Here is a 56,626-nt window from a genome sequence, read left to right on the forward strand (position 1 = left end):
TCGTAGTGGACGGAGATCTGGCAGTTGTTGGTGCATCGGACGTTTTTCAGGTTGACGATGTCTCCTAAGGGGAGCACCGTTACAAATTCTTCATCCTGATAGAAGTCCGCGTACATTTTATGGAGGGCTTCCGCGCTGGACGGTTTCGTCATGTCCACGTAGATGGTGGATACGATGCCCCGGTTCACCGGAAGCAGGTGGGGAACAAAAGTGAGGGTCACTTTTTCTCCCGCCAGGGCGGACAAATTTTGTTCGATTTCTGGGGTGTGCCGATGGGAAGCGATTTTATAGGGAGAAAACGCTTCGTTGCATTCAGGGTAATGGGTGGTGAGGGAGAGCCCTCTGCCCGCGCCCGTCACGCCGGATTTGGCGTCGATGATCACGTGTTTTAAGTCGGCAAGGCCCGATTTCACGAGGGGGGCCAATCCCAAACTTGAACAAGTGACATAGCAGCCGGGGTTGGCGATGATTTTTGCTCCTTTTGCCTTCTGACGGTCCAGCTCCGGAATGCAGTAGACCGCCAGGTCGTGAAGTTCTTTTTCCTTGTAGGACAGGCCGTACCACTCGTTGTAGTCAGCTTCATCGTATAGCCGGAAATCGGCCCCCAGGTCGATAAAAGTCCGGCCTTTTTCCACGCATTTTTTGGCGATGGGCTCGCAGAGACCGTGGGGCAGGGAGGCAAAAACCACGTCGCTTTTCTCGATGACGGCGTCCGCGTCTTCCAAGATGAGGTCGGTGACGCCGATGAAGTTGGGGTAAATTTCCGCCAAGGTTTTCCCTTCATAGGAAACCGAGCTGACGGCGGCTAAAGTCACGTGAGGGTGGGACATCAAAAGCCGCGCCAGCTCCGCTCCCGCGTAGCCGGTGGCGCCGATAATGCCCGCTTTGATAGTACTCATATGTTTAAAACATCCTTTCCGGAGCGATTTAAAAAGCAGTAAGTGCCGCGTTGACGGCGGCAATTTGTTCGGAAACCCGCTCTTTGGCCGGGCCGCCGATGCAGTTTCTCGTAAACGCGCAGGTTTTCAGGTTGATGGCGTCGTAGACGTCCTCTGCAAAGACGTCGCTTAATTTTTGGTATTCTTTGAGCGGCAGAGTCTCCATGGTGCAGTTTAACTCGATGCACCGGGCAACCAGAGTGCCGGTGATTTTATAAGCGTCTCGGAAAGGAACTCCTTTTTTGGTCAGGTAATCGGCGCAGTCGGTGGCGTTTATAAAACCCTTCGCCGCGGCGGCCCGCATGTTGTCGGGAAGCACTTTGGCGGTCGCCAGCATGGGGTCAAAGGTCACAAGGCAGAGTTTCACCGTGTCGACGGCGTCAAAGATCGCCTCTTTGTCTTCCTGCATATCCTTGTTGTAAGCGAGGGGGAGGGATTTCATCATCGACAGCAGAGTGACGAGGTCGCCGTAGACCCTTCCTGTCTTTCCACGGACCAGTTCCGCCACGTCGGGGTTTTTCTTTTGAGGCATGATGCTGGAACCGGTGGCAAAGGCGTCGTCCAGTTCCATAAACTTGAACTCCCAAGAACACCAGAGGATGATTTCCTCCGATAAGCGGGACAGGTGCATCATGATGGTGGCGATGGCCGAGCAGAGTTCAATGCAGAAATCCCGGTCGGAAACCCCGTCCAGGGAGTTGAGCATCGGGCCGTCAAACCCTAGGAGGGAGGCGGTCATTTCCCGGTCGATGGGGTAGGTGGTTCCGGCCAGAGCGCCGCTGCCCAAGGGGCAGTAGTTCATCCGCTTGTTGGTGTCGGAGAGCCTTCCCAAATCCCGCAAAAACATGTTGGCGTAGGCCATCAGGTGATGGGCAAAGGTAATGGGCTGTGCCCGCTGTAAATGAGTGTAGCCGGGCATAATGGTTTCGAGGTTATCTTCCGCCATTTTGCAGACGGTTTCAATAAACTTTTTGAGCAGTCCCTGAATCTCCGCGATTTCGTCCCGCAAGTAAAGCCGGATGTCCAAGGCCACCTGATCGTTTCTCGAACGGGCGGTGTGGAGGCGCTTGCCAGCGTCGCCGATGCGTGTAGTGAGCTCCGCTTCAACGAACATGTGGATGTCTTCTGCTTCCATGTCGAACTGCAGAGCGCCTGAAGTGAGATCCGCCAAAATACCGTTTAACCCTTCGATGATTTTGTCGGCGTCCTCCTTTGGGATGATGCCCTGCTTGCCCAGCATGGTGGCGTGGGCGATGGAGCCGAAAATATCCTGTTTGTACATCCGTCCGTCAAATGAAATGGAGGAATTGAAATCGTTGACCTTACTGTCCGCCTCTTTTTGAAAGCGGCCCGCCCACATTTTTCCCATGAATCTGTATCCTTCCTTTTCTTCATGATAAGCAAAGGGCAGAGTCAGCCTCTGCCCGCTTCAGTTTTTATTTATTTTCGTTTCTCTTTTCGTCCAGCATGGCTTTGACCTTGATGGGCAGGCCAAACAGGTTGATGAAGCCCTGTGCGTCATACTGATTGTAGACTTCATCCTCGCCGAAGGTGGCGATTTCCTCACTGTAGAGGGAATAGGGGGAGCAGACGCCGGCGTTGATGATGTTTCCTTTGTAAAGCTTCAGCTTCACGTCGCCGGTGACGGTTTCCTGGGTTTTGTCAACGAAAGCGGAGAGGGCCTCCCGTAGGGGGGTGTACCACTGGCCGTCGTAGACGATGTCAGCGAATTTCAGGGCGATCTGCTGTTTGTAGTGCTGGGTCGCCTTGTCAAGACAAATGGTTTCCAGCACGTCGTGGGCGTGGTAGAGGATGGTTCCGCCAGGGGTCTCGTAAACGCCTCTGGACTTCATGCCGACCAACCGGTTTTCTACCAGGTCGGCCAGGCCGATGCCGTTTTCGCCGCCAATTTTATTGAGGGTTTTGATGAGGGTGACGCCGTCCATCTTTTTGCCGTCCAATGCGACGGGGATACCCTGCTCAAAGGAGAGGGTGATATAGGTGGGCTTATCAGGAGCCATCTCGGGGGAAACGCCCATTTCGAGGAAGCCCTCTTTGTTGTACAGGGGCTCGTTCATGGGGTCTTCCAGGTCCAGACCCTCGTGGGACAGGTGCCACAGGTTCATGTCCTTGGAGTAGTTGGTTTCCCGGGTCAGTTTGATCGGGATGTTGTGGGCCTCGGCGTATTCGATTTCCTCGTCCCGGGATTTGATGTCCCAAATCCGCCAGGGAGCGATGATGGGCATATTGGGAGCGAAAGCCTTGATGGCCAGCTCAAACCGGACCTGGTCGTTTCCTTTGCCGGTACAACCGTGGCAGATGGCGTCAGCGCCTTCTTTTTTGGCGATCTCGACGATTCTCTTGGCAATGGGAGGCCGTGCGAAAGAGGTTCCCAACAGGTATTTATTTTCGTAAACCGCGCCCGCTTTTATGGTGGGGAACACGTAATCGTAGACAAATTCTTCCTGAATGTCCTCTATGTAGAGCTTGGAAGCGCCGGTTTTCAGCGCCCGCTCTTCGAGACCGGTGAGCTCAGCGTCCTGTCCCACGTTGCCGGCCACGCAGATGACCTCACAGCCGTAGTTTTCCTTGAGCCACGGGATAATGATGGAGGTGTCGAGCCCTCCGGAATATGCTAAAACCACTTTATTGTACTTTGCCATTTTCATTCTTCCTTTCCGTCAATCGGCAATCATATGTGCCGCAAAATTCTTTGTTATGTTTGTTATTATACGGGCCTCCTTTTAAAATTGCAAGGGGTTTCCCGCCTGAAATTCAGAAAAAAGGGAATATTTGTATGAGTATACAAATAATACGCAATAATCGCCTAGCTGTTATGCAAAATTATTGTATATTATACATAAAATATGTATAATATACAACTGTGAATATACGCTTTCGTTGACAGCAAGTGTCAAATCTCCTATACTGGTAAAAACGACACAAGGAGATTCGCATGATGGACCCCATTTACTATTTACTCATCTGGATTGCCGCAGCGGCAGTGGCCGCATACATCGTCGACGTTGTTCGACGGCGTCCGGAGCAGGCCAATCCCAACGGAAAGCTTCCCTATGAGAAGCAGAAAAACTTCCTGAGTCCGGCGGAACATTCCTTTTATCTGGCGATGCAAAACCATCTGGAAAGCCAGTTTACCATCTGTCCCAAAGTGGGGATTAAAGAACTCATCTGCGTGCAGAAAGGCGTGGGACGGGATTGGCGAAAGTACTTTAATTGGATTTCCCGTAAACACGTGGATTTTGTTTTGTGCCGGCCGGATACCATGGAGGTAATCTGCGCTGTCGAGCTGGACGACAAAAGCCATCTGAGGCAGGACCGGCGCAGACGGGATGAATTTGTAGACAAGTTGTTCGAGCAGGTGGGAATCCCTCTTTTTCACATACCGGTCAAGCCGGGGTATACCCATGAGGATTTCGCTCCTGTCCTGCTGCTGAGAGAAGAATTTACTTTGAAATAGGAAGGAAAAAAGAATGCCCGAAAACGAAAAAGAGAAGTGTCCCTGCAAACGGGTCAAATGTCCCCGCTATGGGGACTGTAAAGCCTGTCTCGCCCACCATAAAGGAAAAAAATACGAAGCCAGCTGTATTCGGTTAAAACGCAAAGGAGAAAAAACGAGAAATTTTGCCAAAATGTCTTGACAACTATATCGGCCTTCGTTATAATCATTATATCGGATGACGATATAATGATAGACGATATAAGAAGGTGGAATTGTGAGCACAGAAAACGTCGCCCTGACAGAAGCGGTCACCTATATCCTGTTGTCCCTTTATGAGCCGCTTCATGGATACGGAATTATGCAAAAGGTCCAAAATCTTAGCGGCGGCCGGGTGAATTTGGCGGCGGGGACGCTGTACGGCGCGCTTAATACCCTGCTGGAGCGCAGATGGATCGAGGCGCTGCCCGGCGAAAAAAATTCCCGAAAAAAAGAGTATCTCATCACCCAGAGCGGCAAAGAGGCCGTCCGGGCGGAGCTCTGCCGCCTGGAGGAACTGCTCACAAACGGCAGAATGATTTCGGGAGGGGACTGCCATGATTAAAACGGTACACAAATTTTTTTCGCTCGGTTCCTTTGAAAAGGAAGAACAGTGGCTCAACGCCATGTCCCAAAAAGGGTATCAACTGGTTCACGTGGGCTGGTGCTCTTATACGTTTTTGGAAGGAGAGCCGGGGAAATACCTTTACCGTCTGGAGCTATTGGAAGAGGTGCCGGAGCACCCCGAAAGCGCCGCCTACATCCGCTTTATGGAGGAGACCGGTGCGGAGATGGTGGCTTCCTACATGCGCTGGGTCTATTTTCGAAAAAAAGCGAAAGACGGGGCCTTTGACCTCTATTCCGACATTCGGTCCAAAATCGGCCATTACCGTCGGATCGCCGGTTTGTGGTGGGTACTGCTGTTTGTGGAACTGATTGCCTTGGCCATTAACGTGGCCGGGACTGTCAATTATGTTATCACAAACGGCAGGCTTTTAAACCCTAACTTTTTTCTTTCTCTTTTTTGTCTCCTCTTGCTGGGCTTTGTGTTTTGCATCGGCCTTCCGGTGCTTAAAAAACTTCGCCAGATGAAAAAAGAACAGCGGGTGCGGGAGTAAAACTTTCCATACTGGGAGAAATACAAACGATAGCAGAGGGTGGGCCGTCTGGTAAAAGTACCGGACGGCCCACCCTCTTTTATATTAGACTTTTGACGGAGGAATTTTTTTCTGCGCTTTAAAAAATCTGGAAAAATATTTCGGGTCCTCAAACCCGACCTTTTCCGAGACTTCCCTGACGGAGTAATAGCCGGAGTGAAGCAGCTCCTCGGCGTATTTCAGGCGGAGACGGTTTACGTATTTCAGCGGAGTTGTGCTGCATTTCTGCTGAAAAACCCGCCGGAAGTAGGTTTCGCTGGTTCCATATATTTCGGAGAGCTTGGATACCGATATGTCGTGTTCGCAGTAATGTTTATGGATGTATTCGATCACTTTTTCCATTTTGTCCTCATGGGCCTGAAAGGGGCGGCCGGACAATTCCTTTTGTAGCTCTTCCAGTATGGCATAGAATATAGAGGAAGCGGCATACCGGTAGCCGGTTCTTTTTCGGTTCCACACGTCAAACAGGGAACGGAATAGATAATGGTATAACTGGGTGTCATCCGGAGATACCGAAAAAAAATCATTGAGGCCAGGGTCTCCCTCTATTTCGAAATGGACGACAAACAGGTGCTCGGACTTATGATCCAGCGAGTATTCAAAATCCTTTGGCACATAGGCGATGGAGTCGGCAGATACGTGAGAGGAAGTCCCGTCATGTACAAAAGTCGCATCCCCCCTCAAGCGAAAAGATAAGGCGTGGAAAGGACGTGGGTTGGCATGCCGAAGAGCGCTGTCCCACTTTAGTTCCAATACGGACAGAATGCGGAATAAATTTTTGCCGTCATCCAGAAACATGATTTTATCCCTTTCCAAGAAAATACACCGGTTTTGAATCCTTTTTCCATAGTGTCAAACTACCATATACAGCCTTCTTTGTCAAGTTATGAAATATCCACTTTTTGAGTTGAAAAATGAGTGTACTTTAACGACCACTGCTCCTATAATACAAGTAGTTGGCACACAATAAGGGAGGATTACATATGTCGATAAAGCACACCGCCGTCAGCTACTACGGACTCAACTACGTGGAGCACGCAAAGAAGGACTTTGAGGAAATGAAGCAGCACGGCTGCGACACCGTTATTCTCGCAATTACCGAGTTTGACATGGATTTTTGGTTCCCAAACATCAATAACATCGTCAAGGCAGCTCATGAGACAGGCCTTCGCGTCATTGCCGACCCATGGGGCATCGGAAAATACTTTGGAGGCGAGCAGGTCAGCTTATTTTTACAGAACAACATCCACCACAGGCAGGTTTCCGCCTACACCGGCGAAGTGCTGAACGCCGCCTGCTTTAATACCAATTCCTTCCGGGATTATTTTAAAAATATCTGCCTGAAGCTTGCCAAAAACACCGACGTGGACGGCTTTTTCTGGGACGAACCCCACTACGCTTACCCCAAGTCCTACGCCTCTATCACCGGCGGCGCCGGAGACGACTGGGCGTGTCGGTGCCCGGAGTGCATGAAAAAGTTTCAAGAGTATTACGGCTATGATATGCCGAAATTTATGAACGATGACGTCAAGCAGTTTCGCTGGAGAGAGGCTCTGTTCACTTTGTCCGATACCTCTAAGGCACTTAAGCAAGTCAATCCGGATCTAGAGATCACCTGCTGCGTCCACGCCACCATGAATACCTACTATGTCACTGAGCTTCGCGGCTATGACAACTGGGATATGGTTGCCGCCTGCCCCTATTTTGATGTCTTCTCCACCACCATCATCAACTGGGATCTGCCGGAGCAGTTCTTTGTCGACATTACTGAGCGAACGGTGGCCATGGCGAAAAAATATGGCAAGCAGTCGGAACGCTGGCTGATGGGATACAACAAGCGACCCAAAGATTTTAGCCAGATCGACCATGTCGTCGACCTGTACGAAAGCATGGGCGTGGATCGGCTGGCTACCTGGACCTACCGGGGCGGTTACGGAACCAGCGTCGCCGCGAAGGATCCTTTGGAGTTATGGGATCGCATTGGTGAAAATTACAACCGGGTTTTAAAAAAGTAAGAGAACAAAAAGAAAGCATTCGTTAACATATCGGCATTAAAAAGAACGAAAGGGGAATACACAGTGAATGATTTTGGTTATTTCGAGAGTTTGATGAACAATTTTAAGCAGGTCAACGAAACCCAGTCGGAAAACATCCAAAACGCGGCGAAGCTTATGGCGGATGCCATTGCTGATGACCGGCTGATCAGCGTTTATGGCGGCGGGGGTCATACGACTCTCTGCATGGGGGAGATGTTTTTCCGGGCGGGCGGCCTTGCGAATATCAATCCCATTATGGAAACCGGACTTTCGGTTTTCAATCAGGCGCTGAAATATTTGGAGTTTGAGCGGGCTGTCAACTACGGCGACGCCATCGTCCGGTATTACGACCTGAAAAAGGACGACGTGCTGATTATCTTTCACAACATCGGCATCAATCCCGCCACCATCGACGCGGCCATGCAGGCGAAGAAAAACGGCGTGAAGATCATCGCCGTGTCCAGCACCCAGTGGCAGAAGGAAATGCCTGCGGATCATTTTATCCGCCATCCCAACCACAGCAATCTCTTTGATTACGCCGACGTCTGCATCGACGACTATAATCCTGTGGGAGACGCTGTAGTAAATGTTCCAGGGCTGGATACTCCCATTGCCCCTATGTCCAATATTATCGACTTTTACATCGCCCATCTTCTGGAGATTGAAACGGTGAAGCAGTGTATCGACCGGGGGATCACTCCTCCTGTGTGGATGAGCGCCAATGCGCCCGGCGGCGATGAAAAAAATGCGGCCTATATCGAGAAATATAAACCTCGTATCAAAATGCTGTGAGGAATGCTATGAATATGTTACAGGAAAAACTCAATTTTTTACTTAATAAATACGACATTTCGTCCGATGTCCAAATCATCGACTGTCAAAATGCCGTCATTGACGGCAAAGCAGTCCAGCTGCTCCCATGGAGAAGCGAAAGAAGGTTTGCGGAGCTGAAAAAATTGGTGGAAAGCGGTACGTTGAACGGCCTGAGTACCATGCGGATCACACATATCGCCCATAAAGGGGCGGATTTGTTTGAGCTGTTTTTCCGGGAGGCGGACATCTGCGAAACCATTATGGGCAGTGCGCTCACTGAAATATTTGCGGTTTCAAACGGAGATACTGCTTTGAATGTCTTGGCCAAAAATCAGGATGGCTGCGTCTGTACCTTTGAGCTGGCCGCCACACTGAGCGACGGGGCAGAGCCCATCGACAAGCACGAAATCATCGCCTGTTCCGGAATTGCTTGCGACCGGGTGGTGGACACCCAGGTTCCCCAGAGCTCGGTCTATGTTTTGGGGGAAAAGAATACAGAGCAGTATACCGATGTTGACATGGAACTGTTTGGCTTGGATATCGGACAATGTGCCGCGGTCCGCAATTGCTTTGAGATGGCGAAAACAGGGGAAGACACCGAAAAAATTGTTTTCCACTTAAATCAAGTGGTCGAGGCGGCGAAAAAGTCTATTTCCGAAATTGAAAATGTTATTTTATCTAAGGCAATTTGAAAGTAAACTTTCAAACTTGGAATTTTGTGCCTAAGCCGTCAAAATAACAGCGGCAATATACTGCACAAAACCGGCCAAAATGCCCGGAAAGGAATATTGATTGGAATGAAACCGTTAAAAATAGCAATGATGTCGATGACCCACGGCCATACCAGAAAATATTATCAGACTTTGATGGAAAATCCAAAGCTCGATTGGATCGCCGTGTCGGTCGCCAACGATGAAGTGAAAAAAGTGTTTCTCGACAGTGTAAGCGGAATTCCCTGCTATGACAGCGACATGGAAATGCTGGATGCCCATCCCGAAATCGAAGCAGTTGTTTTAGCCAGCGAAAACTCTGAGCATCTTCGTCAGATGAAGCTCTGTGCTGAGCGGGGAATCCATATACTCTCGATGAAAATTCCATCCTTCGATATGAAGGAATACGACGAAATGATAAAAGTTTGCGAAGATGCGGGTGTTGTGTGCCAGATTGAGTTAGAACTTCATTACAATCCTGTGGTCAACCGGCTCAAAGAGCTGAATGCTCAGCAGGTAAACGGAGCGCTCAAATCCTTTGAAGCGACGAATATTACACTGTCTCCCGTCTGGGCTTTTCCGTGGCAGGGCGTACCGGAAAAAAGTTATGGTAAGCGTGTGCCCTTAAAGGACGGCGACCATCGGTTCCGCGGGGGAGCACTTTGCGACCACCCTCATATATTTGATCTGATCCGGGAAATGACAAACAGTGAGTTCGATTTTATTTTTGCCCAGGTTGCACCGAATATCAGGCGTGATATCGAAGAAGAGGATATGGTGTCGGTAGCCGGGCGGATGAAAAATGGAGTGGTATTCCTTTTAGACCCATCTTGGTCGAGAACCGAAGCAAAGCTCAAGGTCCCTGGACCGGGATGGGAAGTGTTCCCCAAACGGATGGAGGTCAATGTTATTCTCAACAGCGAAAAGGGAACAATATTGACCGATTGCTTTGGGCCGAACGTTTACCATAATGCTACGCCGCAGAATAAGTATTGCGTTCAATATACCTATTTTGACGAATGGATCGGTCTGGTGGACGAATTTGTTGACTGTGTGCGGAACCATAAAACACCTAAGATTAATCTCCGCTGGCACCAGAATACCATTAAAGCGATGAATGCTTGCTACGAAAGCATTGAGACGGGAAAAGCCGTCAAACTTTAATTCCTTTAACATCTCTCATAATCTCCATAATACGGAAAAAGTGCGCTTCCAGCATTTGGAAGCGCACTTTTTCTCACGATGAAGGCAGTAAATCAGGCTTTTCCACTCAAAGGATGAACTCTTTCCCGGCGGTGCGTTTACGAGACATGTTATTTCATCGCAACAAGATAAAAGCCATCCAAAAAGAAGCATTTCTTTCTGGATGGCTGCAAAATATAAACGAAGAGTGTCATTCCGCTTATACTTTGACTTCATTATTGCACCAGCTGGCAGCAGAGGGTTGCCGGTAGGAGAAGCCGGGTGCAAAAACCGCCTTACGCACCAAGATTGCGCTTCATGATGCTGGCGATGAAATCAGCTTTTTCTTTCATCAGAGGCAGGTCCTGCCCCTCAATCATAATGCGGATCATGGGTTCGGTCCCGGAGGGGCGCACCAGCACCCGGCCGTTGTCCTCAAAAATCCGTTCCACCTGGTGGATGGCCTCCATGATTTCCACGTCGTCGATGTACTCGTATTTGCGTTCATTGTCGATGGTAACATTGACAGTCACCTGGGGCATTACCGTCATGATGGAAGCCAGTTCCGACAGTTTTTTACCGGTGTGCTTCATGACTGAAAGGAGCTGAAGTACGGTGATGAGTCCGTCGCCGGTGGTGTTGTGCTCCAAAAAAATCACATGGCCAGACTGCTCTCCGCCCAGAACATAGCCGTCCTTGAGCATTTTTTCCAGTACATATCGGTCTCCCACTTTGGTCTTTTTCACAGTGATTCCATTGGCGTCCCCCATTTTAAACAGCCCCAGGTTGCTCATGACGGTGGCAACAATGGTGTCTTTTTTGAGTTTTCCCTGGCTTTTCAGGTAGTTTCCGCAGATGGACAGCACCCGGTCGCCGTCGATGAGATTTCCCAGTTCGTCCACCGCCATCAGGCGGTCGGCATCGCCGTCGAATGCAAATCCGATGTCAGCACCTGTTTCTTTGACCAGGCGGGTGACTTCCTCAATATGGGTGGAACCACAGTTTGCGTTGATATTGAGTCCATCAGGGTCATCGTGAATAATGGTGCAGTCCACCCCCAGTTTCCGGAGAGCAGGGGGGGCAGTAAAGGATGCGGCGCCGTTGCCGCAGTCTACCGCAGCCTTGATGCCGTCCAAGCGGGTGTCAACTGTAGTGAGAATATAGCTGATATAGTCGTCCAGCGCTGTATCGATATGGTCGATAGTGCCGATGTTGGCGCCGTCGGGCAAATCCAGTGTGTGCAGGGCGCCGCGGACAATAGCTTCGATTTTATCTTCCAGATCATCGTCCAGCTTATAGCCGTTTGAATTAAAAAACTTAATCCCATTGTATTCCATAGGGTTGTGAGAAGCAGAAATCATGGCGCTGGCATCTGCCTTGTATTCCCGAGTCAGGTAGGCTAACGCAGGAGTGGGCAGGACCCCTAAGGGGATGGCCACCGCACCAATGGAAGTAAAGCCTGCAATGAGGGCCGCCTCAATCATGTCGCCGGAGATGCGGGTGTCCCGTCCAATGAGGATACGGGGTTTCTGCTTTCCTTGGGTGGTGAGCACGGTAGCTGCCGCACGCCCGATGTCAAAGCACATCTGCGCCGTCAATTCTGTCCCCGCGACGCCTCTGACGCCGTCCGTTCCAAAAAGTCTCGCCATAAAATCTCCATTCTGCCGCCGCGTGCAGCCAATTCGGAAGCCATCCTGCCAGCGCGGAAAAGTGAGCAGGAGGGATATTTTTCCGTTTCTTTTCGGCCGTTTACCGAATGTCTATAAGCTTTTGGTCATTTAGTTTCATTTTTTCCAATATTTGTAGTCTAGCACACTTCTTATAAAAAATCAAATAATATTTAACGAAATAAATAACAAAATTAAAGTTTTGCGCAGCTTAGATGATGACGATTCTTCCAAAAAGTGGGTTCTTTTATCAAAATTTATGAGGGATGGGGACAAAAAATGCGGCGGGGAATCCAACAAACAAAAAAGCGGCCCCTCCCGGCAATACTGGGAGAGGCCGCTTGAAAATCTAAGTATTACACCATAATGATGTAGAATAAAATCGCAAAATAATGAAGTACCGCCCCCGCAAGGACGAATAAATGCCAGATGGAATGCATGAATTTAACTGATTTCAGCTTGTAGAAGATGATACCTCCGGTGTAGCACAGCCCACCGATGAGCATGAGCCAAAGCCCAGCCGACGCCATAGACTTTATCATGGGGACGATGGCCAAAACGATGGCCCATCCGGCGATGATGTAAAAGACCATGGAAATTTTTTTAAACCGCTCAACGCTGATGGAGTTGAGAACGATTCCTAGAATACACACGCCCCACACGATGCCGAACAGCACCCATCCGAAGGCCCCGTGGAGCAGGACAAGGGTAATTGGTGTGTAGCTACCCGCGATGAGCAGGTATATAGTGGTGTGGTCGAAGATGCGGAAAACATATTTTGCCCGGTTGGGGGCCAAGGCGTGGTAGATGGTTGACATGGTAAAAAGAATGATGAGGCTGAACCCATAAATAGAGGCGCTGACGATCCGCCAGGGATCCCCTGTGAGGGCGGCAAAGACGATCATGATAACCGTCCCGGCGGCGGCCAGCAGGGTGCCGAGGCCGTGGGTGACGGCATTGGCGATTTCCTCACCCAAGGTGTAGCCATAGCTGTTTTTTTTCGGTATGCCGGACATAATTGTTCTCCTTTGCAGTGCCGCATATGCGGATTTATTCTTTTTTATTCAAATATATGGGCGCAGCGTTATATCAAAGACAAAGCATAAGTTTGGTGCCCAAAAATAGAAAATGGTCATAGCCGACTGTTCGAAGTCATTGTAAAAACGAATCTCCTCAATTAATTGCCAAGCCGAATCCGTTAGACCCTATTATAGTCCTTTGGACGGAAAAAATAAAGCATCTTTTGTAACATTAATCGCTGAAAAAATGTACGAAAGCATGTTCCATTGTAAAATCAAATGAATAGCTCGCTTTGCATTTGTTGTGTTTTGCTGTGCTTTTCTCCACTAAAAGGCGATTTTTGAGAAATTATACGGATAAAAAGCTTGACTTTGCAGGGAAACACTGGTATAATCAATCTGTTATCGGCGCGATTGCCGGTATCTATTTTATTTCCTTGCTCCGGACACAGGTTTCGGGGCCGTGAAGTCCAGAAGGAGGTGCTTTTAAATGGCAAAAGTAAATGAGAATTACGAGGCAGTCATCATCTTCAGCATGAAGCAGGACGAAGAGGCGATCAAAGCTTTGATCGAAAAATTCGGCAAGCTCATCGAGAAAAATGGGACTCTGGAGAGCGTTGACGAGTGGGGCAAAAGAACCCTTGCTTATGAAATCAACGACGAAACCGAAGGTTACTACGTACTCTACAACTTTAATTCTGTGCCGTCTTTCCCCACGGAAATGGAGAGAAGACTGAACATCACAGATGGTATTCTCCGTTCTTTGATCGTGACCAGAGTGTAATGGAGGCGGCAGTATGTTAAACCGTATTATTTTAATGGGAAGACTAGTTGCCGACCCCGAACTCAGACAAACCCAGAGCGGCGTTTCTGTCGCTTCGTTTCGAATCGCGGTCGACAGAAATTACCAGTCTAAGGACACCGGCGAGCGTCAGGCTGATTTTATCAGTTGCGTAGCATGGCGTCAGACTGGGGAATTTATCAGCAGATATTTTCAAAAGGGCCGTATGATTGCCCTGGAGGGAAGCCTGCAGACCCGCAATTACGAAGACAAGACCGGAGCCAAAAGAACCGCATATGAAGTCATCGTCGATCAGGCTTATTTCGCGGACAGCAAGCCCGCGGGAGGACAAACTTCCGCTGGTGCTACGCCGTTTCCCACCCAGCCGCCTCAGTTTGAAGAGCCCCAGCGGGGCAACAGCCTTTCGGTAGGCGACTTCGGTAGTTTTGAGGAAATTGACACCGATGACGGCGATCTGCCGTTCTGATTTTGGCGCGATTCAAATTGAAAACCTGCTGAAAGGAGAACCAGAGTTATGGATAGAAATAACCGCGGCAGAAAGCCCCGCAGAAAAGTCTGCGCTTTCTGCGTTGATAAAGTGGAAAACATCGATTACAAAACAATCGGCAAATACAGCCGTAAGGTGCTGTCCGAGAGAGCAAAAATTGTTCCGAGGCGTGTAACTGGCACCTGTGCAAAGCATCAGCGTCAGCTGACCGTTGCTGTGAAGCGCGCTCGTCATATCGCTTTGCTTCCCTATGTAAACGACTAAGTTTATGTGTTAAAATTCCCTTTTCCTGTTGGAAAAGGGAATTTTTTTCTATCCGCAATGTTATTTTTTTCTTTGAAGACAGTTTTTCGGGAAAAGCGTGCTATACTGAGAGGAAAAGGACGGGAGGGAGTGCTGGATGTTCCGAGAGGATTGGCTGATGAGGCAGATTGAAGGGATGGCGAATGTGATCGCACAGGTGGTTTTCCACAAGAAAAACACGACGTTTGACCTTGACGACGAAATTCAGGAGTCGAGAGCGGCAATTTTCCATGACAAGTTAAAAGACTTGCTGTCAGAAGGGAAGGTAAATCAGGCGGAAAATTTGCTGTTTGAATCGCTGGATCCCGGCGATCGCTGTTACCTTGCTTTGGCGCTGGATTTTTACGTCACCCTCGATGGATGGGACGAAAACCGGCTCAGTAGATGTGATTTTTCACGGGATGAAGTGGCTATGGGGCTTTCCGATGTGCTCCGGATATACGGTTTGTCTCAGCTGGAAATCAAATAAAACTCCCCCGATGAAGCGGAGGAGTTTTTATTTTGTGAAAAGTCTCGCAAAAGGGTTAAACGTCTTTTGGGACAAAAGAAAGTACTTGGTAACCTTTTAGTACCAGCCTTCCGTCCTCCTGCTGCTCAAATGTAAAAGAATGAAGAGGGTTTTGGGCTTTTAAGGATTCAATATTTTCCGCCGTGCAGGCGACGCCGCCAACGGCAATGGGGCAACCCGCTCCCTGGGTTTTCCCCATGAGAGCGGAAACACGGATAAACTTGCCGCTTTCGCTCCAAGACAGAATCACTGGGCAAGGGCTTTCGTCGGTTGGCTGTTCCATAGGCTTTGCAAAGATTTCTTCGTCAGAGAAGTAGGTAAAAGGGTGGGATGAGAGGAATTCCTGAGAAGCAGGGAGAAAATCATCCCCAAAGAGTTCAGCCACTTTTTCTATGGCATTATCCCGATAATAGAACTCACAGGGAGAACTTTGCTGCAAAAACAACCGGAAAAGCTCATGGTCGGGATAAGCGGGGCAGGTATAACTGCCGGTTTCTGCACTGTATTCAATGGGGAGAAGTACGGCTCCCGTATGGTAAAGGGCGGTTTGCAGCGCTGAGGAATAGTCCAGTGGAACACCGTCGCTAAATTCCGGCAGCAAAACGCCGTCTGGGCCACAGTATAGGGTAATCTGATAGGCGAGAATGCGAGCGGTATCATCATTGTGTATAGGTTGTTCCGGAAGAAGGGGAATGCACTCCGAGGCAGAAGCTTGTGGAATGACCGGCAGGCGCTCATTGGTTGCAGGAGTGGCTGCCTGTATCTGGGCAACGACACTGGGAGGGGTGATGGGAAGGCCTGCCCCAACTGTGGGAGAAGAGGAATCGCAGCCTGTGCAAAGTATCGCAGCAACGAGAATAGCTGCGGCAAAAGTTCTTTTGCATCGTGAGCTTGTCATAGAGCAAGCCTCCTTTCATTTGATTATTTTGATTATATAGTGTAAGAAAAAGCAGTATTTGTTTCATCCAACCAAAAAATATTTCAAAAATTTGGCAGTTATTTTATAGTAAAGTATTTCCCAGTAAAAATGACAAACGGCCCGTTTCATGAAACGGGCCGTTTGTCATTTCGATTGTGTCTCTTCGTCCGAATCTGGGAGCCTATAATGGTTATGAGTGGTGTTACCACAATTGTTGCCGATTCCCCCTTTAGCGGGAGCAATGAGAAATCCGAGAATAATACCTGTCAGCAGGCAGATGATTGACAGAAGAGCGGCGCTGGATTTTTTCATGGGAAAGCCTCCTTACTTACTGGAATGGTTTCTATCTCCAGTATGACACAAGTCATTGGATTTGTCTATCATCTGCAAAAAAATAAAACCCGGCAGGTCGCAATGACCTGCTGGGTTTATGATTAAGTTTAATAATTTTCTGCACGGACCTGAAAATAGGCTTGAGGATGGGAACAGACGGGGCAAATTTCGGGGGCCTTTTTGCCGATGACGATGTGGCCGCAGTTAGAGCACTGCCAAATGGTATCCCCATCTTTTGAAAAGACCAAGCCGTTCTCCACATTGGCGAGAAGCTTTAAGTATCTCTCTTCGTGCTCTTTTTCAATTTTTGCCACTTCTTCGAACAGGAAGGCAATGTGATCGAATCCTTCTTCCTTGGCCTCTTTGGCAAATGTGGCATACATGTCGGTCCACTCATAGTTTTCGCCGGCAGCAGCATCCTTTAAATTGGTTGCGGTGTCAGGAATTCCGTCATGCAGCAGTTTAAACCAGATTTTTGCATGCTCTTTTTCGTTGTTTGCAGTCTCCTCAAAGAGGGCGGCAATCTGGACATAACCGTCTTTTTTCGCTTTTGATGCATAGTAAGTGTATTTGTTTCTCGCCTGAGATTCCCCTGCAAATGCGGCCTGCAGGTTGGCTTCTGTTCTAGAACCTTTTAAATTCATGTCAATATCCTCCTTAAATGTCAATATTTTTCATCCCAAACGGGGTGAAATGGTCAGTGTTTGATACAGCCAATGATATTCACGTCCACTCGTTTCAGTTCGACGCCTTTGATAGGATGTTTTTCAAAATATCCGTTAATTAAATCCATAAGCTCCCTATCATCGTAATCCTGCACTTCGCGGGTTTCGCAGTCGCAGACATGTATGTGGTCGTGGGTGTTGACATCATAGATCACCGGTTCCCCTGCGGTGTTGATCTTCATGATCACATTTTTCTTTTCGAAAGTGTTCAAGATGTTATAGGCGGTTGCAACAGTTAGGTTGATGTTTCGATCTTTGAGAGCCGCCAGCACATCGTCTACTGTGACATGGGTATTCAGTTCTTTTAAAACCCGCAGGACATCGAGGCGCTGCTGCGTCACCTGAATCCCATTCTGTTTGAGAATTGCTTTCAAATTTTCCATAAAACCACCTAATTTAGAATTACTATAATTTTATTATAAAGGAAGGTTATTGCTTTGTCAAGAAGGAAATCAAAAAATGCATCAAATTGCTTTGATTAAATGGTAATAACAAACTTTTACAGATAAGTCTGGTAAATATTCCATTTCCATTCTTGTAATAAAAAATAACTTGTATGAAAGAATAATAGGTGTATTTGACTGGAATTTGAGGCGGATTCCTTCAAATCCTACAAGTTTTACAAATTTTCAGCGGCTTTGCCGTTAGAAAGGTGCGACTATTCATGAAAGTAACCAAACAGGAATACAGTGAGATGACAAAACAGGCATCCCACAATACCAAAAGTTATTTTACCATCCCCATGGCATTTTTGATTGGCGGCCTGATCTGCGTTTTAGGGCAGGCTCTTATCTTTCTTTATCAATACTGGGGCATGAGTACCGAAAAAGCCTCTTCGTTGGCGTCTATCACCCTGGTGCTTCTCAGTGCGTTGGCCACTGGTTTCGGAATTTATGATAAGCTGGCTAAACACGCTGGAGCAGGTACGCTGGTTCCTATTACCGGATTTGCCAACGCGGTGGTTTCACCAGCTTTGGAGTTTAAAAGCGAGGGACTGATTTTGGGGTTGGGTGCAAAACTCTTTATCATTGCAGGGCCGGTTATTGTTTACGGCGTTGCAGCGTCGATCCTTTACGGCGTGATTTACTGGGTTTTCTCCATAATATAGTGCCTCTCTTTCTGTGAAAATAGAGATTTCCTTTTTTATAAAATAAAAATGGCGCAGTGATGAAACTACGCCATTAAAAGTTATTTTACTGTAAAGCAGGCAAAGCCATAGGGGGCAATATCAGTGGATAATTTTACCTTACTGCCGTCTAAGCTGCCCTCACAGCAGTAGCAGTCCAGTGAGGTATATTCCCGATCGAGATTGATTTCAGGGGTGAAAATTTCGTCCGAAAAAAAGTTCCAAATACCTACTGTCATCTGGCTGCCGTTTCTGCGGCAAAGCATATAAGTGTTAGGATGGCCGAAACAAGTGGCAGGGAGAGGTTCTCCTTGAAGCCATTCAATACCCTTTGCAAGCTGTTTTGGACGAAAATAATTGCGGAATACAGTGGTGGGACACATCATATTTGTGGAGCCAAAGGAAGCAGCAGAGAAAGAATAAACCATAAATTTTTGGTGCCTTGAATTTTCATAGAGATAGCAGGCCGGATAACTGTTTTCCTCTAACACGCCGTTGGGGGGCAACAGACCTAACCCTTCAGAACAGTGATAAAATTTGCTAAGAATTTTGGCTCCTTTTTTTAATTGAAAATGATAGAATACTTTATCATCGTCTGCACTCGCTAAAATCAGCTCATCTTCTTCGATAAATTTCTCTGCAAGAGGAGTTTTGGCTCTTTCAAAGGATTCGATACCCACATCGCCCCCTTTTTTCATGAGTTTTTTGGCGCCGGAGGCATCTAAGATCACGCCGCGGTTTAACATTCCGTCGTCTAGATATTTTGCGTTCTCACCAAAGGCCAGAATAGCTCCTTCTTTGTTTTCGTATGTGGTAGGCAGACCATTGTCGGTCATGAACCACTGAGAAACAACTGGAAGCAAACCGATGGAGCTGTAATGCTCAACGCGGCAGTCCGCATCAAATTCAATGGATGCAAACTGTTCAGGCACTTCAAGAACATTGAGCCCAACTGTATCGCCAGTAAAGCGCCGCTCAATTTCGTCATAGAGGGGTTTGTTTCTGACATGGCGTTCTATGTAGCCGGTTTCATAGGTTGCAGAGGAATTGTAATCCACCATGTATTTTAAAATGCCGTCAGTTTTTCCATCTGCCCTTAAAACAGTGTCGAAACCTTCCAGCAAAGCGGCGGGGACGTTGTGCCTGGGCCGTGGGAAGGTGTCACCCTCGGTCAAAAGCTCAATATCCTTATGACGGCACCATTGAGATTCCAAGCGGGCGGTCTCAATGGAGGTGGCAAAGTTTGGAATACAGGCCCAATAGGGAGCGCCTGTCAAGCGGATCAGAGCTTTATTGCCGCCCGCTATAGTTTTGGCAAGCTTGTCTAAAGTGATCCCTTCGATATTGAAAGAGGACCAGTTGGAGCTTAATCCCACACGAATTTCAGGGTTAACTGAGTGGATGGCATTGCCGATTTTGTCGGCAAGGCTGTTTAAGGTTTCACCCTGGAGCGCCCTGAAAGTATCTCGATATTTATTTTGCCCTTGGCGGTAGACCTTGTCGTTTAATTCCTCAACGGTGATATTTTCGCCCAGCCGTTCTCTCAAAATAGCCATATGCTTTTCACAGCAGCAACCCATTCTATCGAAGAGGGCCTTTCCGCCGGTCAGGGTAAAATCATCTTCCAACAAAATTAATTTTACACCGGTGCCTGCAACCCGTTTAAAGATGCTGCAGAGCTCGTTTGTAAAATCGTCGTACAAAGGGCAGTAGGCTCCTGGGATAGTATCCCCATTGCCTTTTAATGTGTGGATCTTTGTATAGGGAGCGTCATGATCAAAATAATAGGGGGCGCCGTAACCGATGGTGGGAGTCACCCAGGCTCCGACGGTGAAGCCGTTTTCCTCCAAAAAAGATTTATTTTCGATAAAATGCTCGTATTCCAGATCCTTCGCTTGCTGATTGCGCAGGATACGCCCATAAATTAACATGACAGCCTGAGGATCGGCCTTCTTTAGTTCACTGACAAGTTTTGCTTTTTGTGCGTCAGTCAGTTTTTTGTTCATCACGGGTATAATTGTTTTATACATGGGCTCACTCCTTATTGATAAAGTACCGGTTTGTTTCATTATACAGAATAAGTTTGTTGAAATAAATACGATTAGATGGATTCATCAATTTTGATGATGGATTGCTCACTTTTGATAAACAAATAATAATACGGTAGGAAATGCCCATACTAATCAAAAAAAGATTCCGGAAAGGAATGAAAATATGTCGAAAAAATTAGGTAGAAGTACCATTGAGATGGAGAACGCACCGGTGATCCGGGCCTCGGCCACAGTTGTGGGAAAAAAGGAGGGGGAAGGGCCGTTAAAAGAGGAATTTGATCTCATTAACAACGACACTTCCTTCAGCCAGGAAACTTGGGAAAAAGCAGAAAGTGAAATGCTCAGGGAAGCGGTGCAGACCGCTTTGCAGAAAGCTTCACTGAATTCCAGCGATGTGGAGTTCATTTTTGCAGGGGATTTGCTTAACCAGTGTATCGGCGCCACTTACGGCTTGCGGGAATTTCAGATTCCCTTTATCGGCATGTACGGAGCATGCTCCACAATGGCGGAGAGCCTTGCTATGGCTTCGATTTTTGTGGATAACGGCCTTGCCAGCAACGCTGTTGCTGTTACCTCCTCCCATTTCTGCTCGGCAGAGCGGCAATTCCGGTTCCCGCTGGAGTACGGCGGACAGCGGCCGCCCACAGCTCAATGGACGGCTACGGCATCCGGCGCCGCCATCGTGGGCACCGAGGAGGTGAGCGGCATGAACGTCTATGTCCGGTCGGTCTGCATGGGAACGATTCAGGATCTGGGCATCACCGATGCCAACAACATGGGTGCTGCCATGGCCCCGGCTGCCGCGTGGACCATCAAGACGTTTTTGGAAGACACCAAAACCAAACCCTCCGATTATGATTTGATCCTGACCGGTGACTTGGGCCAGGTGGGACGGGATTTGCTGCTGGAACTGCTGTTGAAAGACAACATCAGCATATCGGAGCAGCACGACGACTGCGGCCTCATCCTCTATGATCGAGAGAGCCAGGACGTCCACGCAGGCGGTTCCGGGTGCGGATGTTCCGCTTCGGTATTATGTTCGCAAATTCTCAGGCGGATGCGTGCGGGAGAACTGAACGAAGTCCTCTTTATGGCCACTGGAGCACTGATGTCGCCCACTTCGGTCCAGCAGGGAGAGAGCATTCCGGGAATCGCCCACCTCATCCACCTTTCCACCAGAAAAGGAGGAAATTAGTGATGTTTATGGAATTTTTAAAAGCATTTCTCATCGGCGGCGTCATCTGCGCCGTCGGACAGGTGCTTATCGACTATACAAAGCTCACGCCGGCGCGGATTCTTGTCTCCTTTGTGGTGGCGGGCGTCGTGCTGGGGGCACTTGGGTGGTATCAACCCCTTGTGGACTTTGCGGGAGCAGGCGCTTCAGTGCCCCTGACCGGCTTCGGCAACCTGCTGGCCAAAGGCGTGCGGGAAGCGGTGGGTAAAGACGGCCTGTTGGGCGTGCTTACCGGCGGATTGACGGCTACGGCAGGCGGTATTGCGGCTGCCATGATTTTTGGTTTGATCGTTGCCCTTATTTTCCGTCCCAAAGACAAGGGAGATTGACGAAAAATGAGTCCCGCTTCGGCGGGGCTTTTTTTCTGGTGTAAACAAATATCAGGAATACGATGGGCAATGTGCCTTCAAAACAAAAAACTTCCGCTTGGACGCAATCTGAAGAGCCATAAAATTGTGCGAAAAAAATAAACCCCAGTCTTTTACTGTATGACTGTGATAATTTCCCCCTTTGTTGGGAAAATAAATGAAAAGCGCATTCTTTTAATTTGTGACTTTTCCCATTCAAAAAATTTCAGTGGAAAGCGGGGAAAATGATGTTCAAATATATTGTAAAACGGCTTTTATACGTCGTTTTTGTTTTTTTCATCGTTTCTATCATCATGTTCGGAGTCTATAAAATGATTCCCGGGGATCCGGCGCGAATGATGCTCGACTCCTCCATCTCCTCGGTGGACCCGGAGCGGTACGAGGCTATGTATCAGGCCGCTCGGGAGAGGCTTGGCCTCGACAAGCCTCTGCCCATCCAGTATCTGAGCTGGATCACTAACATGCTGCGAGGCAACTTCGGGTATTCCTCCCAGTACCGGGTACCGGTGTCCCAGCTCATCAAGGAGCCGATGATTAACACCATCAAGCTCAATATTGTCAGCTTGATTTTGGTATTTGCCATCACGATTCCATTGGGAATTGCCACAGCAGTCAAAAAATATTCGGCCTTTGATAACACGGTGCAGGTGGGAACAGTAGTAGGATACAGCTTACCGAGCTTCGTTATCTCGCTTTTGATGATTTTCCTCTTCGCTGTGCGGCTGCCCATTTTTCCCATCAGCGGCGTGAACAGCCCCGGTTTTACCGGAACCGGGCTGGAACGTTTTCTGGACACCGCCTATCATATGTGTCTGCCGGTACTGGTCATGACTCTCAGTTCGCTTGGGGGGATTACCCGGTATGTCCGCAGCGCCATGATTGACGTGCTCCAGATGGATTACATCCGCACCGCCCGGGCCAAGGGCCTGCCTCAAAAGGTGGTCATTTACTCCCATGCCTTTCGGAATGCCCTCATCCCTGTCGTCACTATCCTAACCAGCTGGTTTGTGGGAATTTTCGGTGGTTCAGTGGTCATCGAGTCCATCTTCCAGTGGAACGGCATGGGCAAGGTCATGATCGACGGGCTGCGGCAGCTGGATTTTATGGTGGTTCTCGCCATGCAGATGTTTTATGTAGTCATCACCCTGATCGGGAACCTGATTATGGATTTGGGATATTCACTCGTTGACCCGCGTGTGAAACTGAGCTGATGAAAAAAATTCGGGAAAGGAAAGGCGGCTTTGCGATGAAAAAAATAGATATCGCGGAAAGCAGGCTAAGGTGACGGCATGAAGGAAGAAAATCGAAAATCCAGGGCAAGCGGTCTCGGCAATACCTTCCGGCAGCTATTTATGGGCGCCAACAACGTCCACACCTCGGTCATGGACGAAGAACAGATGCAAAGCCCTTTCCGCACCATTGTCCGCAATTTTTTGGATAACAAAATTGCTATGACGGGGCTTATCGTCTTTCTATTTATCCTGTTGAGCTCTTTTGTTCTGGCGGCGATTTTCAATCTGGACACCTCCTTTCAGGACGTGACCCAGCAGAATATCAGTCCAGGATTTAACATGTTGAGCGTACCGAACAGCCTCAAAAAAAACGCCAGGCAGATCGATGTTGGCGCCACCTACAGCATCGGGGTAGATGACGAAGGCAAGGTGTACCTCTGGGGGAAGATGGACCAAAAACTCAAGCAGATTCCCGCGGACATGGGAAAAATCGCGCAGGTTTCCGCCGGGCAGAACCACGTGCTTGCCCTATCCGAGGACAACAAAGTCTACACTTGGGGAAACAACCGGTTTACTTTGGACAAAGTCCCCTCTGAGGTGAACCGGCTGGGCAAAATCAAACAGGTGGAGGCGGGGTATCAGGTTTCCGTCGTCCTGTCGGAGGACGGAAAGATGGTCTCCTGGGGCAACGAAAACCTGCTGGATATTTCCCTCAAAGAGTACCAGGGCACCATCGACAAGCTTGTTTCCAACGGGACGACGGTACTGGGCCTCACGAAAAGCGGAGAAGTGGTGGCCATGTCGACAAAACCCAGCCCCTTTACCCGGGTCCCCGAGGAAATCCAGGGCCGCGTCGTAGACTTGGAATCCGCCGATACGGCGGCTATCGCCCTGACGGATGATGGGGCGATCCATGTCTGGGGCAACGCCCAGTACGGTCTCAATGTCCTGCCGGAAGAACTGAAAGGGAAGAAAATCAAGGACATCGCCGCCGGGCGGTATCACTTCGTCGCTGTTACCGACGAAGGAAAGGTTTATTCTTGGGGCAGAAACAACTATCATCAGGCGGATGTGCCTAATTCCCTCGACAAAACCAAAACGGCTGTCGTTTATGCCGGCACCTATCAAAACTACGCGGTGGACGAAAACGGAAAAGTAACCACCTGGGGGCTGAGCGGATACCTGATGGGCACCGATGGCCTCGGCCGAGACGTTTTCTCCCGGCTTGTCACTGGAGGACGGATGACGCTGACCATCGGCGCCATTGCCGTCATCATTTCCACCCTCATCGGCATCATCGTCGGCGGATTTTCCGGCTATTACGGCGGGAAAATCGATAACTTGCTCATGCGGTTTGCGGAAATCGTCGGTTCCATCCCGTTTTTGCCTCTGGCGATGATTTTGTCGGCCCTGTTGGGCAACAAGGTGTCGGAACTGGGACGGATTTCGATGATTATGGTCATCCTGGGCGTGCTGAGCTGGCCGGGGCTTGCCCGGCTCGTGCGGGGGCAGATTCTCGCCGAGCGGGAAAAGGAATTTGTCACCGCCGCCAAAGCCATGGGCATCCGGGAGCTGACCATCATCTTCCGGCACATCATTCCAAACGTCCTCACCGTCGTCATCGTCAACGCGACGCTGAACTTCGCCTCGGCGCTCCTAACTGAGTCGGCCCTGTCTTTCCTGGGATTCGGCGTAGTGGAGCCGAACCCCACCTGGGGCAACATGCTCACCGGTTCTCAGTCGTCCACCGTCATATCGGACTACTGGTGGCGTTGGGTATTCCCGTCCATCGCACTGAGCTTTGCCACCATCAGCATCAACCTGATCGGCGACGGCCTGCGGGACGCCATCGACCCCAAATCCGCCGAACGCTAAACCCATGGGAAAGGAGAAACACAAATGGCACTGTTAAAGCTCATCGACCTGCACACCTTTTTTGACACGAAAAAAGGAACTGTCAAGGCGGTCAACGGGGTCTCCTACTCGGTGGACGCGGGCAAGACTTTGGGGGTCGTGGGAGAGAGCGGCAGCGGGAAAAGCGTCTCCGCTATGAGCATCCTGCGGCTTTTAGATGGCAACGGCCGGATAGACAGCGGAGAAATCCTCTTCGACGGACAGAATTTGGTGGAAGCGCCTATGGAAGAAATGCTTAAAATCCGCGGCAACGACATTTCGGTCATCTTCCAGGAGCCGATGACGAGCCTCAACCCGGTGTTCACCATCGAGCGGCAGATCAGCGAAGCGTTTCTCATCCATCAGGACATCAGCAAAAAAGAAGCCGCCAAGCAGTCTGTCGAAATGCTCCGGGCAGTGAAAATCCCCAACCCGGAAAACGTGGCGAAACAATATCCTCATCAGCTTTCCGGCGGCATGCGGCAGCGGGTGATGATCGCCATGGCGCTGGCCTGCCGGCCAAAGCTCCTCATCGCCGACGAGCCCACAACTGCTCTCGATGTGACTATTCAGGCGCAGATTTTAAAGCTGATGAACGAGCTGAAAAAAGAGCAGGGGACCAGTATCCTCTTTATTACCCACGATTTGGGTGTCATCAACGAGATGGCCGACGACGTGGCGGTGATGTACTGCGGGCAGGTGGTGGAGATGGCGCCGGTCCGTATGATTTTCGGCGGCAGCATCTACTCCCACCCCTATACCGAGGGGCTTCTCACCTCGATTCCCCGGCTGGATACGCCCCACGGGGTGCGGCTGGAGGCGATTCCCGGGTCGGTGCCCCATCCGCTTGACCTGCCGGAGGGGTGCAAGTTCGCTCCCCGGTGCAAATACGCCACCGCCCAGTGCGTCAGCCGGGAGCCGGACTTAGTCCAAATGGAGCCGGATCACTGGGTACGCTGCTACTATGCCGAGAAGGAAAAACGCTGGGCAAAACAAAAGGACACCGATTCGCCCGCCCAATCGCAGATAGCGGGGCGGTGACTCAAAGCACAAAAGGCCGCCCTGAATAGGGGCGGAGAACATAGATTTTTGCGGGCGGCTGGCCGCCGGGAGGACTGTTATGGAGCAAAAAAAGGTACTGCTGAGAATTTCAAACCTCAAACAGTATTTTCCGCTGAAGAAAACCTCTTTTAAAGACAAGGAAACACTATACGTCAAGGCAAACGACGGCATCTCCCTGGAGATTTACGAGGGGGAGACCTTCGGCCTTGTGGGGGAATCGGGCTGCGGAAAATCCACCTTTGGGCGGACGCTTTTGCAGCTCTATCACCAGACCGACGGCAAAACTATGTATTACGGCCGTTCTCTCGACGATTTGGCGCCCCGTTATGTGCAGGACATTCTCAAAAACCTGCCCCAGCGGAAGACGGAGATGGAAAAACTGCGGGAGAAGTATGCAAAGCTCGACGCGGAATACCAAACCCTCTCGGAAGAGGAGAAAATCCACCGGCACGACGAACGTGAGCTTGCGAAAAAGGAAGCAGACGACGCTTTTCTCGATATTGTACAGCTGATTGGCGGCCTGCTCATCTCCGACGATTTGGAGGCGGTGTCGGCCCTTTTTATGGAAGGCTACCGCATCGCGGCGGAAATCCGGGATAAGCGGGGAGAACTCTCAGAGCTTCAGTTGGACGCCGACGTCTTTGCCGACGCCGTGAAACAGCGGGACAAGTCGGGCAAGGACGCCTCTTCTCAGAAAAGGCGCCTCCGGGAGCTTCAGGCCCGTATGGAAGGAAAAAAGGCGGAAATTCGAGAGCGGGAAAAAGCCCTGGGCGAAAAGAAATTCGCCATCGAAGCCCTCAGGGAGCAGTACCGGGAAGACCCCCAGTACAAGGAATACGACCATTATAGGGACGACGGCATCGACCTGGCCAAATTAAACTACCGGGAAATGCGAATGCTGCGAAAGGATTTGCAGCTTATCTTCCAGGACCCATATTCTTCCCTGAACCCTCGGATGACGGTGGGGCAGATCATTGGGGAAGGGCTTTTGGCCCACCGGTTTTACAAAAAAGACGACGACCGGATGCAGAATTATGTGATGAAGGTCATGGAGGAATGCGGCCTCGCCCCTTATATGCTCCACCGGTATCCTCATCAATTTTCGGGCGGGCAGCGGCAGCGCATTGGCATCGCCCGGTCGTTGGCCTTAAATCCTAAATTCGTCGTCTGCGACGAGGCGGTGTCGGCGCTGGACGTTTCCATCCAATCCCAGGTCATCAATTTGCTCTTGGATTTAAAGGAAAAGGAGCATCTCACTTATCTCTTTATCTCCCACGATTTAAGCGTGGTGAAGTATATCAGCGACCGCATCGGCGTCATGTACCTGGGCGTCATCGTGGAGCTGGCCCCGGCGGCCGACATCTTTGCCCATCCCCGGCATCCCTACACCGAGGCGCTGCTGTCGGCCATCCCCACCACCGACCAGGGGGAGAAAAAAGAGACGATTCTCCTCACGGGGGACATCCCCAGCCCGGTGAAGCCCCCGAAAGGCTGTAAGTTCCATACCCGTTGTCCTTACGCTACTCAAATTTGCAAGGAAGCGACACCGTCCCTCTTAGAAGTCTCTCCGGGTCACTTTGTGGCCTGCCATCACCGGAGCGATACCGACGTGCTCGCCATGTCCCGAAAGGTGTCGGTACAAAACCAAGGCAAATCCCGCCGAAAGGAAGAAGAGTAGATGTTTAAAAGGCGCATCACCCGGGTACTCAACGCCTCCAAAAGCGAAGCTGACTTCCGCCGCCGTACCGCGGGGGAGCATCTCGAAAAAGGGGATCTGTCGGCGATGATCATCGCGGCGCTTATTACCTTTCTGCCAGTTTTGCTTTTAATTTTGGGGGCATTCGCCCTCATCATTTGGCTATTTTTTCTCCGATAGGGGTTTCTCTTTTTGATATAAAAAATAAAGCCGAAGCGAACATCCGCTTCGGCTATTATTCTGCAATTGATTTTGCTATTCACTTTAATTGTGCGAATTTAAAACTGTTTTATCACGGACCTTTTCTCAAAATTTACATTCTAACGATTTTCCTTAGGACTCTTCCAATAACCACTGGGATGTCAGACAACCAACGCGGTCATCCGCTTCTTTCCCATGGCTGTTTACCCGTTCCAGTTGTCTTACAACGAAACTTACAGGAATCCCTCGGAACAAAATGTAACATTCTTTGTTTCCGTAACTCAAGGGAACCAATTTTAGTCTTCGCATTCGTTTGGTAGGATAAACCAAAGCCATTCTTTTCTGCATTTGTATCACCCGGCATTTCTTTTTGTGAGAAAGAACCCGTTTCAGTGTTATGGTACAGACACTTTGAATGGAGTTTTGGTTCACTCGCAATTAGTACATTGGATTCACCATTTTCGTATTTAGTATCGGTAAACTCTGTTTGTTTCTCAGAGTCAATGATGCTTTATGAATACATCAAATAGAAAATAATCAATGGATAATCGTCAATCAAAAGTCCGGCAAAACTGCCGTTAAGCTTGAATGTGGATTCATACAAGTTTTCCATTTTGCATTTCTGCTCTGAGGCAAGTATCAAAACGAATCTCACGCATTCTTTCAAATATCACTTACAATACCTAAAAAACTGGTCTCTTCGCATGATTTGTTTTTCTCGCCTTTAGCAGGTACATTTTGTACTTTTGTAATCGAATCAACTTATTCGAAGGGGACTGTTTTTGATTTACGCGTTCTCACCATTGACCCTGACGAAACAATTCTCTTCACTTTTCATCGGAATCACCTTCTTTACTGATTTGTCGTTTGATTATCTTCTATGGCTATAGTATAACAAGAATATTGTTAGTTGTCAATAGTTTTTTTAGAAAATGCGGAAAATTTTTATATTTAACATATAAAAATTAAGACTGCTGTTTATTAAAAAAAGATATCACTATTTACAAATTGCGCTTGACTTTGACATTCCTTGACGGTACAATGAAAACGATAGCCAAAAATTAACAATATGACAAAAAGAATTTTGGAGGGCATTATGGCTGATAGATTTGATGAGGCGAACCTGTATACTTTGGTCGACGAAGAAGGTGTGGAACAGACCTTTGAGATGCTGGATGCGATGGAAGTGGACGACAAACGGTATTTCGCTTTGATGCCTGTGTACGATGATCCGCAGGAACAGCTGGAAGCGGACGGCGAACTGGTCATTCTTACATCAGAAATCATCAACGGCGAGGAAATGATGGCGTCTATTGACGATGATGATGAATATGAGCGTATCGGCAATATGTTCATCGACCGTTTGAATGCGATTTTCGACGACGAATACGAGGACGAAGTGGAAGATCCCGACGTGGAAGAATAATCCATCGTCTTTTTGAACGAAAAAACTTGATTTTTTACAGACTCTTTGGTATACTAAGTGCAGATAAAATTTTCTGCCTTGTTCGAGTATGTTACAGCATTTTATAAATCCAACACTTATAATAAGGGAATTCTGCTCCTGGCGCGGATTGCAGACCTCCCGGCCGGATATTATGGTCCGGTTGGACGAAGGGAGCGCGATGTGTCGGGGGGAATACCCACCTGCTGAAAGGCGGGTTTATGTTGCTGTGCGACGGCAAGGTGGAGTATTTTTAAAAGATCCTGCTTCAAAACAGGTGAAGTCCCCCGCTTTTATAGGCGGGGGATGTTTTTTTACGGACAGGCCCTTGCCTTGGTAGTGGTATTACATAAAACGAAAGGGGAATGGAGATGGAGGATTGGCTGATGCGACAGAGGCTGCTCATCGGGGATGAAGCCTGCCGGAAACTGGAGCGGAGTACTGTCGCGGTCATCGGGTTAGGCGGCGTGGGCGGCGCCTGCGTGGAAGCGCTTTGCCGCTGCGGAGTGGGTACTCTTGTCTTAGTGGACCATGACACTGTGGATCTGACAAACTTGAACCGTCAGCTCATCGCCACCCGAAGCACGATAGGGCTCCAGAAGACCCAAGCTTGCAGGCAACGGGTGCTGGATATTAATCCTTCCTGCAACGTTATCCGCCTCGACCTGTTTTACGGAGAGGACACCTGGGGGCAGGTGTTCTCGAAAAAACCGGACTACATGATCGATTGCATCGACACGGTTACGGCAAAGCTCCATCTAGCGGTGACCTGCAAGGAGCAGAAAGTTCCGCTGTTGATGTGTCTAGGCACTGGAAACCGCTTTGATCCTTCCCGTTTTCGCATTGGAGACATCGGGGAGACAGCCCAGTCGGGAGGAGGCTGCGGCCTGGCACGGGTTATGCGCCGAGAGCTGAAAAAACGGGGGATAATCCGCCAGCAGGTTTTGTATTCGACAGAACCGGCTTCCAAGACGGTTATTGCAGACGGTGAAACAGGCCGCAATGCGCCGGGGAGCATTTCATTTTGTCCGCCTGTGGCAGGCTATTTGCTGGCCGGCAAAGCGGTGCAGGATTTACTGGTCGATTCCAGAGAATAATTTTTTCCAGAAGTTTGGTTTTGAATAATCTCAACTAAAAAATATTTTTTAGTAATGGGAAAAAAGCGGCGCAGGAATTGTGCCGCTTTTTCCTATTTTCGGGATATAATTTCCTTTTCCGCGCAAAATAAAAGTATCTGTACAAAATGCTTGAGGCTGGGGTTTTCAGCTGACGGGGAGGGAAAAGAATGAAAAAGGGAAAAGGATATTTTTATTTTTTGGGTGCAGTGGCAGGCGCACTCAACGGGCTGTTCGGATCCGGCGGCGGTACAGTGGTCGTCCCCATGCTTCAGGGAGCAGACATCGAATCGAAAAAGTGCCACGCCACATCTATTGCCATCATTCTGCCTTTGAGTTTTTTCAGCGCCTTATTTTTGATGAATGGACTGGATTTCAACTGGGGTACCGCTTTTTCTTACCTGCCTCTGGGTATCGTGGGAGCAGTAATTGGCGCATTTTTGCTGAAAAAAATACCAAACGGCCTGCTTCGCAGGATTTTTGGCGGGATCATCATATTCTCCGCTGTGCGGCTATGGTTAAAATAAACATTGAGAAAGGGGGAGACCATTGGACTGGCTCATCATTGCGGCGGTATCACTGCTGTCTGGAATTACAGCTTCTATGGGACTGGGCGGGGGATTTGTCCTGCTCATTTATCTGACGGCCTTTGCTGGAATGCCGCAAATGGAGGCTCAGTGGGTGAATCTCATCTTTTTTTTACCCATCGGTGCCCTTTCTCTGTGGTTTCACAAGAAAAATAACCTTATTGTAAAAGAGGCAATTTTGCCGTCGGTGCTTACTGGAATTGCCGGAGTGATGGCGGGAGTAGCAGCGGCAAAACTCTTGGGAAACGAGCGGCTGACAAAAATTTTTGCGGTATTTTTGCTGTTTATTGGTTTAAAGGAACTGTTTTTCCGGGAAAAGAAAGGAGAAGCGGTTCAGCACACCGAAGAACTAAAGCCGATTCCTCATTTGCTCCATGCCAAAGCTGCAAGCAACCACAAGCACCATTAAATAATTTCCTTGACGAAGCCAAGGTTAGAGGCTATAATGGTTTCCAAAGGTTTCCAGCAAAACAAAAGGTTTGGAAGCGTGGCTTCCAAACCTTTTTCACTGATAATCCGCCTGTAGGGCAGTGGCCTTCTCGTATCCCAGCAACTTGCTTACGGGGAAAAAGAGGGGCGATGCAATTTTATTGTTGTACTCCTCCACCAGGCTATTGTACCGGTTGATTGCGGAATTTAAGTTCTGTTCGCTGTTGACGACCCGGAGCTGAATTTCCTGATACCGGGTATCTTGAATGTTATAAGCGCTGAGTGTACTTCGTATCGATTCCGAATCAATCGCCGCATCCTCGGATACCGGATCTCCCCCAGCGGATGCATAGGAAACGGTGTCGGTGTTTTTTTGAGTGTATTCTGTATAGTAGTCGAGCAGAACGTTATCTGCTTCCCGGCGGGCAGTATAAGCACTTTGTATCCTGCCGGTGGCTAACTCCATCTGCTTTTCCAGGTTGTTGAGTTGAAAATAATGGTCGGCGGACAAAATTCCGTAAACCGTTACGACACAGACAATGAGAACAAATAATATGGCGTGTTTCTTCAAGGCATTACCTCCATCCCGCGTAATGTGGGATTGTTCTACGCATTTGGAAATTATATTACAAATTTTATGAAAAATCAAGAAATTTGCCATTACATATTGGTTACATTTGTTGTTACCTTTTTCGTTTACGGTTTGATAGGAGAAGTTCATGAACAATACATTTTATTCTGCGGGCATGACTCTGCCACGTTCTTTTCGAATGCGGCAGTTGGAAAAACTGAAAACGGTATTGTTGGATTATGAAGAGGATCTTTACAATGCGCTTCAACTAGATTTGGGGAAATCCAAGTTTGAGAGCTGGGAAACTGAGATTGGCCCTGTGGTTCAGGAAATTTGTTATGCCCAGAGGCATCTGAAAAGTTGGATGAAACCCCGGGGTGCAGCAACATCGATTCTCCATTTCCCATCCAGCGGAAAAATCATTCCCGAACCCTATGGAACGGTGCTCATTTTCTCCCCCTGGAATTATCCGGTTCAGTTGACTCTAGCGCCGCTTACAGCAGCTATTGCAGCGGGAAACTGTGCTGTGATTTCCCTGCCCCCTGCCAGTGTTCACACTTCTCAGGTACTGGAAAAGCTCCTGGCAGACGCTTTTGCAGAGGAACACGTCCGCACCTATCTGGGAGACATCCCGACGAATACTGAACTGCTCAAGGAGCCTTTTGACTACATCTTTTTTACTGGCAGCCCTCGAGTGGGAAAAATCGTTATGGAAGCGGCTGCAAAAAATCTGACGCCGGTTACGTTGGAACTGGGGGGCAAAAGTCCCTGCATCGTAGACAGGACAGCGGATATCGGGTTAGCGGCTCGGCGCATTGTTTGGGGCAAATGCCTAAACAGTGGGCAGACCTGTGTAGCCCCTGACTATATCCTGGCAGAGGAGCCTATCAAGGGAAGACTTTGCTCTGCCCTGGGGCAGGAATACAAAAAACTTTATGGGGATAACCCGTTAAACAATCCCGATTACCCGGCAATTATCAATGAGCACCATTTCGACCGGCTCTGTGCTCTGCTGGAGGGACAGAAAATTGTCAGCGGAGGCAGGTATGACCGACAAAAACGGAAAATAGAACTGACGATTATCGATGATCCGGATTTGCACAGTCCAGTCATGGAAGAGGAAATTTTTGGGCCGATTCTGCCGATTATTCCCTATGAGACTCTGGACGATGTAAAGAGTTTTGTGTGCAGCCGTCCAAAACCGTTGGCATTATACCTGTTTACCCATTCGGAGGACACGGAGCGGAGAATTATGGAGGAAATTTCCTTTGGAGGCGGAAGTGTCAACGACACCATTGTCCATCTGGTGAACCACGGCCTGCCCTTCGGCGGCGTGGGAAACAGCGGCATGGGACGATATCATGGCAAGTACGGTTTTGATACCTTTACCCATTACAAAGGGGTGCTGAAAAAGGGCAATTGGCTGGATTTGCCGGTGCGCTACCCGCCTTATGAGGGAAAATTGAGCCTGCTGAAAAAGCTGATGAAGTGAACAAAAGGCCTGCTCAAAAAAGCAGGCCTTTTGTTGCGCGTATACGAAAAGGCCGGAGCATTTGCCCCGGCCTTTTCGCTCTCCTAATCTCCCATATCCCGTAAAGGGAAAGCAAAATCAGCGTAATTTATTTTTGGGTGGGGTCGTTTATGACACCCATAAACATTACGACACCGTTGCGGTCGGTGATGGTGAAGATAAAGGGTCTGTCCAGAATCATTTCCGCCCGGTCAACAGGGAGGGCAGAACCAGCCATGCCAATTTCAGTAAAAGCTGAAGCTTCTACGCCGTTTTCATCGATAGCCACGTGGGTCTGCTGCTTGACCTCGGAAATATAGAGACCTTTGTCGCTGGAAATGCCGGAAAAATTAGCAGTTTCTTTAAAGGCTTTCTTCACGCCCAGGGATTTGAGGGCGCCGCCCAAGTCAATGTCAGTATTGAAGTTGAATTTGGGCAGTTTGAAGGTGACCATGCCGCTTTTGGGTTCTCCGCCGCTGAGCAAATCAGAGGCTTTATCGGCAGTAAGCAGTAAATCATCGGTTTTGACGCCTTTATCCGGCAGGATGAAATTCATTGCGCCGCCATTTTTCAGTCCAAGAGATGCTGCTGTGTAATTTTTTCCTTTTACAAAGCCATGGGAGCTAAAGACTTGATTCATGAAATCGCATTGGACAGTGGAACCGTCTGCTTTATAGAAGGTATCCTTCTTAGTGGCTGTTTCATTGAACTTATTGACCCACTGATCTTTAAAATACACCGTGTTGATGATGGACATACAAAGTTCTTTGTCAACTTCCATCTTTGGAGCCAAAGTGCCGTTTGTGTTTTCCGCAATCCACTGTCCCATGAGCTCGCCAGTCTTTTTGTCGGCGAAGTCCACGTTGAAGAGAGAAGCGTAAAATTGGCCGGTGGCGGTATCCAGATAGTTTTGGTTAAAAGTCATATCATCGCTGAGCCAAAGGGAATTGGCGATTTTCAGCTTGCCCATATCATTTTCCAGATACATCCGGCGGAAAAGGTTGGCATTCTGGGCAGCTAAGTAAGACACGCCTTTTTTGCTGTCGATGCCCAGTGCCTTTAAAAGCTCCTGCTGGGTATCCCCATTGGAGCCGACAGTGGCAAGAGACAAGGCCATGTATGCGCTGATAGGAGAATAAGTGTAGTTTTCCGACTGCCGTCTCAGTACCTTGGAAGAAGATTTGGCGGCAAAGTCATTGAGCGAACTGATAAACGTTTCGTCGACCGGGTTGCTTTCGCAAATGGCAGCCTTGGCCTCATAGTCGTCATAGGCGACAGCAGCGGGATATTCGGGAGTGCCTTTCTGTTCCGGGACAGGAACCTTTTCCCCGGCGGAGAAAACCTGGCCGGCCGCTAGAGTAACGCAGGCGGCGCATGCGATGATTGCGAACAGTATTTTTTTTGTCATGGCAATCGCTCCTTTCTGGTTTGTAATAAATAAAGATAGACGTATTTAGCGACAGGTAACATCTCTATTAAAAAGACACACAGCCAATCTAAAAAGTTGCAATAGCAAATAACTTTTTCCCAATTTTTATATTGATAAAAAATATTTTTAATTTTCTTCTGCTCTTTTTATATACATAGAGTGTAAAAAACAACTGGTTTTGTTTCATTGACAATAAAAAATTTACAGATTCTGGTGATATTTTATTCACAGACATTAAAATGATGATTTGTCTTTTTCTACCCAATAGCGGGTAATGTACGGAAAATTATGACACGAATTTATCAAAAATAGGAAGTTATTTTAAAACTTTTTGGATGGAATGGGTGTCTATCTCTCATAGAAAAGCCGGTTTTGATAGGATTGTAACCGGAATTTCATTGTTTTGTGAAGTGCGGTGTGCTATACTCACAGTATGCGGCGGGCTTAAAAAGATAAATGCCCGCAGTTTGATTGATACCAATACTTTGTAAGGAGGCTGGGAGAAACTCGACATGACCGCAGCTCTTTATGACAAAAGTTAGGAGAACGACAATGAGTCTTATTTGCGTCAAAGATATCCGAAAAGTCTACCATCTGGGGACGGAAAAAGTCGTTGCCTTAAACCGCATCAACCTTTCCATCGAACAAGGGGAAATCTGCTGTATCCTTGGTACTTCCGGTTCGGGAAAATCCACCCTTCTAAACATTATGGCGGGCCTTGAGAAGCCATCTCGGGGAAGCGTCTTTATTGATGGGGTGGATATCGCCAAACTCAGTGAACGGCAGTTGGCGGTTTTCAGGCAGAAAAACATCGGATTTATCTTTCAGTCTTATAACCTGATGCCCACCCTGACGGCGGTGGAAAACGTGGCCATGCCCTTGATGTTTAAAGGAATTGGTAAGAAAAGCAGAAACGGGCAGGCCGTAAAGATGCTCAAAGCGGTGAAACTTGGAAACCGGATGCACCACAAGCCCACCCAGATGTCCGGCGGTCAGCAGCAGCGTGTTGGCATCGCAAGGGCTTTTGTAGCCCATCCAAAAATCGTCTTTGCCGACGAGCCAACCGGAAACCTGGACAGCAAGACCACCATCGAAGTCATGGAGATGATTGTGGGCCTCGCCCGCAAGCATCACGAGACGCTGATCCTCGTCACCCACGACCGGGAGATCGCCCAATACGCCGACCGGATCGTTCACCTCTTAGACGGCAACATCAAAAGCGACAAGGCAAATGAGGCGCTTTTTGTCCCCGGCGAGCAGCCGCAGGAATCAGCGGGATAATATGCAGGCTTAGCACACGGCCATCACAGCCAGTTTCAAGGGCGGCCGTTTATCAAAAATATACCTAAGGAGAAGGACAATGAATTACACCAAATGGAAAAAGAAGGGCGGCAGACTTATGGCTGGCGCCGTAACCCTTTTGATGATTACGATGCTCATCTTAGCGGCGGTTCCGGCCCTGACAGCTCACGCCGCCAGCGAACCCACAGTCTCGATTACGACAGATCCCAAAAGCGGAATCAAAGCGTTTGACGATTTCAGCATGGATTTGAAGTTTGTGCACAACGCTTATACCGACAGAGACGTCACCAGCGTTGATGTGACGGTCACAGGCGTGGGCGGCATGAGCGGCTCCTATGCTGAAAAGGGGATTCGTCCCAGCGGCGACTCGGTGCTGGGCTATCAGCTCCATGTGCCAGAGGGAAAAATCACTTATACCGGCATGGGCTCCACTACACTGCTCATCGATGTGAAGTACAATGGCAAAGTAACCGACAGCTATTCTTTCCAGCGGACAGTTTACAGCATCGACGGAGGCGGAAACGACCAATACGACCCGGACGAACCGGTGACTCCCAGCCCTATGGATCCTCCCAAGGTGGCGGGAAACGCCATTATCGTCAAAGAGGGTTCCCCCCTTCAGACCATTAACGCCGGCCAGAGCAAAACCCTTCGCATTCAGCTTTCCAACACCACAAACTCCATTTTGGGGAAGATTCAGGTCACTTCCACCCTGCCGGAAGGGATGACCTTCAATTCCTCCGACGCCACAAAGTCCATTTACCTGGGACGGAAAGAAACGGCAGAACTGACCTTGGATGTGGTGGGAGGCAAGGAAATGACCACCGGCACCCAGACGATCCAGCTCAAAGCCATGTATAAATACGGTTCTGAAATCAAGACCGAGGAAATTCCCGTTTACCTGAAAGTCACCGGTATGGATGAGCAGGCAGGGACTAGCGGCAGCCTTGCCGTAACGAGTTACAAGATAGATAAATCGACAGTTCCTGCAGGGGAATCCTTTAAGCTGAGCGTCACTGTTCAGAACAACACCGCCAAAGCGGTTCAGGGGTTGCAAGTAAAGCTGGATGGACTGGCCACCGAGGGCATCACCGTCAATGGAGGATTGGACACCCAGACGGTTCAAAATCTTGGAAAAGGCGCTTCCACAACTCTTACATACAATATGGCCACCAGCAAAAAGCTGGAAACCGGTAACCAGATTCTCACCGTGAATCTGAAAAACGGCGAAGAGGAAGTTTCCTCCAAAGTTTTCGTCCCGGTGAAGGGCACCAAAACCTCCAGCGGGGACGAAGAGGGCGTGGGCATGAGCAAGCCCCAGATCATCATGCAGAGCTACAGCTTCGGCGAAAGCTCGGTGGTGGGCGGCCAGACCTTCCCCCTGACTCTCAACGTGAAAAACACAAGCTCTGTCTCCGCTATCGAAAACGTCAAAATGACCATCGAATCGGCTCCTGACGAGACCACCGGCGGCGTCTTTACCCCCGCCAACTCCAGCAACACCTTCTTTATCGCCAGGGTTCCGGCGGGGGGCGTGTTCTCCGAGTCCATCGACATGCTGGTGAAAGCGGACGCGGCTCCAAAATCCTATGGCTTGCAGGTGAAGTTCAGCTACGAGGCAGTCTTGGACGGCAAGCGGGAGACATTGGAGGCCACCGAGACTATTACCGTCCCCGTCACCCAGCCGGACCGGTTTGAGGTAAACGAAGTAGAGATGTACAGTCCGATTTACCTGGGCGACAGCCCCTCTATCTCGGTACAGTATGTAAACCAGGGAAAGAGTACCATATTCAATCTCTCAGTGGAAGCCACAGGTGAAAACTTCACCACCGGCGAGTCTAAATCCTATATCGGCAACGTGGAGTCCGGCGCCAGCGACTCCTTTGACCTGAGCATCAATCCCGTCGACGTGGGGCCTCTGAGCGGCACCCTGAAATTCACCTACGAGGATGCCAACGGAGACACCAAGGAGATCATCCGGGAGTTTTCTGCGGAAGTCATGCAGATGGATATGCCGGCCATTGACGATCCGGGTATGGAGCCCATGCCGGAGGAACCCAAAGGCGGGCTTCCAATGTGGGCGTGGATTCTCATTGGCGTGGGCGGCGCTGTGGTTATCGCGGTGGTCGTCATCGTAGTGGTCGTAAAGGTCAAGGCCCACAAGAAGAGACTCCTGGAAGAAAACGACGAATTTGACGACATCCCGGAAGATGATGAGGATCAGCAGCAATGAAATTAAAAGACATGATCGTCATGTGCCTTTCTAACCTCTTCAAACGGAAAGTGCGGACTCTTCTGACCGTGATGGGAGTGGTCATCGGCACATGCGCCATCGTTGTAATGATTTCACTGGGACTGGGAATGCAGAAAACTACCGAAGAAGCGCTGGCCCAGATGGGCGACCTGACGGTGATCCAGATCTACAACTGGAACAGCAGCCCTGAAATTCCCGCGCTGGACGATGCCATGCTCAAAACCATCAAGGAAAACCAGTATGTGCAGGCCACCATGCCCGTGTATCAGGGCGAATGGGGCCAGATTACCATCAAAAGCGGCAAATACGCTTACGACGGCATGGTTTACGGCGTGTATATGGACGACTTGGAGGCGTTTGGCTATACGCTTACCGAAGGGAGTTTTCCTGAAACGGAAGCGAGTGGGGAGGAAAATTACATCCTTTTCGGTTCCCAGGCACCCTATGATTTCTACAACACCAAGAAGAACAATAACAATCGGGTCAACATGATTCCCGACGCGGAAGGCAATATGCCCGATCCCTTTGTCAACGTCATGAAAGACAAACTGGAGATCGAGATCAATAAACAGGATCCCCAAACCAACAAGAAAAAGGCCCCCGTCTTTAAAATCAAGGCAGCGGGCATCATGGCCGAGGACTGGAGCAAGAACCCCAGCCCTAGCTATTCGGTTTTTCTCGATATGAATTTTCTGAAAAAGCTCCAGACCGAGTATAACAAGCTCAATAACGTCAAGGTAGACAAAAACAAAAAGGACACCGGTTACCAGCAAGTCATGGTCAAGGTGGACGACATGAAACATGTGGCCGAGGTGGAGGAAATCATCAAAGGCTACGGCTACGAGACAAACTCTATGGAGAGCATCCGCAAGCCCATTGAGGAGCAGGCCCGAAGCCAACAGATGATTCTGGGCGGCTTGGGCGCTATCTCCCTCCTGGTGGCGGCGCTGGGCATTACCAATACCATGATTATGTCCATCTATGAGCGCACCCGGGAGATCGGCGTCATGAAGGTCCTGGGCTGTATGATCAAGAATATCCGCACCGTCTTTTTGATGGAGGCGGGAACCATCGGGTTCATTGGCGGCATTCTCGGCGTGGGCATCAGCTACCTGATTTCCTTCATCATCAACTCCATTTCCGCCGGAGCGGGCGGGGGAGATATCTACGGCATGATGATGGGCGGCGGAGGACTGGGAGGTTCTTCTATCATCCCGTTCTGGCTTGTTATCGGGGCCATCGCCTTTGCGACGATGATCGGCCTCATATCGGGGTTCTATCCCGCCAACCGGGCGGTGAAAATCAGCGCGCTGACTGCCATTAAGCAGGAATAAGGGCGGTTATCGGGCGGAAAGCATCAAAAAACGGACAGCTGTTACGGCTGTCCGTTTTTCTGTTGTTTTGCTTCGTCCAGGGCGTCCAGGGCATAGCGCAGAGCCTCCCGCGCGAAGGCAGAAAAGCTGCATTCCAGCTTTTTGCGGGCCAGATCAATCTGATCCGCTAATTCTTTAGAAAGATAGATGGTCCGGCAGGTATGTGGCGGCCTTTGAGGGCGGGGAAGTATCTTAAAATTTTTCATTGGCGTCCTCCAGAAAAAATGTAGAGCGGATATTTGGCCCTGCCCTGGCAGGAAGCCCGAAAACCGCGGCATGTCCCTCGTTCCCTCTACAGCGTGGTTCGTCCAGTTATATGGAGGGAGAGGGGGTCTGCAAAATGCGGTGGGGTGATGGTGAATTCGGGCTTCCTGCCAGGGCAGGGGAAATAAAACCCTCGAAAATTCGTTGACTTTCCGGGGCTGAAATGGTATGCTAAAAGAGAATATACACGCAGTTTGTTTCGTGTCGCTTTATTTAAACACGTAGCATTAGTCGTGCTTTTTAATGATTGCATTATAACACGACTAATGCTACGTGTCAAGTGCTTTTTAAAAAAAGAGGTGAAAAAATGGAAAAATTTGTAGAGAGAATCAAAATGCTGAGAAAAAAGAGCGGACTTACCCAAGTTGAGGCAGCAAAAGCGATTGGGATTAAGGAAAGAACATATCAATGCTATGAAGGCGGAAGTTATGCTCCATCTGCTGTTAATTTAATCGGAATCGCCAAACTCTACCATGTCAGCATCGACTACATTGTCGGCCTGACCGACGACCCGACCTGTCACTGGTAACAAAAAACCGCTTCCAATTTAATCGGAAGCGGTTTCTGCTATTGTTTCGGAATTAATTTCTGCTCCATCTCTATGCACCGGTTGATCTCTTCGATGGTGGGAATGGCGGGAATCGCGCCCTTTTTGGTGGTGACGAGGGAACCGAGGGCATTTGCGAAATCCAGCATCTCGCTCACTTCGCCGTCGCTCAGGTCTTTGATGTCCCTGCTACTGTGAAGCAGACAGTAGACCACCCCAGCTAAAAAGGAATCCCCGGCCCCAGTGGTGTCAATGGTCTTGAGGTCGTAGGCGTAGGAGTGGTAGTCCCTGCCGTTGACATAGGCGTAACAGCCGTCGGCCGCCTTGGTGATAAGGATGAGACTGATACCGTGTTTTTGGGAAAGCTCTTTGCAGATTTCGTGGTCGTCCACCTTGCCGAAGAGAAATTCCACCTCTTCCTCGGACAATTTCAGGATGTCGGCGTAATGGAGCGTCTCGAGAATCGTCTTTTTGGCCTCTTCCGCCGATTTCCAGAGAGGAAGCCGCAGGTTGGGGTCGTAGGAGATGAGGGCACCGGCCTTTTTCGCTTCCTCCACCGCGTAAAGGACGGTGGATTTTTCCGGGTCCTCGGTGAGGGAGACCGAACCAAAGTGGAAAATCCGGGTGTTCTGATAGGCCGATTCACTCAAGTCGCTTTTCTCAAGGCTTACGTCGGCGGTGAGGCGGTTGCGGTAAAAGGAAAACTCCCGGTTGCCGCCAGGGAGAAGGGTTACAAAGGCCAAGGTGGTGGGATAATCGGAAGTGAGCACCAGGTGCTCAGTACAGACACCGGCGTTTTTGAGGGCTTCCTTGCAGCTGAGGCCGAATACGTCGTTTCCGACTTTGCCCACAAAGGCGCTGTGAAGCCCCAGCTTTGCCACCACGCTTGCCACGTTGGCGGGAGCGCCGCCGGGGTTCGGCTGGTAGAGGGCGGAGCCGTCGTCCGTCATATAGGGGGTGAAATCAATCAGCATTTCACCGATACTGACAAAATCAAACATGGTTTTCCCCAATCCGCCGCTGCGCGCGCCGGCATGTTTTCTAAAATCAAAATCCCCACGCGCAGAAATAAGGGAATCCGTTTATGTGGTCTTCCTCTCGATAAGATTTACCGGGAGTACCGTGCGGTTTTGTACATCTTCCCCGGCGATGCTGGTGAGCAGCTGCCGGACGCATTCCAGCCCCAAAGCCGGAATATCCTGCCGGATGGTGGTCAGGGGCGGATGGAACATTTTGCTGAAGCTGATGCCGTCAAACCCGACGATTTTTACGTCTTCGGGAACCCGGTATCCCAGCGCCGCGCAGGTTTTGACGCACTCGGCGGCGATGATGTCAGAACTGGCGAAGATGCCGTCCACGTCCGGAATCTCGTGGAAGATGCGGGTAACGATTTCTGAGTAGTTTAAGTCTCGGAGCATCTGCTCGGTGGCCTCAAAAATGTGGTGGCGGACGCCCGCCTGTTCGCAGAGCTGGGTAAACGCGCCTGCACGCTCGTCGGACGAAAGCCTGAGCCGCAGCTCACCGCTGACGTGAACGAGATTTTTACAGCCTTTCGCCAGCAGGTGCCGGGTGGCGAGAGAGCCGCCCTGAAAGTTGTCGGAGACGACTGCCGGGATATCGTCGGAGATGATAGTCTCCACCGATACAATGGGGAGACGGCTGTTTTTGAAGTAGTCAGTTTCCCCGGTGTGGCTTCCCACGATGATGCCGTCCACCATGTTCCGTCTGAGCATTTCCACATAGCTTTTTTCCTTTTCCGAATCGAAAAAGGAGTTGCAGAGCATCAGCTTGTAGCCGTGGCGATAGGCTGCATCCTCGATGCTGGTGGCCAGCTCGGCATAAAATTGATGGGTCAGGGGCGGCAGGATGAGCCCGATGATTTTGGAACGCTGTTTACCCAGCGAACGGGCCACTTCGTTGGGGTGATAGTCCAGTTCTTCCATTGCTTGAAAAACGGCTTTGCGGGTGGCCTCGCTGATAGCGCCCCGGTTATTGAGCACCCGGGATACGGTGGCGATAGAAACGCCGGCTTTCAATGCAACGTCTTTTATCGTAGACACGGTTATTTACCTCCTGTGGTGAAACACCGTCTTTTGGAAACGGTTTCTCTATTCCTTGTTTCCTATTATAGAAAAATAACCGCCTCAAAACAAGGGATTTCAGGCATTTTTGGCAGACTGCCCAGATTATGTGATGCAGTCAAGGCAAAATCCATGAAAACGCTTACCGCCCTTTATTCGACAGAAAATACCACAGCCTGCCAGGGCTTTAGCATTAGGCCTTTGTGCTCCATCTGGAGCTCCCCGTAGTTGCTGAGCAAAACCTCTCCTACAACGATATCGGTTTTGACGAGATTTTCCTCCCCACTGAAATTGCAGAGGACCAAAACCTGCTGCCCATTTTGTTCCCTGAGATATGCTGCAACGCAGTCGTTCTCCGTCAGGCAAGGCTTGAAGTCCCCTAAAACCAATGCGTCCCGCCACTTGGCATTTTTCCGGAGGGCGACCATCTTTTTATAGTAGGAGAGGACCGATTCAGGCTCCTTGCCCTCGGTTTCGGCGTTGACGGCTACATGCCCTCCTGCCACCGGGAGCCAGGGCGTCCCTTCGGTGAATCCGGCGTTTAACCCCCCAGTCCAGGGGAAGGGAGTGCGGCTGTTGTCGCGGCTGCGGCGGTTGACCACCGCCATGGCTTCCTCGACGGACAGTCCGGCTGCCAGAGCCCGCTGGTACTGGTCCTTGGTTTGGATATCGTCCAAATCGTCGATGGATTCCCAGTTGGCATTGACCATGCCCAGCTCCTCACCCTGATAGATATATGGAGTGCCCCTCAGGAAGAAATAGAAGGTGCCCAGCATGGTGGTGGAATGGTAGTTGATGCTGTCCTCCGGCAGGTATTTATTGAGAGAGCGGGGCTGGTCGTGATTTTCGAGATAATTAGCGCCCCAGCCGGCTTTTTGCAGATCCAGTTGAGTCTCGAATACTGTGTCCCGGAATTCTTTTGCTGTGAACAGCCGGCGATGGTGCCAGTCTCCGCCGGGAATGACGTCCATATCGGCGTAGCTGAAATCGAAAATCATCGAGAAGTATCCGTCTTCTCCGATATAGTCAGGGAGCTCATCGGCGGGGACGCCGGGGGCCTCCGCAACCGTCAGGCAGTTATGGGGCTTGAAGCACCGGTCCCGAAGCTCACTGAGAAACGCGCCGATGCCGAGGTAATTCTGGGAGTAAGGGTTGGCGTTTGTGAGGCCGTCGGGTCCGTCGGCCGGCGCGGAAGGGAAAGCGGGATCCTTCTTGATATAGGTGATGGCGTCAACCCGGAAACCACCTAAGCCTTTGTCCAGCCACCAATTGACCATACTATAGAGTTCTTCCCGGAGTTCTTTGGTCTCCCAGTTTAAGTCAGGCTGCTCCTTGGCAAAGGTATGGAAATAAAATAAATCCGTTCCGGGAATCGGCTCCCAGACGCTGCCGCCGAAGATAGAGCGCCAGTTGTTGGGCGGGTTCCCGTCCTTGCCCTCCTTGACGATGAAATACTTGCCATAGGGGCCAGTGGGGTCTTTTAACGCCTGCTTGAACCATTCATGCTCGCTGGAGCAATGGTTAATGACCAGATCCATAATAATTTTAATGTTCCGTTTTCCCGCTTCATCGATGAGGCGGTAGACGTCCTCGTTGGTGCCAAAACGGGGGTCGATTTTATAGTAATCGGCGATGTCGTAGCCGTTGTCCTTCATGGGGGACTCATAGACCGGGCAGAGCCAGACGACGTTGCAGCCCAAATCTTTGATATAATCTAGTTTTTCGATGATGCCGGGAATGTCGCCGATTCCGTCTCCGTCCAAGTCATAGAAGCTGCGTGGGTAGATTTGGTAGACGATTGCGTCCTGCCACCATTTTTGGTTCATAATAGTTCTCCTTAAAGTGAAATTAAAAAAGGCAGTTTTTAAAAACTGCCTTTTTTCCGCCGTCAGGCCGGCAGTGATTTGATTGAGTTTTAATTGCGATTAAGCCTTGATAGCACCGTCGGATACGCCTTTGACGATGTATTTCTGCAAAAACAGGAATACGACGATAATCGGGATAATCGAGACGAATACCGCTGGGAAAATCAGTTCCCATGGGTTTCCGTACTGTCCGGAAGTCATCTTCGCAAAGTAGAGCTCCAGCGTTAGGGTGCGGACCTCTCCGTTTCCGATGACCAGAAAGGGCAGCAGGTAGTCGTTCCAGATCCACATGGCGTTCAGGATAATCACCGTCGCTGTCGTGGATTTTAAGAGCGGGAATACCACACGGAAGAAAAGTTGGAAAATGTTCGCGCCGTCAATGACTGCCGCTTCTTCAATGGAGGCGGGCACACTCTTGATAAAGCCGTGGTACAAAAATACCGAGAGACTTAAGCCGAAGCCGCCGTACATGAGAATCAGGCCGGTCAGATTCTTCAGGTAAATTCCCTCAAAGAGGTTCAAAAGGGGATACATGACCGCCTGAAAGGGGATCAGCATGGCTGCTGTGAACATCAAGAGAAGGACACTTGAAAACTTATTTTTATTTCTGACCATGACCCAGGCCGCCAGCGAGGAAACGATGACCAGCAGCGCTACCGAAATTACGGTGACCAGTAAAGTGATGCCCAGTGCCTTGAAAAAGTGAATCTGATCGGCCGCGTTGGCGATATAGCTGAAATTCCAGGTTTTTGGAAATGCCAGTGGGGAACCGACGATTTCTGCCTGGGGTTTGAAGGCGTTGATGATGAGGAAAGCCACCGGGAAGAGAGTGTAGATGGCGATGAGAATCAAAACGATATACAGAATCGTCTGTCCCACTCTGCGTTTGGTGCTCATGTGATGATTCTTTGCCATTACGCTTCCACCTCTTTCCTCTTTGTGATCGAAACCTGAACCAGAGTGACGATTGCGATGAGGACAAAGAAGATAACAGCCTGCGCCTGCGCCATGCCGTAGTCCGGAGGCGAGGTGTCACGAGTCGTCCGCAGAATCTGGGTCGCCAACAGGCGGGTATTGAAGTTGCCGTCCGTCAAAGCGATGTTCTGGTCGAGCAGTTTAAAGCAGTTTGCCAAAGTCAGGAAGAACACGATGGTGATGGCGGGCATCAACATGGGAAGGGTGATAACCCGAAAACGCTGGAAAGCGTTTGCTCCGTCCATCTCCGCCGCCTCGTACAGGTCGGTGGGGATATTGTTGAGGCCAGTGATATAGATGATCATCATATAGCCGGCCATCTGCCAGGTGACTAGAATTACTAATGCGAACAGGGCCTTATAGTGGTCCTGAAGCATGTTTGTCAGCGCTGGAATGGAAATCAAAGGATGATCTCCACCAAAGAGGATCTGGGAAAAGACGATCTGGAAGATGAACTGCCAGATGAAGCCCAGCGCCAGGCCGCCCAGAAGGTTCGGCATAAAGAAGATGGTCCGGAACACACCAGATGCCTTTGTAATTTTCGTTACCATCATCGCCAACGCCAGCGCTACAACGTTGATGACAACGACGGCTACTAGAGTAAACTGGATGGTATAAACAAGTGCTGTAAAAAATTTTTGATTTTTAAAGGCGTTAACGTAGTTTTGTACCCCGACGAAAGCCTGAAACGCGTTGTCGCCCCCCGCAAAGTAGGTGCCCCTCCACGCCGAGAAGGAGTAGAGAACGCCCATCACAAAGGGAATCAGGATGACGAACAGAAACAGGATGATCGACGGAAGCGCCAGTGGGAAAAACCATTTTTTATAGTATTTCTGCATAATCTACCTACCTTTCTGATGCCGCGCTAACGCGCGTATCGTATTCTAAACCGCTGCCGTCAAAGGCAGGCTGCAGGTGTTGCCGCAATAAGGGGTGCAGGCGGAGGAGGGGGCGTACCCCCTCCGCTCTGCTGCTCAAAAAAGAGAGTTGTTATTGAAGTCCTGCCATTTCCTTCCATTTTGCAATGGCGTAATCGGCGATTGCATTATAATCATCGTCTGTCCACTCGGCTTTGGTCAGGTATTTCTCCATGATCTCAAGACCGACGGTTTCACCAGACCAGTTGGTGGGAGCACCGGCATATGCATTTGTAATGGTGTCTCCGGAGGCCATATATTGGATGATGGAGTCGCCGAGAGAATTGCCCAAATGTGTGGTAGAGGGATCCGCATTATAAGGGATAAAGGCCATATCTTCGGTAATAAATTTTTTGCCTTCGTCAGTGGTGTTGAGCCATACTAAGAAGTCCATTGCCATATTTTGCTCTTCTTCGCTTACTTTAGAGTTGATGGCATAGTAGTTGGGAACGAATACGGGAATGGATCGCTGCATTTTTTCAGCGGTCAGGCCGGGAACCTTGATATCGTTGTCGGTGAAAGGCATTTTGACCGGAATAAAGGTCAGAGTCTTGACGATTTCGGGGTTCACCTTTTCGATATTGGTGTAAACCCAGTTGCCTTGTTTCATGAAAAGTGCCTTATGGTCGGCAAATTTCTGGACAGCGGGGTCGTAGCCGTTGGTAGTAGAGTTGATCATCTCAGGGCTGCGGGGCAGAGGGCCGTTTTCGCCTGCTACGTGGGAGGTTTTCACATCCAGCGCCTTGGCGTAGGCGATAAAGGGATTTTTCAGCTCGTCAATCTGCTCGGCTGTAGCGTTTTTCGTTGCAGAGGGGTTCTCGAAAACGGTATCGATGGCGATGTTGATCATGTGGTCGCCGTAGGTCCATTTTTCAGAGCCAGCGACAGAGAATACGCCAGTGAGGCTCTGAGCAAGGCCGGTTTTTTCCGCGGCCAGAGGGTAGCCCTTGCCGTTTACGGTAACGGTTCCGGCGGTGCCGTTTTGAATATAAGCGTCCAAGGTGTCCACCATTGCGGCAAATTCGTCATAGGTAGCCAGCTTGCAGTCGTTGAGGAAAGCATCCACGTTATCCGCGCCGAAGAGGTCAGCCAGCATCAAGGTATCGACGATATAACCATAACCCTCAACATTGTAGGGAATACCGTAGCTGTCGGTGCCGTTGGTGGTCAGCTTCAGGTTATCGGGGAGGGCGTCGTGCAGTGTTTTGAAGTTCGCGTTGGTGGTCAGGGTGCTCAGGTCGGCAGCGAAGCCGCCTTCCTTCCACTCGGCAAGCTCCTGGATATTCATGATGGAGAAGAGAGCAGGTTTGTTTTTGGAGTTCATCTCGGCCCTGAGGGTGTCGGCGCTGTTGGTGCCGGAACCCAGGGAGAAGAGCTTGACTTTCAGGCCGGTCTTCTCCTGATAGGCGTTGACGGCTGCCTGCATAGCGTCGGCATTTTCGCCCTTGGTGTTAAAAATGTAGAAATCATAGTCCTTGTTTGCAGAGCCTCCTCCGGAGTTTCCGCAGCCTGCAAAGGCTGTAGCCGTCATAACGGCGGCAAGGCCTAGTGCCAAAAGTTTTCTGAACTTTTTCATAATAAATCCTCCTCAAGTTATACATACATATTTTGATGTGACTCTTCCACGTCACATAGTGCTCGAATGATGTCAAAGGGATAATTCTTTTTCGTTGCCGTTATCCGTATAGGAGACAGTGAAAGTTTTTCCCTTGAGGTCCGCCTTGAGGACGGCCTCGTGTCCGCCGTTTCTGCGCCGGATGATAAGTTCGCTTCCGGAGCTATCCTCTACGAGGAATTGGCCGTTGAAAGCAGGGTGGCTGTTTCGGAAACGCATCAGACTGAGAAGCTTCTTCACAACCGGCCGTTCCACTTCTTTAGCCACCTCTTCTTTGGTGTAGTAGTGCCGGTTGATGTTTCGTCCCACTTTGGTCTTTTCCAGCAGCTCAATGTCATTTGCTCCCGCCAGCATCCCAACGTAGTAGACCTGCGGAATACCGGGGGCGAAGAACTGGACGGCGCGGGCCAGAAGATAAGCGTTGTCATCATCGCCCAAGGCGGAATAGTAGGTGCAGTTAATCTGGTAGATATCCAGGTTGTTGTAAGCGGCGGTGCTGTAAATTTTTTTGACGTTTGCACCGCGACTGTATAAGTGTTCCCGAGTTTTTTCAATTTCTTCATCGGGAAGCAAATCTCTTACGTCCACCACTCCGATGCCGTCATGAGTGTCAAGTGTTGTATACTGATTTCTGGGGCAGATTTCAAACCAGTGCTTTAAATATTTGCTGTCCCCGTAGTAAATTCCATGGAGCAAAAGCATCGGCAGTGCAAAGTCGTAAACGGGCAGACCGTGGGATTCGATCTTCTGCTGCATGGTGTAATGCTCGTGGATTTCCGGCAGGATAATGGTACCAAAAGGCTTTAAAATATCTTCGCACTCTTTGATCAGATCCCAAACTTCCGGTTCGATAAAGAAGCAACTGGTGCCGGCTTTCTTTGTAGCGTAGGCAAAGGCATCCAGCCGAATGATGGCGGCGCCGTTTCTCGCAAGCCATTCCAGATTATCCCGGATAAACCTTTTCGACGTTTCGCTTTTGACGTTGATGTCAATCTGTTCTTCGTCAAAAGTACACCAGACCTTCTCCTCGGTTCCGTCGGCAAAATGGGCCACGGTGTAGGGTGCCCGGGGTTTTCTCTTATAGATTGCGTCCACATCTTGCTCAGTGGGCTCGCCGTTTTGCCAGAAGTCTTTGTAACGGATGAATAAATCCTTATATTTGGAAGTGTCTTTCTTTTCCAGAAAATCCTTGTAATATTCGCTTTGGGCGGAGATGTGGTTGATCATGTAATCGTACATGAGATAGTACCGCTCCGAAAGGTTTTTCACGTCGTCCCAGTCTCCAAAGGCGGGGTCCACTTCCCGATAGGTCATGGGAGCAAAGCCTCTGTCACCGGAGGAGGGAAAAAATGGAAGCAAATGGACGCCGCCAATGGCATCTTTAATATAAGTGTCCAATACTTCAGTCAGTTCCTTGATGCTGCGACCCATCGAATCGGAATAAGTGATGAGCATAATCTGATTGGTTGCTTTTTTCATTCTATCATCCTTCCCGAACGGTCTTTTAGTTCCTTTTGACTGTATTATAAAACCATATATGTCAATTGTCAACCGTTTACACTTAAAATTTTTTGTGCATTTTTATATTAGTAATTTTTGCCTAATAATATCTTTGTAATTTTGTGCAACAGTTATTAAAATATCTAGTTTATTAAAGTAAAGTGCAAAATTACCGAATAATATTTAAAAGAAAACGTTTTCTCATTTATTCAGAAATATCCAATATTATCCTTTAAGACTTAGATATTTTGCATTGTACACAGAACCCTTATCCATTTGATTATGTACTTTACAGAGACGTTTATGCGCTTTTTGAAAAATATATAGAGAAAAAATACTTAAAAATACGCCAGAGGGTTAAGAACAAATATATTACATATCGATTAGTCAAACCGTAATTGCGGTGATAAACAAACGATTTGTGTTATAATTTTTGTATAAAAACTGTTTAAGAACAAAAAAATATCGAAAAACAATAAAAAATACTTGACAATCAATCGTTTCAATGATACGATAAGGTCAGAAAAGGAGGGTTAGCCTGTGTGGAATCAAGCCAAATCCATTGTTTTGTCGATTTTCTGTACCCGGCTGTTCATGGCGCTGGTAGTAGCGGCCGTTTTTTTTGCACCGTATATCACCAGCTGGTATTTCGGCAGCGGGGGAGGGGCAGAAGCTCATCTTGCTTTCCGAGTGACGATTTACCTCTGTGCGCTTCCGGCCTTGTTCTTGTTGCTGCTCCTGGATCGGTTGCTGCGAAACATCCGTAAAAATGCAATTTTTGAGGAGCTGAACGTAAAAATCCTCCGGGGGATTTCCTGGTTGTGTATCGTTTTGGGCCTGATTACATTAGGCGGCGGATTTTTCTATTCCTCTTTCATTTTGGTGGCTGCAGCTGCTGCGTTCTGCGGGCTGATTGTGCGGGTGGTCAAAAATGTCTTTGAACACGCCATTGAGCTGAAGGAAGAGAACGACTACACCATTTGACCGGAAAAGGATACCGGCTTTTGGCCGGTGAGGAAGGAGAAACCCATGCCCATCGTGGTCAATTTGGATGTGATGATGGCGAAGCGGAAAATCTCTGCCGGAGATTTGGCGGAGCGGGTAGGCATCACCCCCGCGAACCTGTCCATCCTGAAAAATAACAAGGCAAAAGCGGTTCGTTTTTCCACGCTGGAGGCCCTTTGCCGAGAACTGCATTGTCAGCCGGGGGACTTGCTGGAGTACGTGGAAGAAGAGTTTTGACCGGCGGGATAATTGTACACCTAAAATAGAAAAAGCGGGGCGGATCGGAAAAACCTCGCCTTTCAACAAAAGGAGAACTGAATATGATTGAAAAAATGTATGGCGAGGGCCAAGATGCCCCCGCTTCCACCGGCGTACCCATTTTTAAGGAAACTGAATCAAATCCCGGCGGAAATCAGTGCGATATTAGTGCTGAAGCGTCAACTCCACTAAGAGAAACTGCGTCTCCATCGGAACAAGCTCCCGGTGGAGACGCGGCGGAGAAGTTCCCGTGCGAAATGGAACAAAAGCCTGTCTGGAACCGTCCGTCCGCCTATGATTGGTCCAAAAAACCATTGTGCCGTACAGTAAAGGAACCTTTGGAGTCTGACCGGAAGGACACAGTTTTTGCGCTGCTGATGTTCATCTGTGGGTATTTTTTCTGCCGCTTTGTACTGGATTCCGGGTTGGGATTTGGGACTACTCTTTTTTACGGTTTGTTTGCAGCTCTCAGTTTCGTTTATCTGAAGCGTCCGGGTAAGCTTCCCAAAGGGAGTACTCTTTGCTTTATTTTTGCCACCCTGTCCGCTCTTAATTTTTCCCTTTTTGCCAACCCTCACATTCAGATGTTCAACCTTCTCTTTTTGATGGGGTGCGTCGTCTACGAGATGGCTTTGCTCAGCGGGACTCGCGTCGAGTCAAAATTGGGCGGCTGCTTCCCGGCGGATATGCTCAATCAGGGCCTCTTTGTGGCGTTTCGGAATTTTTTTAATAATTTTCGGATTCTTTTTTCCCGAAAAAATAAAAAGGATCAGACTTTGCTGGCAATTTTGGTGGGATTCGTCATCGCCGTTCCTGTGCTCACTGTCATCATTCTGCTGCTGATTCAGGCGGACGCCGCCTTTGAAGCACTGACCTCCCATTTTTCCTTTTGGTTCCGCTCGGAAATTGGGCGTTTTCTTTTCTGGCTGATGCCTTCTATCCTAGTTGGATGCTACCTGTTCGGGCTTCTGTATGGCAACCGTTACCGCCGCCAAACCCAATGTATTACCGAGGAAAAGGTGACGAACCTGCGTCAAACCTGCCAAAAGCTTGTTCCTGCCGTATTTGGGACGACGCTGGCCCTGGTCTGCGCTGTGTACATCGTGTTTTTGGCGATACAGGTAGTCGGCGTTATTGAATCCTATGAGGCCGGACAGCCTCTTTCCGTTTCCTACGCGGAATACGCCCGGCGGGGATTTTTCGAGTTGTGTGGGCTGGCATGCTTTAATCTGCTTATTATGGGCGGGGCATGGCTTTTTACCAGTGTAAAGGATAAACGGCCTCTGTCGCAGCGTATCCTGTTTGCCGTTTTGTCGGTGGAAACCCTGCTTTTAATCCTGACGGCGGTAGGAAAAATGATTCTTTACGTCAACCGCTACGGTCTGACCCAAAAAAGGGTATACACGCTCTGGTTTATGACCACGATGTTTCTCTTTTTCTGTGCCCTGCTGGCATCTCAGGTGAAAAAACTTCCCTTGACGAGGATTGCAGTTATTTTGTGCAGTGTCAGCTTCCTCATCCTCAGCTACTCCAATGTAGATGGACTGATTGTGCGTTACAACGTAGACGCCTACCAATCTGGTCGGCTGGATGAGCTCAATATCACTACCTTTTATACTGTTCCTGCCGCTGCTTTACCGGAGGCAGTCAAGGTGTATGAGAAAATCTCAGGGGACTCAGACCTCAAGGAGGAATTGGGTCAGTTTATCATAAGTACTCGCGAAAATCTTGAGTATTTGGACTGGAGCAGTTTGGATTTAGAGCGGCTCAGGGCTCGGGGAATAGAGATTCCCAGCGGGCTTTAAGCTAAAGCCATAAAATAAAAAGAATCTAACCGTTAACGGTTAGATTCTTTTTGGCTGATGAACGAAAAAAACCGCAGCTGTTATGGTGAATGGCGATAAGGAAGTAAAAAAATAATACTATTTACCGGCAAACAGGGTGTAAAAAGCAAGAGATACAGACTGCCAAATATGTCTGTATCTCTTCTGCTATATATTGAGCATTTAGAACATTTTCAGCCCTTATTTTATGCGGCTTTCAGAGGTCGAAACAGCAAAAGTAATGATATTATATTAAAACTCTCAAAAACACACTTCTAACCGTCCCTCAAAACAGAAAAAGAGTAACCGCAAAAACGATTACTCTCAATCCGCCTATCTGTCAATGTCAAATTTTAATACCGCTTTCATCAGTCTTGCCTTGATTTCCTCTGCATACACATAATTGACAACGCCGTTATGTGTCGCAAAAAACATAATGTATGCATTGTAATGCGCTAACAGTTTTTGCATAGCTGCGAAGTCGCCGGCGTTTGCTTTTTGGATTGTTTCAAAGTCGGGCGGAGTATATTTATTCATTTTCACCGCCCTCCATAATCTTACGCAATTTTTTTAATGTTCGGGTGAATGTAGCTGATACTTTGATGTGGTTTACCTAACATCCTTGCAATCTCGGTCAGCTTGAAATTTGCAAAGTAATACATTAGAATTATATCTCGCTTTTTCTTTGGTAACTGCGATAATGCGTTCCCTAATTTATAATCATTGACAGAAAATTTATACCCAAAGGCTTCAAAGTGATATTGCAAAATCGGGTATGTATCGCACTCGCCGCACTCTGAAAAATATTCATTCAGAATTTCCTCATAGGAAACATTGCGCTCCGCATATTTAGCGCTTTCACGGTAAAGGTTAATTGCTTGATACCGTATTGTCTTTTTGCAATAGTAATCAAAACAATGTCTGATATGCTCCTTTTGCTCGTCTGTATATTTCATTGCCATTCCTCCAGAATTGATATTGTTTTCAAAATCAATTCTGACCGGAGGGGAGCGACAGCAGGGCAGTTGACCAGTGAATGTTATATCATGAAGCAAAAAAGCTTGCTTGCAAGAGCATTTTTGTGCCGTGATTCAATGATGCAGATGCGCAAAGCGCAGGACGACAAAGTCGTAAAAATCTGCTTAGCAGATTTTTTCTGCAATCATTACACCACAGTTCTGCGTTTCTGTCCCAGATAAATTCCAAATACGGCAAGAACGGTGAAAATCCCCAAAACAAAGACTGCCATAATCGGATAACTGACAATCATACCAAACACATTGAAAACCTTATATCCGCCAAATACTTCTTTTATCAGCGTAACATTTGCAAGTCCAAAGTCAATAATCGGCTGTATTCTTTGAATGACACTATCACCCATTGCCGCTAAACCCACATTGATGAATAAAATCGCAAGGCTTATACCCACAGCGCTCATTTGACTTTTCATACGCGAGGAAATAAAGCTGATAATAAGGCTGTAAACTGCACCGGTGAAAATGAGCCACAGTGCCGAAACAATGGCAAACTGCCAAACCTTAAACCCAAACATCGACCGCGCATATTCAGGTATTGACTGAATGGTAGCGTTCCACCCGTGCAGGCTCGCGTGAGGAAGAAAGCCAAAAACAAAAGTGGCGATTAAATACATCATAACTATGACGGTGGAAGTAATCAACACGCTCAGCAGCTTTGCAGTAACAATTTTTCGTCTGCCATAGCGAGAGCTTAAAATCAAATTATCCATACCGCTTGACCTTTCTATCGCAAAAACCGGAGCAATGAGAAACGCAATCGGTATCAATAACAGGAACTGCATCATGTGTTCTCCCCAATTTGTGAAAAGATTTTCCCATAACAGAATATTTGCAAATTCCGGCTTACCGAGCGCCGTCAGCTTTTGCAGGGAATAGCGCAATTTTTTATATTCAAAAGTATTTTGCCGCCCATGCTCTTCAAGCTCGCTTATTTTCGATTGCAAAGCGTTTATTCCATATGGTTCTTCATTGCTTTCGGGCGGTGTTCCGTTTTGATATTCAACTACTCTTTCACAAAATTCCTTGTATTTTACGGCAAGGATTGTTTCGGGACTGTCTTTTATACTTCTTGCAATCATTCTCGAATCTGTCCCGTAACGCGCGGTTATTTCATCATATGCCGCTTTTGATTTTTCTGCTTTTTCTACGTCAATCGCGCCCTCATAATCAGCGGAAAGTGTTTCGTAATCCTTATATGCGTCATTGCTTCCAATCAAAAACAAAGATGTAGAAAATCCTATTACGCTGTAAAGCGCAAATAATGCAAGCAGTAAAATAACCGTTTTCTTATTCAGCAGCTTTCGCAGTTCAAACACAAATAATGACATGGCTCTACCTCCTTGCTTTTTCCGGCAAATAATTAAAAATATATAAATACGCGTCCTCAAGCGTCGGCGCAGTTTGCACAGCGTTGGCAAACGGTTTTTCATCGTCTATCACGCGAACCTCCATAACGCCTTCTTTTGCAATAACATTGCTGATAACAGCGTTATTTTGATATTTCACCAGCTTTTCGGCAGACATTTTTACAATCCACACGCAATTTTTCGCCATTTTGATATATTCCTCGCGAGTGTTTACATATCTGATAACACCGTATTCCATCATCATTATTTTAGAAGCGATATGCTCAATGTCAGACACAATATGCGTTGACAAAAGCACCAATCTGTCGTTTGAGTACGCGGAGATGATATTTCGGAACTTTACGCGCTCCAACGGGTCAAGTCCCGCCGTTGGTTCGTCCAAAATTAAAATTTCGGGATTATCAAGAAGCGCCTGCGCAATACCGAGTCTGCGCTGCATTCCTCCCGAATAGGCACGGCACTGCCGTTTCAAATCGTTCTGCAAACCGACATGATACGCAAGCTCCTCAATTCGCTTTTTTGTATATGATTTTTCCATACCTTTAAGCGCAGCGGAATATTCAAGATAATCTCTACCTGTAAAATTACTGTAAAAACTGATTTCCTGCGGTAAATATCCGACTTTCGCCCTGTATTCATCACCGATACTGCGAATATTCCTACCGTCATATAAAATCTGCCCACTGTCAGGTCGCAGAACATCAGCCATCATTTTAATCATTGTCGTTTTACCGGCACCGTTCGGACCGAGCAGACCATATACACCCGTACCCATTGTGACGGAAATATCTTTTAAGACTTTTTTATCCTTATAATTTTTTGATACCCGTTCAAATTTCAGCTCCATATATACCCGCCTTCTATCTTTGCGGCTCACCGCCTCCGCGTATATTTTTTGCAACCTTTACCGTTGAAAAATCTGCTTTATTGAATTTCATTACGCATACCGCAAAGAAAAATGCGCCGATTAAAACCGTAATCAAAAGTCCCATAACGGGTGTTATCGTGAATGAGCCGATTTGAAATGCTATGCCCTCGTTTACAAGCTCCGCCGCCGTCATTTTATTTGCACCAAGCGCGATATACCGAAAAATCGAAGTTGTGTATGTCAGCGGATTGATATATACAATCGGTAATAGAAACGCAGGTATAATCGTTGTCGGGATATACGCGCCCGAAACGAAAGTAAGCGGCATCATAATCATGCAACTTATCGTCTGGAATGCCGGCGAGTTGCGCGACACTGTTGCCAGAAACAGACCGACTGCACTGAATGTCATAGCAGAAACAAACATAACCGCAAGCATTAAAATTCCCTGCAAAACATCTATTCTAAGTCCTATCACAATTCCGATAATCGCCGTAACCGCACCTTGAAGCGCAGCGACAACCGCGCCTGA

General features: G+C 48.8%; 57 protein-coding genes, 1 other RNA gene and 2 pseudogenes (2 of these 60 only partly in view). 34 read left to right on the forward strand and 26 right to left on the reverse strand.

Annotated features, from left to right (window positions below):
- The 3 genes from argC to H8710_RS06860 form a co-directional block, all read right to left on the reverse strand.
- Positions 1 to 899, reverse strand: partial view of an N-acetyl-gamma-glutamyl-phosphate reductase gene (gene argC, locus H8710_RS06850; protein ID WP_249294769.1) — the 5' portion only. Its footprint begins 142 nt before the window's first position; 899 of the gene's 1,041 nt are visible here — the first part of the coding sequence; it begins with the start codon at positions 897 to 899; its stop codon lies off the left edge, out of view.
- Between the two features lie 28 nt (positions 900 to 927).
- Positions 928 to 2,307 carry an argininosuccinate lyase gene (gene argH, locus H8710_RS06855; protein WP_249294770.1) on the reverse strand — a complete coding sequence of 460 codons (1,380 nt, stop codon included), beginning with the start codon at positions 2,305 to 2,307 and terminating at the stop codon, positions 928 to 930.
- A gap of 67 nt (positions 2,308 to 2,374) precedes the next feature.
- Positions 2,375 to 3,601 (reverse strand): argininosuccinate synthase, encoded by a 1,227-nt coding sequence (locus tag H8710_RS06860; RefSeq protein ID WP_249294771.1) that lies wholly within the window; start codon positions 3,599 to 3,601, stop codon positions 2,375 to 2,377.
- A gap of 293 nt (positions 3,602 to 3,894) precedes the next feature.
- Here H8710_RS06860 and H8710_RS06865 point away from each other — a divergent pair, with 293 nt between their 5' ends.
- The 4 genes from H8710_RS06865 to H8710_RS06880 all read left to right on the forward strand — a co-directional run bounded on the left by H8710_RS06865 (position 3,895) and on the right by H8710_RS06880 (position 5,552).
- The gene (locus tag H8710_RS06865; protein WP_249294772.1) at positions 3,895 to 4,416 is read left to right on the forward strand and encodes a DUF2726 domain-containing protein; all 522 of its coding nucleotides are present in this window, start codon (positions 3,895 to 3,897) and stop codon (positions 4,414 to 4,416) included.
- A gap of 13 nt (positions 4,417 to 4,429) precedes the next feature.
- Positions 4,430 to 4,597 (forward strand): hypothetical protein, encoded by a 168-nt coding sequence (locus H8710_RS06870; RefSeq protein ID WP_249294773.1) that lies wholly within the window; start codon positions 4,430 to 4,432, stop codon positions 4,595 to 4,597.
- Positions 4,598 to 4,672: 75 nt separating this feature from the next.
- Positions 4,673 to 4,999 carry a PadR family transcriptional regulator gene (locus tag H8710_RS06875; protein WP_430413308.1) on the forward strand — a complete coding sequence of 109 codons (327 nt, stop codon included), beginning with the start codon at positions 4,673 to 4,675 and terminating at the stop codon, positions 4,997 to 4,999.
- Positions 4,992 to 5,552, forward strand: coding sequence for a DUF2812 domain-containing protein (locus H8710_RS06880; protein ID WP_249294774.1), 561 nt, complete (start codon positions 4,992 to 4,994; stop codon positions 5,550 to 5,552). The genes H8710_RS06875 and H8710_RS06880 overlap by 8 nt, the downstream gene beginning before the upstream one ends.
- An 84-nt stretch (positions 5,553 to 5,636) precedes the next feature.
- On the opposite strand, the gene H8710_RS06885 is transcribed toward H8710_RS06880, so the two are convergent.
- Positions 5,637 to 6,389 (reverse strand): AraC family transcriptional regulator, encoded by a 753-nt coding sequence (locus H8710_RS06885; RefSeq protein WP_249294775.1) that lies wholly within the window; start codon positions 6,387 to 6,389, stop codon positions 5,637 to 5,639.
- A 185-nt stretch (positions 6,390 to 6,574) separates the two neighbouring features.
- Here H8710_RS06885 and H8710_RS06890 point away from each other — a divergent pair, with 185 nt between their 5' ends.
- The 4 genes from H8710_RS06890 to H8710_RS06905 all read left to right on the forward strand — a co-directional run bounded on the left by H8710_RS06890 (position 6,575) and on the right by H8710_RS06905 (position 10,314).
- Positions 6,575 to 7,606, forward strand: a complete 1,032-nt coding sequence (locus H8710_RS06890; protein WP_249294776.1) for a hypothetical protein — start codon at positions 6,575 to 6,577, stop codon at positions 7,604 to 7,606.
- 63 nt (positions 7,607 to 7,669) lie between these two features.
- A complete protein-coding gene (locus H8710_RS06895) occupies positions 7,670 to 8,419 on the forward strand; it encodes a sugar isomerase domain-containing protein (protein WP_249294777.1) in 750 nt (249 codons plus the stop codon).
- Positions 8,420 to 8,427: 8 nt separating this feature from the next.
- Entirely contained in the window at positions 8,428 to 9,132 is a 705-nt protein-coding gene (locus H8710_RS06900) for a hypothetical protein (protein WP_249294778.1), read from the forward strand.
- Between the two features lie 105 nt (positions 9,133 to 9,237).
- Positions 9,238 to 10,314 carry a Gfo/Idh/MocA family protein gene (locus tag H8710_RS06905; RefSeq protein WP_249294779.1) on the forward strand — a complete coding sequence of 359 codons (1,077 nt, stop codon included), beginning with the start codon at positions 9,238 to 9,240 and terminating at the stop codon, positions 10,312 to 10,314.
- 314 nt (positions 10,315 to 10,628) lie between these two features.
- Here the strand turns inward: H8710_RS06905 and glmM are convergent, their stop codons facing one another.
- Both glmM and trhA read right to left on the reverse strand, forming a co-directional pair.
- Positions 10,629 to 11,981: a phosphoglucosamine mutase gene (gene glmM, locus H8710_RS06910; protein WP_249294780.1), complete on the reverse strand. Its 1,353-nt coding sequence runs from the start codon at positions 11,979 to 11,981 to the stop codon at positions 10,629 to 10,631.
- Positions 11,982 to 12,355: 374 nt separating this feature from the next.
- Positions 12,356 to 13,015: a PAQR family membrane homeostasis protein TrhA gene (gene trhA, locus H8710_RS06915; RefSeq protein WP_249294781.1), complete on the reverse strand. Its 660-nt coding sequence runs from the start codon at positions 13,013 to 13,015 to the stop codon at positions 12,356 to 12,358.
- 493 nt (positions 13,016 to 13,508) lie between these two features.
- Here trhA and rpsF point away from each other — a divergent pair, with 493 nt between their 5' ends.
- The 4 genes from rpsF (at position 13,509) to H8710_RS06935 (ending at position 15,079) form a co-directional block, all read left to right on the forward strand.
- On the forward strand, positions 13,509 to 13,802 hold the full coding sequence (gene rpsF, locus H8710_RS06920) for a 30S ribosomal protein S6 (protein WP_249294782.1): 294 nt from the start codon (positions 13,509 to 13,511) through the stop codon (positions 13,800 to 13,802).
- A gap of 13 nt (positions 13,803 to 13,815) precedes the next feature.
- Positions 13,816 to 14,286 (forward strand): single-stranded DNA-binding protein, encoded by a 471-nt coding sequence (locus tag H8710_RS06925; protein ID WP_249294783.1) that lies wholly within the window; start codon positions 13,816 to 13,818, stop codon positions 14,284 to 14,286.
- A 48-nt stretch (positions 14,287 to 14,334) separates the two neighbouring features.
- Complete coding sequence (gene rpsR, locus H8710_RS06930) at positions 14,335 to 14,571, forward strand: 30S ribosomal protein S18 (RefSeq protein WP_249294784.1); 237 nt, start codon at positions 14,335 to 14,337, stop codon at positions 14,569 to 14,571.
- Positions 14,572 to 14,707: 136 nt separating this feature from the next.
- Complete coding sequence (locus tag H8710_RS06935) at positions 14,708 to 15,079, forward strand: DUF6483 family protein (RefSeq protein ID WP_283242814.1); 372 nt, start codon at positions 14,708 to 14,710, stop codon at positions 15,077 to 15,079.
- A 55-nt stretch (positions 15,080 to 15,134) separates the two neighbouring features.
- Here H8710_RS06935 and H8710_RS06940 read toward each other — a convergent pair whose 3' ends face one another.
- From H8710_RS06940 to H8710_RS06955, 4 genes are all read right to left on the reverse strand, one after another.
- Positions 15,135 to 16,016: a hypothetical protein gene (locus tag H8710_RS06940; protein WP_249294786.1), complete on the reverse strand. Its 882-nt coding sequence runs from the start codon at positions 16,014 to 16,016 to the stop codon at positions 15,135 to 15,137.
- A gap of 165 nt (positions 16,017 to 16,181) precedes the next feature.
- Complete coding sequence (locus H8710_RS06945; RefSeq protein ID WP_249294787.1) at positions 16,182 to 16,349, reverse strand: hypothetical protein; 168 nt, start codon at positions 16,347 to 16,349, stop codon at positions 16,182 to 16,184.
- Between the two features lie 128 nt (positions 16,350 to 16,477).
- Positions 16,478 to 17,014: a rubrerythrin gene (gene rbr / locus H8710_RS06950; protein WP_249294788.1), complete on the reverse strand. Its 537-nt coding sequence runs from the start codon at positions 17,012 to 17,014 to the stop codon at positions 16,478 to 16,480.
- A 53-nt stretch (positions 17,015 to 17,067) separates the two neighbouring features.
- Positions 17,068 to 17,478 (reverse strand): Fur family transcriptional regulator, encoded by a 411-nt coding sequence (locus tag H8710_RS06955; protein WP_249294789.1) that lies wholly within the window; start codon positions 17,476 to 17,478, stop codon positions 17,068 to 17,070.
- A 281-nt stretch (positions 17,479 to 17,759) separates the two neighbouring features.
- Between H8710_RS06955 and spoVAC the strand changes: the two genes are divergently transcribed.
- On the forward strand, positions 17,760 to 18,203 hold the full coding sequence (spoVAC, locus tag H8710_RS06960; RefSeq protein ID WP_249294790.1) for a stage V sporulation protein AC: 444 nt from the start codon (positions 17,760 to 17,762) through the stop codon (positions 18,201 to 18,203).
- An 80-nt stretch (positions 18,204 to 18,283) separates the two neighbouring features.
- Here spoVAC and H8710_RS06965 read toward each other — a convergent pair whose 3' ends face one another.
- Positions 18,284 to 20,251, reverse strand: coding sequence for a hypothetical protein (locus tag H8710_RS06965; RefSeq protein ID WP_249294791.1), 1,968 nt, complete (start codon positions 20,249 to 20,251; stop codon positions 18,284 to 18,286).
- Between the two features lie 184 nt (positions 20,252 to 20,435).
- Between H8710_RS06965 and spoVAD the strand changes: the two genes are divergently transcribed.
- From spoVAD to H8710_RS07030, 13 genes and pseudogenes are all read left to right on the forward strand, one after another.
- Positions 20,436 to 21,467 carry a stage V sporulation protein AD gene (gene spoVAD / locus H8710_RS06970; RefSeq protein WP_249294792.1) on the forward strand — a complete coding sequence of 344 codons (1,032 nt, stop codon included), beginning with the start codon at positions 20,436 to 20,438 and terminating at the stop codon, positions 21,465 to 21,467.
- Positions 21,468 to 21,475: 8 nt separating this feature from the next.
- The gene (gene spoVAE, locus H8710_RS06975; protein ID WP_249295309.1) at positions 21,476 to 21,835 is read left to right on the forward strand and encodes a stage V sporulation protein AE; all 360 of its coding nucleotides are present in this window, start codon (positions 21,476 to 21,478) and stop codon (positions 21,833 to 21,835) included.
- Between the two features lie 263 nt (positions 21,836 to 22,098).
- The gene (locus H8710_RS06980) at positions 22,099 to 23,085 is read left to right on the forward strand and encodes an ABC transporter permease (RefSeq protein ID WP_346727096.1); all 987 of its coding nucleotides are present in this window, start codon (positions 22,099 to 22,101) and stop codon (positions 23,083 to 23,085) included.
- A gap of 78 nt (positions 23,086 to 23,163) precedes the next feature.
- Positions 23,164 to 24,981 (forward strand): ABC transporter permease subunit, encoded by a 1,818-nt coding sequence (locus H8710_RS06985; RefSeq protein WP_249294793.1) that lies wholly within the window; start codon positions 23,164 to 23,166, stop codon positions 24,979 to 24,981.
- Between the two features lie 24 nt (positions 24,982 to 25,005).
- Positions 25,006 to 26,040: an ABC transporter ATP-binding protein gene (locus H8710_RS06990; RefSeq protein WP_249294794.1), complete on the forward strand. Its 1,035-nt coding sequence runs from the start codon at positions 25,006 to 25,008 to the stop codon at positions 26,038 to 26,040.
- A gap of 79 nt (positions 26,041 to 26,119) precedes the next feature.
- Positions 26,120 to 26,515: pseudogene (locus tag H8710_RS06995) on the forward strand (ATP-binding cassette domain-containing protein); the annotation flags it as partial.
- A gap of 399 nt (positions 26,516 to 26,914) precedes the next feature.
- Positions 26,915 to 27,739: pseudogene (locus tag H8710_RS07000) on the forward strand (ABC transporter ATP-binding protein); the annotation flags it as partial.
- Complete coding sequence (locus H8710_RS07005) at positions 27,740 to 27,937, forward strand: hypothetical protein (RefSeq protein ID WP_249294795.1); 198 nt, start codon at positions 27,740 to 27,742, stop codon at positions 27,935 to 27,937. It abuts the pseudogene before it with no gap.
- Between the two features lie 1,117 nt (positions 27,938 to 29,054).
- Positions 29,055 to 29,384, forward strand: coding sequence for a DUF1292 domain-containing protein (locus H8710_RS07010; RefSeq protein WP_249294796.1), 330 nt, complete (start codon positions 29,055 to 29,057; stop codon positions 29,382 to 29,384).
- A 67-nt stretch (positions 29,385 to 29,451) separates the two neighbouring features.
- Positions 29,452 to 29,655: non-coding RNA, 6S RNA (gene ssrS / locus H8710_RS07015), on the forward strand.
- A gap of 118 nt (positions 29,656 to 29,773) precedes the next feature.
- A complete protein-coding gene (locus H8710_RS07020; protein ID WP_249294797.1) occupies positions 29,774 to 30,499 on the forward strand; it encodes a tRNA threonylcarbamoyladenosine dehydratase in 726 nt (241 codons plus the stop codon).
- Positions 30,500 to 30,687: 188 nt separating this feature from the next.
- The gene (locus H8710_RS07025; protein ID WP_249294798.1) at positions 30,688 to 31,044 is read left to right on the forward strand and encodes a sulfite exporter TauE/SafE family protein; all 357 of its coding nucleotides are present in this window, start codon (positions 30,688 to 30,690) and stop codon (positions 31,042 to 31,044) included.
- Positions 31,045 to 31,066: 22 nt separating this feature from the next.
- Complete coding sequence (locus H8710_RS07030; RefSeq protein WP_249294799.1) at positions 31,067 to 31,513, forward strand: TSUP family transporter; 447 nt, start codon at positions 31,067 to 31,069, stop codon at positions 31,511 to 31,513.
- Positions 31,514 to 31,609: 96 nt separating this feature from the next.
- On the opposite strand, the gene H8710_RS07035 is transcribed toward H8710_RS07030, so the two are convergent.
- Positions 31,610 to 32,104: a LemA family protein gene (locus tag H8710_RS07035; protein ID WP_249294800.1), complete on the reverse strand. Its 495-nt coding sequence runs from the start codon at positions 32,102 to 32,104 to the stop codon at positions 31,610 to 31,612.
- A gap of 148 nt (positions 32,105 to 32,252) precedes the next feature.
- Here H8710_RS07035 and H8710_RS07040 point away from each other — a divergent pair, with 148 nt between their 5' ends.
- The gene (locus tag H8710_RS07040; protein ID WP_249294801.1) at positions 32,253 to 33,596 is read left to right on the forward strand and encodes an aldehyde dehydrogenase; all 1,344 of its coding nucleotides are present in this window, start codon (positions 32,253 to 32,255) and stop codon (positions 33,594 to 33,596) included.
- A gap of 127 nt (positions 33,597 to 33,723) precedes the next feature.
- Here the strand turns inward: H8710_RS07040 and H8710_RS07045 are convergent, their stop codons facing one another.
- Positions 33,724 to 35,022 carry a serpin family protein gene (locus H8710_RS07045; RefSeq protein WP_249294802.1) on the reverse strand — a complete coding sequence of 433 codons (1,299 nt, stop codon included), beginning with the start codon at positions 35,020 to 35,022 and terminating at the stop codon, positions 33,724 to 33,726.
- A 573-nt stretch (positions 35,023 to 35,595) separates the two neighbouring features.
- On the opposite strand from H8710_RS07045, the gene H8710_RS07050 reads away from it, so the two are divergent.
- From H8710_RS07050 to H8710_RS07060, 3 genes are all read left to right on the forward strand, one after another.
- Positions 35,596 to 36,324 (forward strand): ABC transporter ATP-binding protein, encoded by a 729-nt coding sequence (locus H8710_RS07050; protein ID WP_249294803.1) that lies wholly within the window; start codon positions 35,596 to 35,598, stop codon positions 36,322 to 36,324.
- A gap of 118 nt (positions 36,325 to 36,442) precedes the next feature.
- Positions 36,443 to 38,578 carry a COG1361 S-layer family protein gene (locus tag H8710_RS07055; RefSeq protein WP_249294804.1) on the forward strand — a complete coding sequence of 712 codons (2,136 nt, stop codon included), beginning with the start codon at positions 36,443 to 36,445 and terminating at the stop codon, positions 38,576 to 38,578.
- Entirely contained in the window at positions 38,575 to 39,933 is a 1,359-nt protein-coding gene (locus H8710_RS07060; RefSeq protein WP_249294805.1) for an ABC transporter permease, read from the forward strand. Before H8710_RS07055 ends, H8710_RS07060 begins: the two co-directional genes overlap by 4 nt.
- Positions 39,934 to 39,974: 41 nt before the next feature.
- On the opposite strand, the gene H8710_RS07065 is transcribed toward H8710_RS07060, so the two are convergent.
- Positions 39,975 to 40,178 (reverse strand): ribbon-helix-helix domain-containing protein, encoded by a 204-nt coding sequence (locus H8710_RS07065; protein ID WP_249294806.1) that lies wholly within the window; start codon positions 40,176 to 40,178, stop codon positions 39,975 to 39,977.
- A gap of 365 nt (positions 40,179 to 40,543) precedes the next feature.
- On the opposite strand from H8710_RS07065, the gene H8710_RS07070 reads away from it, so the two are divergent.
- Positions 40,544 to 40,765, forward strand: coding sequence for a helix-turn-helix domain-containing protein (locus tag H8710_RS07070; RefSeq protein ID WP_249294807.1), 222 nt, complete (start codon positions 40,544 to 40,546; stop codon positions 40,763 to 40,765).
- 38 nt (positions 40,766 to 40,803) lie between these two features.
- Here the strand turns inward: H8710_RS07070 and H8710_RS07075 are convergent, their stop codons facing one another.
- The 7 genes from H8710_RS07075 to gtfA all read right to left on the reverse strand — a co-directional run bounded on the left by H8710_RS07075 (position 40,804) and on the right by gtfA (position 49,715).
- Positions 40,804 to 41,784: a carbohydrate kinase family protein gene (locus H8710_RS07075; RefSeq protein ID WP_249294808.1), complete on the reverse strand. Its 981-nt coding sequence runs from the start codon at positions 41,782 to 41,784 to the stop codon at positions 40,804 to 40,806.
- 81 nt (positions 41,785 to 41,865) lie between these two features.
- A complete protein-coding gene (locus tag H8710_RS07080; protein WP_249294809.1) occupies positions 41,866 to 42,843 on the reverse strand; it encodes a LacI family DNA-binding transcriptional regulator in 978 nt (325 codons plus the stop codon).
- Between the two features lie 173 nt (positions 42,844 to 43,016).
- A complete protein-coding gene (locus H8710_RS07085) occupies positions 43,017 to 44,690 on the reverse strand; it encodes a glycoside hydrolase family 13 protein (protein WP_249294810.1) in 1,674 nt (557 codons plus the stop codon).
- Between the two features lie 99 nt (positions 44,691 to 44,789).
- A complete protein-coding gene (locus tag H8710_RS07090) occupies positions 44,790 to 45,644 on the reverse strand; it encodes a carbohydrate ABC transporter permease (RefSeq protein WP_249294811.1) in 855 nt (284 codons plus the stop codon).
- Positions 45,644 to 46,543, reverse strand: coding sequence for a carbohydrate ABC transporter permease (locus H8710_RS07095; protein WP_249294812.1), 900 nt, complete (start codon positions 46,541 to 46,543; stop codon positions 45,644 to 45,646). Before H8710_RS07095 ends, H8710_RS07090 begins: the two co-directional genes overlap by 1 nt.
- Positions 46,544 to 46,694: 151 nt before the next feature.
- Entirely contained in the window at positions 46,695 to 48,197 is a 1,503-nt protein-coding gene (locus H8710_RS07100; protein WP_249294813.1) for an ABC transporter substrate-binding protein, read from the reverse strand.
- Positions 48,198 to 48,269: 72 nt separating this feature from the next.
- Entirely contained in the window at positions 48,270 to 49,715 is a 1,446-nt protein-coding gene (gene gtfA / locus H8710_RS07105; protein ID WP_249294814.1) for a sucrose phosphorylase, read from the reverse strand.
- 561 nt (positions 49,716 to 50,276) lie between these two features.
- On the opposite strand from gtfA, the gene H8710_RS07110 reads away from it, so the two are divergent.
- The 3 genes from H8710_RS07110 to H8710_RS07120 all read left to right on the forward strand — a co-directional run bounded on the left by H8710_RS07110 (position 50,277) and on the right by H8710_RS07120 (position 52,804).
- The gene (locus H8710_RS07110; RefSeq protein ID WP_249294815.1) at positions 50,277 to 50,720 is read left to right on the forward strand and encodes a DUF2975 domain-containing protein; all 444 of its coding nucleotides are present in this window, start codon (positions 50,277 to 50,279) and stop codon (positions 50,718 to 50,720) included.
- Positions 50,721 to 50,765: 45 nt separating this feature from the next.
- Positions 50,766 to 50,978, forward strand: coding sequence for a helix-turn-helix domain-containing protein (locus tag H8710_RS07115; protein WP_249294816.1), 213 nt, complete (start codon positions 50,766 to 50,768; stop codon positions 50,976 to 50,978).
- 83 nt (positions 50,979 to 51,061) lie between these two features.
- On the forward strand, positions 51,062 to 52,804 hold the full coding sequence (locus tag H8710_RS07120) for a DUF4153 domain-containing protein (protein ID WP_249294817.1): 1,743 nt from the start codon (positions 51,062 to 51,064) through the stop codon (positions 52,802 to 52,804).
- Between the two features lie 351 nt (positions 52,805 to 53,155).
- On the opposite strand, the gene H8710_RS07125 is transcribed toward H8710_RS07120, so the two are convergent.
- From H8710_RS07125 to H8710_RS07145, 5 genes are all read right to left on the reverse strand, one after another.
- Positions 53,156 to 53,359, reverse strand: coding sequence for a helix-turn-helix domain-containing protein (locus H8710_RS07125; RefSeq protein ID WP_249294818.1), 204 nt, complete (start codon positions 53,357 to 53,359; stop codon positions 53,156 to 53,158).
- 20 nt (positions 53,360 to 53,379) lie between these two features.
- Positions 53,380 to 53,778 (reverse strand): RNA polymerase sigma factor, encoded by a 399-nt coding sequence (locus tag H8710_RS07130; RefSeq protein WP_249294819.1) that lies wholly within the window; start codon positions 53,776 to 53,778, stop codon positions 53,380 to 53,382.
- A gap of 209 nt (positions 53,779 to 53,987) precedes the next feature.
- On the reverse strand, positions 53,988 to 55,187 hold the full coding sequence (locus H8710_RS07135) for an ABC transporter permease (RefSeq protein ID WP_249294820.1): 1,200 nt from the start codon (positions 55,185 to 55,187) through the stop codon (positions 53,988 to 53,990).
- Positions 55,188 to 55,191: 4 nt separating this feature from the next.
- Entirely contained in the window at positions 55,192 to 56,073 is an 882-nt protein-coding gene (locus tag H8710_RS07140) for an ATP-binding cassette domain-containing protein (RefSeq protein WP_249294821.1), read from the reverse strand.
- A gap of 13 nt (positions 56,074 to 56,086) precedes the next feature.
- Positions 56,087 to 56,626, reverse strand: partial view of an ABC transporter permease gene (locus tag H8710_RS07145; protein ID WP_249294822.1) — the 3' portion only. The gene runs 306 nt beyond the window's last position; the window shows 540 of its 846 coding nt (coding positions 307-846); its start codon lies beyond the right edge, outside the window; its stop codon occupies positions 56,087 to 56,089.

It is taken from the genome of Fumia xinanensis (assembly GCF_014384905.1).
Lineage (GTDB): Bacteria > Bacillota > Clostridia > Oscillospirales > Ruminococcaceae > Fumia > Fumia xinanensis.

Bases quoted from the DNA above. Each gene is read 5' to 3' on its own strand.
- argH (WP_249294770.1), bottom strand. From the start codon at position 2,307: ATGGGAAAAATGTGGGCGGGCCGCTTTCAAAAAGAGGCGGACAGTAAG.
- H8710_RS06860 (WP_249294771.1), bottom strand. From the start codon at position 3,601: ATGGCAAAGTACAATAAAGTGGTTTTAGCATATTCCGGAGGGCTCGAC.
- H8710_RS06865 (WP_249294772.1), top strand. From the start codon at position 3,895: ATGATGGACCCCATTTACTATTTACTCATCTGGATTGCCGCAGCGGCA.
- H8710_RS06870 (WP_249294773.1), top strand. From the start codon at position 4,430: ATGCCCGAAAACGAAAAAGAGAAGTGTCCCTGCAAACGGGTCAAATGT.
- H8710_RS06880 (WP_249294774.1), top strand. From the start codon at position 4,992: ATGATTAAAACGGTACACAAATTTTTTTCGCTCGGTTCCTTTGAAAAG.
- H8710_RS06885 (WP_249294775.1), bottom strand. From the start codon at position 6,389: ATGTTTCTGGATGACGGCAAAAATTTATTCCGCATTCTGTCCGTATTG.
- H8710_RS06890 (WP_249294776.1), top strand. From the start codon at position 6,575: ATGTCGATAAAGCACACCGCCGTCAGCTACTACGGACTCAACTACGTG.
- H8710_RS06900 (WP_249294778.1), top strand. From the start codon at position 8,428: ATGAATATGTTACAGGAAAAACTCAATTTTTTACTTAATAAATACGAC.
- H8710_RS06905 (WP_249294779.1), top strand. From the start codon at position 9,238: ATGAAACCGTTAAAAATAGCAATGATGTCGATGACCCACGGCCATACC.
- glmM (WP_249294780.1), bottom strand. From the start codon at position 11,981: ATGGCGAGACTTTTTGGAACGGACGGCGTCAGAGGCGTCGCGGGGACA.
- trhA (WP_249294781.1), bottom strand. From the start codon at position 13,015: ATGTCCGGCATACCGAAAAAAAACAGCTATGGCTACACCTTGGGTGAG.
- rpsF (WP_249294782.1), top strand. From the start codon at position 13,509: ATGGCAAAAGTAAATGAGAATTACGAGGCAGTCATCATCTTCAGCATG.
- H8710_RS06925 (WP_249294783.1), top strand. From the start codon at position 13,816: ATGTTAAACCGTATTATTTTAATGGGAAGACTAGTTGCCGACCCCGAA.
- rpsR (WP_249294784.1), top strand. From the start codon at position 14,335: ATGGATAGAAATAACCGCGGCAGAAAGCCCCGCAGAAAAGTCTGCGCT.
- H8710_RS06935 (WP_283242814.1), top strand. From the start codon at position 14,708: ATGTTCCGAGAGGATTGGCTGATGAGGCAGATTGAAGGGATGGCGAAT.
- H8710_RS06940 (WP_249294786.1), bottom strand. From the start codon at position 16,016: ATGACAAGCTCACGATGCAAAAGAACTTTTGCCGCAGCTATTCTCGTT.
- H8710_RS06945 (WP_249294787.1), bottom strand. From the start codon at position 16,349: ATGAAAAAATCCAGCGCCGCTCTTCTGTCAATCATCTGCCTGCTGACA.
- rbr (WP_249294788.1), bottom strand. From the start codon at position 17,014: ATGAATTTAAAAGGTTCTAGAACAGAAGCCAACCTGCAGGCCGCATTT.
- H8710_RS06955 (WP_249294789.1), bottom strand. From the start codon at position 17,478: ATGGAAAATTTGAAAGCAATTCTCAAACAGAATGGGATTCAGGTGACG.
- spoVAC (WP_249294790.1), top strand. From the start codon at position 17,760: ATGAAAGTAACCAAACAGGAATACAGTGAGATGACAAAACAGGCATCC.
- H8710_RS06965 (WP_249294791.1), bottom strand. From the start codon at position 20,251: ATGTATAAAACAATTATACCCGTGATGAACAAAAAACTGACTGACGCA.
- spoVAD (WP_249294792.1), top strand. From the start codon at position 20,436: ATGTCGAAAAAATTAGGTAGAAGTACCATTGAGATGGAGAACGCACCG.
- spoVAE (WP_249295309.1), top strand. From the start codon at position 21,476: ATGGAATTTTTAAAAGCATTTCTCATCGGCGGCGTCATCTGCGCCGTC.
- H8710_RS06980 (WP_346727096.1), top strand. From the start codon at position 22,099: ATGATGTTCAAATATATTGTAAAACGGCTTTTATACGTCGTTTTTGTT.
- H8710_RS06985 (WP_249294793.1), top strand. From the start codon at position 23,164: ATGAAGGAAGAAAATCGAAAATCCAGGGCAAGCGGTCTCGGCAATACC.
- H8710_RS06990 (WP_249294794.1), top strand. From the start codon at position 25,006: ATGGCACTGTTAAAGCTCATCGACCTGCACACCTTTTTTGACACGAAA.
- H8710_RS07005 (WP_249294795.1), top strand. From the start codon at position 27,740: ATGTTTAAAAGGCGCATCACCCGGGTACTCAACGCCTCCAAAAGCGAA.
- H8710_RS07010 (WP_249294796.1), top strand. From the start codon at position 29,055: ATGGCTGATAGATTTGATGAGGCGAACCTGTATACTTTGGTCGACGAA.
- H8710_RS07020 (WP_249294797.1), top strand. From the start codon at position 29,774: ATGGAGGATTGGCTGATGCGACAGAGGCTGCTCATCGGGGATGAAGCC.
- H8710_RS07025 (WP_249294798.1), top strand. From the start codon at position 30,688: ATGAAAAAGGGAAAAGGATATTTTTATTTTTTGGGTGCAGTGGCAGGC.
- H8710_RS07040 (WP_249294801.1), top strand. From the start codon at position 32,253: ATGAACAATACATTTTATTCTGCGGGCATGACTCTGCCACGTTCTTTT.
- H8710_RS07045 (WP_249294802.1), bottom strand. From the start codon at position 35,022: ATGACAAAAAAAATACTGTTCGCAATCATCGCATGCGCCGCCTGCGTT.
- H8710_RS07050 (WP_249294803.1), top strand. From the start codon at position 35,596: ATGAGTCTTATTTGCGTCAAAGATATCCGAAAAGTCTACCATCTGGGG.
- H8710_RS07055 (WP_249294804.1), top strand. From the start codon at position 36,443: ATGGCTGGCGCCGTAACCCTTTTGATGATTACGATGCTCATCTTAGCG.
- H8710_RS07060 (WP_249294805.1), top strand. From the start codon at position 38,575: ATGAAATTAAAAGACATGATCGTCATGTGCCTTTCTAACCTCTTCAAA.
- H8710_RS07065 (WP_249294806.1), bottom strand. From the start codon at position 40,178: ATGAAAAATTTTAAGATACTTCCCCGCCCTCAAAGGCCGCCACATACC.
- H8710_RS07070 (WP_249294807.1), top strand. From the start codon at position 40,544: ATGGAAAAATTTGTAGAGAGAATCAAAATGCTGAGAAAAAAGAGCGGA.
- H8710_RS07075 (WP_249294808.1), bottom strand. From the start codon at position 41,784: ATGTTTGATTTTGTCAGTATCGGTGAAATGCTGATTGATTTCACCCCC.
- H8710_RS07085 (WP_249294810.1), bottom strand. From the start codon at position 44,690: ATGAACCAAAAATGGTGGCAGGACGCAATCGTCTACCAAATCTACCCA.
- H8710_RS07090 (WP_249294811.1), bottom strand. From the start codon at position 45,644: ATGGCAAAGAATCATCACATGAGCACCAAACGCAGAGTGGGACAGACG.
- H8710_RS07095 (WP_249294812.1), bottom strand. From the start codon at position 46,543: ATGCAGAAATACTATAAAAAATGGTTTTTCCCACTGGCGCTTCCGTCG.
- H8710_RS07100 (WP_249294813.1), bottom strand. From the start codon at position 48,197: ATGAAAAAGTTCAGAAAACTTTTGGCACTAGGCCTTGCCGCCGTTATG.
- gtfA (WP_249294814.1), bottom strand. From the start codon at position 49,715: ATGAAAAAAGCAACCAATCAGATTATGCTCATCACTTATTCCGATTCG.
- H8710_RS07115 (WP_249294816.1), top strand. From the start codon at position 50,766: ATGCCCATCGTGGTCAATTTGGATGTGATGATGGCGAAGCGGAAAATC.
- H8710_RS07120 (WP_249294817.1), top strand. From the start codon at position 51,062: ATGATTGAAAAAATGTATGGCGAGGGCCAAGATGCCCCCGCTTCCACC.
- H8710_RS07125 (WP_249294818.1), bottom strand. From the start codon at position 53,359: ATGAATAAATATACTCCGCCCGACTTTGAAACAATCCAAAAAGCAAAC.
- H8710_RS07130 (WP_249294819.1), bottom strand. From the start codon at position 53,778: ATGAAATATACAGACGAGCAAAAGGAGCATATCAGACATTGTTTTGAT.
- H8710_RS07135 (WP_249294820.1), bottom strand. From the start codon at position 55,187: ATGTCATTATTTGTGTTTGAACTGCGAAAGCTGCTGAATAAGAAAACG.
- H8710_RS07140 (WP_249294821.1), bottom strand. From the start codon at position 56,073: ATGGAGCTGAAATTTGAACGGGTATCAAAAAATTATAAGGATAAAAAA.